The sequence below is a fragment of the Solilutibacter pythonis genome, assembly GCF_003697345.1.
GTDB classification, from domain to species: domain Bacteria; phylum Pseudomonadota; class Gammaproteobacteria; order Xanthomonadales; family Xanthomonadaceae; genus Solilutibacter; species Solilutibacter pythonis.
On the sequence record NZ_RFLY01000007.1, the window covers coordinates 57034 to 114404 of the forward strand.

General features: G+C 68.6%; 49 protein-coding genes and 1 pseudogene (2 of these 50 only partly in view). 19 read left to right on the top strand and 31 right to left on the bottom strand.

Annotated elements, in window-relative coordinates:
- Positions 1-1247: the 5' portion of an arginine decarboxylase gene (gene speA, locus EBB59_RS06265; protein ID WP_122101385.1), read on the bottom strand. 640 nt of this gene lie to the left of the window's left edge; 1247 of the gene's 1887 nt are visible here — the first part of the coding sequence; it begins with the start codon at positions 1245-1247; its stop codon lies off the left edge, out of view.
- A 69-nt stretch (positions 1248-1316) separates the two neighbouring features.
- Positions 1317-3152 (bottom strand): M48 family metalloprotease, encoded by a 1836-nt coding sequence (locus EBB59_RS06270; protein WP_147455521.1) that lies wholly within the window; start codon positions 3150-3152, stop codon positions 1317-1319.
- 132 nt (positions 3153-3284) lie between these two features.
- On the opposite strand from EBB59_RS06270, the gene speE reads away from it, so the two are divergent.
- Complete coding sequence (speE, locus tag EBB59_RS06275; RefSeq protein WP_122101300.1) at positions 3285-4139, top strand: polyamine aminopropyltransferase; 855 nt, start codon at positions 3285-3287, stop codon at positions 4137-4139.
- Between the two features lie 452 nt (positions 4140-4591).
- Here speE and EBB59_RS06285 read toward each other — a convergent pair whose 3' ends face one another.
- Positions 4592-6436 carry a DUF4153 domain-containing protein gene (locus EBB59_RS06285; protein WP_122101302.1) on the bottom strand — a complete coding sequence of 615 codons (1845 nt, stop codon included), beginning with the start codon at positions 6434-6436 and terminating at the stop codon, positions 4592-4594.
- Positions 6436-6774: a P-II family nitrogen regulator gene (locus EBB59_RS06290; protein ID WP_122101303.1), complete on the bottom strand. Its 339-nt coding sequence runs from the start codon at positions 6772-6774 to the stop codon at positions 6436-6438. The genes EBB59_RS06285 and EBB59_RS06290 overlap by 1 nt, the downstream gene beginning before the upstream one ends.
- A 154-nt stretch (positions 6775-6928) precedes the next feature.
- Between EBB59_RS06290 and ubiK the strand changes: the two genes are divergently transcribed.
- From ubiK to EBB59_RS06305, 3 genes are all read left to right on the top strand, one after another.
- Positions 6929-7201, top strand: a complete 273-nt coding sequence (gene ubiK / locus EBB59_RS06295; protein ID WP_122101304.1) for a ubiquinone biosynthesis accessory factor UbiK — start codon at positions 6929-6931, stop codon at positions 7199-7201.
- A gap of 40 nt (positions 7202-7241) precedes the next feature.
- A complete protein-coding gene (locus EBB59_RS06300) occupies positions 7242-8768 on the top strand; it encodes a YifB family Mg chelatase-like AAA ATPase (protein ID WP_122101305.1) in 1527 nt (508 codons plus the stop codon).
- An 843-nt stretch (positions 8769-9611) separates the two neighbouring features.
- On the top strand, positions 9612-11441 hold the full coding sequence (locus EBB59_RS06305) for a potassium/proton antiporter (protein ID WP_158601728.1): 1830 nt from the start codon (positions 9612-9614) through the stop codon (positions 11439-11441).
- 523 nt (positions 11442-11964) lie between these two features.
- Here the strand turns inward: EBB59_RS06305 and aceA are convergent.
- Both aceA and aceB read right to left on the bottom strand, forming a co-directional pair.
- Positions 11965-13257 carry an isocitrate lyase gene (aceA, locus tag EBB59_RS06310; RefSeq protein ID WP_122101307.1) on the bottom strand — a complete coding sequence of 431 codons (1293 nt, stop codon included), beginning with the start codon at positions 13255-13257 and terminating at the stop codon, positions 11965-11967.
- A 47-nt stretch (positions 13258-13304) separates the two neighbouring features.
- A complete protein-coding gene (aceB, locus tag EBB59_RS06315; protein WP_425451807.1) occupies positions 13305-14984 on the bottom strand; it encodes a malate synthase A in 1680 nt (559 codons plus the stop codon).
- 95 nt (positions 14985-15079) lie between these two features.
- On the opposite strand from aceB, the gene EBB59_RS06320 reads away from it, so the two are divergent.
- Positions 15080-16045, top strand: coding sequence for a LysR family transcriptional regulator (locus tag EBB59_RS06320; protein ID WP_122101309.1), 966 nt, complete (start codon positions 15080-15082; stop codon positions 16043-16045).
- 244 nt (positions 16046-16289) lie between these two features.
- On the opposite strand, the gene EBB59_RS06325 is transcribed toward EBB59_RS06320, so the two are convergent.
- Both EBB59_RS06325 and arfB read right to left on the bottom strand, forming a co-directional pair.
- Positions 16290-16913 (bottom strand): 1-acyl-sn-glycerol-3-phosphate acyltransferase, encoded by a 624-nt coding sequence (locus tag EBB59_RS06325; protein WP_122101310.1) that lies wholly within the window; start codon positions 16911-16913, stop codon positions 16290-16292.
- Between the two features lie 33 nt (positions 16914-16946).
- On the bottom strand, positions 16947-17366 hold the full coding sequence (arfB, locus tag EBB59_RS06330) for an alternative ribosome rescue aminoacyl-tRNA hydrolase ArfB (protein ID WP_122101311.1): 420 nt from the start codon (positions 17364-17366) through the stop codon (positions 16947-16949).
- Between the two features lie 91 nt (positions 17367-17457).
- Here arfB and EBB59_RS06335 point away from each other — a divergent pair, with 91 nt between their 5' ends.
- Positions 17458-17958 carry a DUF2059 domain-containing protein gene (locus EBB59_RS06335; RefSeq protein WP_158601729.1) on the top strand — a complete coding sequence of 167 codons (501 nt, stop codon included), beginning with the start codon at positions 17458-17460 and terminating at the stop codon, positions 17956-17958.
- 19 nt (positions 17959-17977) lie between these two features.
- Here EBB59_RS06335 and EBB59_RS06340 read toward each other — a convergent pair whose 3' ends face one another.
- On the bottom strand, positions 17978-18724 hold the full coding sequence (locus EBB59_RS06340) for a pseudouridine synthase (protein WP_122101386.1): 747 nt from the start codon (positions 18722-18724) through the stop codon (positions 17978-17980).
- Between the two features lie 32 nt (positions 18725-18756).
- Between EBB59_RS06340 and EBB59_RS06345 the strand changes: the two genes are divergently transcribed.
- Positions 18757-21519: a M16 family metallopeptidase gene (locus tag EBB59_RS06345; protein ID WP_122101313.1), complete on the top strand. Its 2763-nt coding sequence runs from the start codon at positions 18757-18759 to the stop codon at positions 21517-21519.
- Between the two features lie 64 nt (positions 21520-21583).
- Here EBB59_RS06345 and ubiB read toward each other — a convergent pair whose 3' ends face one another.
- From ubiB to oleC, 5 genes are read right to left on the bottom strand one after another with little or no spacing between them, the layout of a single operon-like run.
- The gene (ubiB, locus tag EBB59_RS06350; RefSeq protein WP_122101314.1) at positions 21584-23251 is read right to left on the bottom strand and encodes a ubiquinone biosynthesis regulatory protein kinase UbiB; all 1668 of its coding nucleotides are present in this window, start codon (positions 23249-23251) and stop codon (positions 21584-21586) included.
- Positions 23252-23261: 10 nt separating this feature from the next.
- Positions 23262-23891, bottom strand: coding sequence for a ubiquinone biosynthesis accessory factor UbiJ (locus EBB59_RS06355; protein WP_122101315.1), 630 nt, complete (start codon positions 23889-23891; stop codon positions 23262-23264).
- Between the two features lie 9 nt (positions 23892-23900).
- Entirely contained in the window at positions 23901-24899 is a 999-nt protein-coding gene (oleD, locus tag EBB59_RS06360; RefSeq protein ID WP_122101316.1) for a 2-alkyl-3-oxoalkanoate reductase, read from the bottom strand.
- On the bottom strand, positions 24896-25039 hold the full coding sequence (locus EBB59_RS13785; protein WP_158601730.1) for a hypothetical protein: 144 nt from the start codon (positions 25037-25039) through the stop codon (positions 24896-24898). The genes oleD and EBB59_RS13785 overlap by 4 nt, the downstream gene beginning before the upstream one ends.
- Complete coding sequence (oleC, locus tag EBB59_RS06365; RefSeq protein WP_122101317.1) at positions 25036-26709, bottom strand: olefin beta-lactone synthetase; 1674 nt, start codon at positions 26707-26709, stop codon at positions 25036-25038. The genes EBB59_RS13785 and oleC overlap by 4 nt, the downstream gene beginning before the upstream one ends.
- A gap of 77 nt (positions 26710-26786) precedes the next feature.
- Between oleC and EBB59_RS06370 the strand changes: the two are divergent.
- Positions 26787-27188 (top strand): annotated as a pseudogene (locus EBB59_RS06370) (YkgJ family cysteine cluster protein).
- A 148-nt stretch (positions 27189-27336) separates the two neighbouring features.
- On the opposite strand, the gene ubiM reads toward EBB59_RS06370, so the two are convergent.
- Positions 27337-28566 (bottom strand): 5-demethoxyubiquinol-8 5-hydroxylase UbiM, encoded by a 1230-nt coding sequence (gene ubiM / locus EBB59_RS06375; protein ID WP_122101387.1) that lies wholly within the window; start codon positions 28564-28566, stop codon positions 27337-27339.
- A 191-nt stretch (positions 28567-28757) separates the two neighbouring features.
- Between ubiM and EBB59_RS06380 the strand changes: the two genes are divergently transcribed.
- Complete coding sequence (locus EBB59_RS06380) at positions 28758-29141, top strand: hypothetical protein (protein WP_122101318.1); 384 nt, start codon at positions 28758-28760, stop codon at positions 29139-29141.
- Here the strand turns inward: EBB59_RS06380 and EBB59_RS06385 are convergent.
- The 5 genes from EBB59_RS06385 to EBB59_RS06405 form a co-directional block, all read right to left on the bottom strand.
- A complete protein-coding gene (locus EBB59_RS06385; protein WP_122101319.1) occupies positions 29132-30046 on the bottom strand; it encodes an alpha/beta fold hydrolase in 915 nt (304 codons plus the stop codon). The two genes, EBB59_RS06380 and EBB59_RS06385, sit on opposite strands and share 10 nt — an antisense overlap.
- A complete protein-coding gene (locus tag EBB59_RS06390; RefSeq protein ID WP_122101320.1) occupies positions 30046-30411 on the bottom strand; it encodes an STAS-like domain-containing protein in 366 nt (121 codons plus the stop codon). The genes EBB59_RS06385 and EBB59_RS06390 overlap by 1 nt, the downstream gene beginning before the upstream one ends.
- A 78-nt stretch (positions 30412-30489) precedes the next feature.
- Positions 30490-31506 carry a 3-oxoacyl-ACP synthase III gene (locus EBB59_RS06395; protein ID WP_122101321.1) on the bottom strand — a complete coding sequence of 339 codons (1017 nt, stop codon included), beginning with the start codon at positions 31504-31506 and terminating at the stop codon, positions 30490-30492.
- A 178-nt stretch (positions 31507-31684) separates the two neighbouring features.
- Positions 31685-31996, bottom strand: coding sequence for a DUF4156 domain-containing protein (locus EBB59_RS06400; RefSeq protein WP_122101322.1), 312 nt, complete (start codon positions 31994-31996; stop codon positions 31685-31687).
- 83 nt (positions 31997-32079) lie between these two features.
- Positions 32080-34929 carry a M16 family metallopeptidase gene (locus EBB59_RS06405; RefSeq protein ID WP_122101323.1) on the bottom strand — a complete coding sequence of 950 codons (2850 nt, stop codon included), beginning with the start codon at positions 34927-34929 and terminating at the stop codon, positions 32080-32082.
- Positions 34930-35046: 117 nt separating this feature from the next.
- On the opposite strand from EBB59_RS06405, the gene EBB59_RS06410 reads away from it, so the two are divergent.
- Complete coding sequence (locus EBB59_RS06410) at positions 35047-35511, top strand: tRNA (cytidine(34)-2'-O)-methyltransferase (RefSeq protein WP_122101324.1); 465 nt, start codon at positions 35047-35049, stop codon at positions 35509-35511.
- Positions 35512-35517: 6 nt separating this feature from the next.
- On the opposite strand, the gene EBB59_RS06415 is transcribed toward EBB59_RS06410, so the two are convergent.
- The 9 genes from EBB59_RS06415 to EBB59_RS06455 all read right to left on the bottom strand — a co-directional run bounded on the left by EBB59_RS06415 (position 35518) and on the right by EBB59_RS06455 (position 45704).
- Positions 35518-36153 carry a TetR/AcrR family transcriptional regulator gene (locus EBB59_RS06415; protein ID WP_147455522.1) on the bottom strand — a complete coding sequence of 212 codons (636 nt, stop codon included), beginning with the start codon at positions 36151-36153 and terminating at the stop codon, positions 35518-35520.
- A complete protein-coding gene (locus tag EBB59_RS06420) occupies positions 36150-37556 on the bottom strand; it encodes an efflux transporter outer membrane subunit (protein WP_122101326.1) in 1407 nt (468 codons plus the stop codon). Before EBB59_RS06420 ends, EBB59_RS06415 begins: the two co-directional genes overlap by 4 nt.
- Positions 37549-40689 (bottom strand): efflux RND transporter permease subunit, encoded by a 3141-nt coding sequence (locus tag EBB59_RS06425; RefSeq protein WP_122101327.1) that lies wholly within the window; start codon positions 40687-40689, stop codon positions 37549-37551. Before EBB59_RS06425 ends, EBB59_RS06420 begins: the two co-directional genes overlap by 8 nt.
- A gap of 15 nt (positions 40690-40704) precedes the next feature.
- Positions 40705-41889 (bottom strand): efflux RND transporter periplasmic adaptor subunit, encoded by a 1185-nt coding sequence (locus tag EBB59_RS06430; RefSeq protein WP_122101388.1) that lies wholly within the window; start codon positions 41887-41889, stop codon positions 40705-40707.
- A 723-nt stretch (positions 41890-42612) separates the two neighbouring features.
- On the bottom strand, positions 42613-43638 hold the full coding sequence (locus EBB59_RS06435) for an NAD(P)H-dependent glycerol-3-phosphate dehydrogenase (protein WP_122101328.1): 1026 nt from the start codon (positions 43636-43638) through the stop codon (positions 42613-42615).
- Between the two features lie 21 nt (positions 43639-43659).
- Positions 43660-44190, bottom strand: a complete 531-nt coding sequence (gene secB, locus EBB59_RS06440; RefSeq protein WP_122101329.1) for a protein-export chaperone SecB — start codon at positions 44188-44190, stop codon at positions 43660-43662.
- Between the two features lie 75 nt (positions 44191-44265).
- The gene (locus EBB59_RS06445; RefSeq protein WP_122101330.1) at positions 44266-44697 is read right to left on the bottom strand and encodes a rhodanese-like domain-containing protein; all 432 of its coding nucleotides are present in this window, start codon (positions 44695-44697) and stop codon (positions 44266-44268) included.
- A gap of 63 nt (positions 44698-44760) precedes the next feature.
- Positions 44761-45180, bottom strand: a complete 420-nt coding sequence (locus tag EBB59_RS06450; protein ID WP_122101331.1) for a hypothetical protein — start codon at positions 45178-45180, stop codon at positions 44761-44763.
- A gap of 29 nt (positions 45181-45209) precedes the next feature.
- Positions 45210-45704, bottom strand: coding sequence for a YiiD C-terminal domain-containing protein (locus EBB59_RS06455; protein WP_245979108.1), 495 nt, complete (start codon positions 45702-45704; stop codon positions 45210-45212).
- Between the two features lie 39 nt (positions 45705-45743).
- On the opposite strand from EBB59_RS06455, the gene EBB59_RS06460 reads away from it, so the two are divergent.
- A complete protein-coding gene (locus EBB59_RS06460; RefSeq protein ID WP_122101333.1) occupies positions 45744-46508 on the top strand; it encodes a uroporphyrinogen-III synthase in 765 nt (254 codons plus the stop codon).
- Positions 46509-46712: 204 nt separating this feature from the next.
- Here EBB59_RS06460 and EBB59_RS06465 read toward each other — a convergent pair whose 3' ends face one another.
- Complete coding sequence (locus EBB59_RS06465) at positions 46713-46982, bottom strand: DUF2782 domain-containing protein (RefSeq protein WP_122101389.1); 270 nt, start codon at positions 46980-46982, stop codon at positions 46713-46715.
- A 70-nt stretch (positions 46983-47052) separates the two neighbouring features.
- Between EBB59_RS06465 and polA the strand changes: the two genes are divergently transcribed.
- Complete coding sequence (gene polA / locus EBB59_RS06470; protein WP_122101334.1) at positions 47053-49806, top strand: DNA polymerase I; 2754 nt, start codon at positions 47053-47055, stop codon at positions 49804-49806.
- A gap of 297 nt (positions 49807-50103) precedes the next feature.
- Positions 50104-50652: a DUF421 domain-containing protein gene (locus EBB59_RS06475; protein WP_122101335.1), complete on the top strand. Its 549-nt coding sequence runs from the start codon at positions 50104-50106 to the stop codon at positions 50650-50652.
- Between the two features lie 7 nt (positions 50653-50659).
- On the opposite strand, the gene EBB59_RS06480 is transcribed toward EBB59_RS06475, so the two are convergent.
- Positions 50660-51532 carry a hypothetical protein gene (locus EBB59_RS06480; RefSeq protein WP_122101336.1) on the bottom strand — a complete coding sequence of 291 codons (873 nt, stop codon included), beginning with the start codon at positions 51530-51532 and terminating at the stop codon, positions 50660-50662.
- A 75-nt stretch (positions 51533-51607) separates the two neighbouring features.
- Here EBB59_RS06480 and EBB59_RS06485 point away from each other — a divergent pair, with 75 nt between their 5' ends.
- The 6 genes from EBB59_RS06485 to EBB59_RS06510 all read left to right on the top strand — a co-directional run.
- Positions 51608-52885: an acetyl-CoA C-acetyltransferase gene (locus EBB59_RS06485; protein ID WP_122101337.1), complete on the top strand. Its 1278-nt coding sequence runs from the start codon at positions 51608-51610 to the stop codon at positions 52883-52885.
- Positions 52885-53427, top strand: coding sequence for a hypothetical protein (locus tag EBB59_RS06490; RefSeq protein WP_122101338.1), 543 nt, complete (start codon positions 52885-52887; stop codon positions 53425-53427). Before EBB59_RS06485 ends, EBB59_RS06490 begins: the two co-directional genes overlap by 1 nt.
- A 65-nt stretch (positions 53428-53492) precedes the next feature.
- A complete protein-coding gene (locus EBB59_RS06495; RefSeq protein ID WP_122101339.1) occupies positions 53493-55841 on the top strand; it encodes an MMPL family transporter in 2349 nt (782 codons plus the stop codon).
- On the top strand, positions 55834-56265 hold the full coding sequence (locus EBB59_RS06500) for a hotdog family protein (protein WP_122101340.1): 432 nt from the start codon (positions 55834-55836) through the stop codon (positions 56263-56265). The genes EBB59_RS06495 and EBB59_RS06500 overlap by 8 nt, the downstream gene beginning before the upstream one ends.
- A 25-nt stretch (positions 56266-56290) precedes the next feature.
- Positions 56291-57025 carry a 3-oxoacyl-ACP reductase FabG gene (gene fabG, locus EBB59_RS06505; protein ID WP_425451804.1) on the top strand — a complete coding sequence of 245 codons (735 nt, stop codon included), beginning with the start codon at positions 56291-56293 and terminating at the stop codon, positions 57023-57025.
- A gap of 32 nt (positions 57026-57057) precedes the next feature.
- A protein-coding gene (locus tag EBB59_RS06510; protein ID WP_122101342.1) for a hypothetical protein crosses the window boundary here: on the top strand, positions 57058-57371 show its 5' portion. Its footprint extends 181 nt past the window's final position; only the first 314 of its 495 coding nucleotides appear in the window; it begins with the start codon at positions 57058-57060; its stop codon lies beyond the right edge, outside the window.

Sequence of the window (57371 nt, forward strand, 5' to 3'; positions counted from 1 at the left end):
ATGCGGGCGCGCTGCACCAGGTCGATCTGGCCCAGCGAATACAGCGCCAGACCTTCGGAATGCGCCTGCGTGGCCTCGTGGAAGACTTCCACCGCCGGGCGTCCGTGCATCTCGTCGTGCAGCTCGCGCAGGTGCCGCACCGGCTGCGATTCGTCCTCGTTCCGCGGCGGCACGCGGCCTTCCGGCGCCTGTTCCACTTCGCTCACGTTGGCCACCAGCACGGCATGGTGCGCGGTCATCGCGCGGCCGCACTCGGTGACGATACGCGGCGGCGGCAGGTCGTTCTGCCGGCAGGCTTCGGCCAGCGGCTGCACGATGCTCGAAGCGTAATGGCCGATGTTGTAGTTGACCGAGTTGTAGGAGCGCGAGCGCGTGCCCTCGTAATCGACGCCCAGCCCGCCGCCGACATCCACATGGCTGATTTCCGCGCCCAGTTTCGACAGCTCGACGAAATAGCGGGTCGCCTCGCGCATGCCGTTGGCGATGTCGCGCACGTTGGAAATCTGGCTGCCCATGTGGAAATGCAGCAGCTTCAGGCAATCGCCCATGCCGGTATCGCGCAGGTGTTTCCAGAGATCGAGCAACTGGCGCGGGTTGAGGCCGAACTTGGCCTTGTCGCCGCCCGAGTTCTGCCACTTGCCCGCGCCCAAGCTTGCCAGCCGCATGCGCACGCCGATGCCGGGCTTGACGCCGAGCGCCTTGGCCTCCTCCAGCACGATGCCGAGCTCCGAGGGTTTTTCCACCACGATGAAGGTTTCGAGGCCGAGCTTGCGGCCGATCAACGCCAGACGGATGTATTCCCGATCCTTGTAGCCGTTGCAGACGATCAGACCGCCGGCGCGCGAAAGCGCCAGCACCGCCATCAATTCCGGCTTGCTGCCGGCCTCAAGGCCGAACCCCTCGCCGTGGTGCCCGGCCAGGGTGCCGGCCACCCCGGCGTGCTGGTTGACCTTGATCGGATAGACCGCGGTGTAGCCGCCGCCGTAATCCCAATCGGCCATCGCCCCGGCGAACGCCGATTGCAGCTTGCCGAGGCGCTCGCCCAGGATGTCGGGAAAACGCACCAGGAGCGGCAGGCTGGCGCCGGAAGCCAGCGCGCGGTCCACCGCCTCGGCCAGCGCGATGCGCGGCCCGGCGGCGCCCTTCGGGGCGACCACGATGCGACCGTCCTCGCCGACGTCGAAATAGCCATCGGCCCAGTGCGGGATCGAATAGGTCTTGCGGGCGAGATCAGTCGTCCAGGTCACGGCCACGGCTCCGGTTCGGGGTGGCGTGCATCTTAGTCGCTGGCATCGGCCCGCGACGTGACCGCGCAATCAATGGCGATAGACCGGATCGCCGGCAACCTTGCAAAGCTTGCGGGCAACCATGCGCTGACCATCGGGCAGCATGATGAGGAAAGTCCCCGGCAAGGCGATGCGTTCCACCAGCCGGTCCAACTTGCCTTGGCCGCTCATCGCCAGCCTGCGCACGCGCACCAGCATCACGTAATGCGGCACGTCGCCGGGATCATCGATGCGCTTGCGCACCAGCCAGGCCCGGCCCACCCAGTTCGCCCCGGCCAGCGTCGCGCGCAGGTCGTCGAGCACCGCCTCGGGCAATCCATGCGGCATGAAATCGTCGCGGCGCGAAATCGTGCCGCGTTGCAGACGGGCGGCATGCTGGCGGTCGGACAACCGTTGCAGGCTGCGCGTGATTGCATCGAGTTCGGCATCCTCGCCGCGCTGTCGGTGGAAGCCGTACAGCGCTTCCAGCGCCGGGCCTTCGCAGGCGGGGTCGCGGCGCATCGCCTGGTGCAGATGGGCGACGCCATCGGCATCGCCACGCGCCAGCAGCAAGACGCCCAGGCGAAAATGCAGGAAGGGGTCTTCAGGCACCCGCGCCAGCGCATGGCGATAGACCATCAGCGGGTCGACGCGCGGCACCAGCAGCTCGACCAGCCGTGCGTGCTCGACCACCTCGGCATCGCTGCGCGCTTCCGACAGCTCCAGCTCGTCCAGTCGTTCGATATCTGCGCGCATCCGGGCGTGGCCGGCGCGCCATTGCTCTGAAGCGGCATCGCGCCAGTCGTCGCTGAAGCGCGCCTCCAGCGCCGGCAGCAACGGGCCGAGCCATTGCTCGGCGGCGCTGCGCGCGGCCGGTTCGGCCAATTGCATCTCCACGCCCATCGCCGCCAGGCGTTGGACCAGGGTCGGATGGGTGTCGTCGGGCTCGGCCGAATGCCCGGCCAGCCACGACAGCCGCGCGCCATCGGCCGGGTGGGTACTACGCAAACTGGCGGCCATGTCGCGGTAAAGTGCCGGCGGCGGCTCCGACGCATCACGCAGCGAACGCTCCACCGCCGGCCAGAAATCCTGCGCCAGCCGCTGGCTGCCGATGTTGACCCGCACCAGCGCCTGCGCCGCCACCTGCGGCCCCACCAACCGCGCCGCCATCGCATCGGCCTCGTATTCGTTACGCCGGGCCAACGCATAGCTGTAGGCATTGAAATAAGGCGAATACCAACCGAAGAACCGCCCAAGCAGGCGGCCCGCCCAACTGCCGCGCGCATCCAGCTCGGCCAACAGGCGCATCCAACTGACCCGGATTCGATAGATCCAGCCGTTGAAACGGCCGTGGCGGCCACCGAAATGCCCGAACTCGTGGGCGATCACCGAGCGCAACTGCGCTTCATCGAGCAACTGCAACAACGGCAGCCCGAGCAGCAGGTAATGCCGATGGCCCAGCAGCCCCATCGCCCGGGGCAGGGTGACGGCGGCGGCGTTGAGATCGGTGTCGATCAGGATGCCATCGAGTTTCGGCGCGCCCGCGGCCACCCGCAGGCGTTCGATTTCGGCTTCCAGCAGCGGCGCCTCGCCACGCCGCAAGGAGTAGCCGGTCGGCGGCTCGAATTTCACCCACAGCGCACGCAGCAGCAGCCAACCGAACACCGCGGGAATCCACACCAGCTTGAGCAATTTGAGCAGCAGGATCGGGTTGATGGCGACCAGCACGATCACCAGCCCGACCGACATCCCCAACGCCAGCACCAGCGCCCCGGCCAGCACCGCGTACCCCAGCAGCGCCAGCAACAACAGTTTCATGCGGTAGCGCGAAGGCGTAGCCTCCAGCTCCGCTTCCAGCCGCGCGACCAGCGCGCGATGACGTGCCATCACCGACATCGGCCCCTCCCAGACCCATCCGCGGCTTCATCCTAGGGCATGGCCCCGGCGATGACGAGTGCCGGTGCATGCCAGGGGCCGCGCTCGCTACAATCCGCGCCTGTTTCCCACACGGTCATCGCCATGTCCACGCACGATTGGTTGTACGAGAATTTCGAGCCGACCGGTTCGGCTATCGGCTTTCGCATCACCCGTAAGCTGGACGAGGTGCAATCGCCATTCCAGAAGATCGAAATCTACGAATCGACCGACTGGGGCAACCTGATGCTGATCGACGGCGCGATGATGCTGACCGCGCGCGACAACTTTTTCTACCACGAGATGATCGCCCACCCGGCGCTGTTCACCCACCCCGACCCCAAGCGCGTGGTCATCATCGGCGGCGGCGATTGCGGCACCCTGCGCGAGGTGCTGAAGCACCCTGGCGTGGCGAGCGTCACCCAGTGCGACATCGACGAGCAAGTCACGCGCATGGCGGAAAAACACTTCCCCGAACTGTGCGAATCCAACCACGACCCGCGCGCCGAAATCCTGTTCGATGACGGCCTGGCCTACATGAAGCATTGCGAAGCCGGCAGCGTGGACATCGTGATCGTCGATTCCACCGACCCGGTCGGCCCGGCCGAGGGGCTGTTCAACGCCGCGTTCTTCGCCGATTGCGCACGCGCGCTGAAGACCGGCGGCATCCTCGTGCAGCAATCGGAATCGCCGCTGGCGCTGCTCGAACTCATCGGCGAGATGCGCGAAGAAATGCGCAAGGCCGGTTTCGCCGCCTTCCAGACCCTGCCGTTCCCGCAGCCCTGCTATCCGACCGGCTGGTGGAGCGTGACCATGGCGAAGAAGGAAGCCGGCGGCGATTTCGGTTTCCGCGAGGCCGATGCGCGCGGCAAGGGCTTCGAGACGCTGTACTACAGCGCCGACATCCACGCCGGGGCGCAGACGCTGCCACCATTCGTGGCCAAGGCGCTGCAACGCTGAATCCGCCCACGCGGCGCACATCCAGCCCGGTGGCACGGCGCGCTGGGCTGGGCTGGGCTGGGCTGGGCGACTGGGCGACTGGGCGACTGGGCGACTGGGCGACTGGGCGGCTGGATGGCTGGATGGCTGGATGGCTGGATGGCTGGATGGCTGGATGGCTGGATGGCTGGATGGCTGGATGGCTGGATGGCTGGATGGCTGGACGGCTGGACGACGGGACGACTGGGTGGCTGGACGACTGGGTGGCTGGACGACTGGACCGAGCCGGATCGGCCGAATCTCGCGAAAAGTCGCCGGCGCAGCGGCCTGACCGGCACGGGGCCAGGCCGGACTGGGTCGGACAAAGGATGCGCGGCGCGCACTCCCTGCCGTATGAGCCGGGTCGCGCTGGGCGAGCGGCGCGCGCATGGGGCGGGCATCCGACGCCTGCCTCGGCAAGCGCCCGTGCCCGCTCACTCGCAGCCGTTGGGCGTTGCCTCTCCCGGCTGGCAACGCTCGGTCATCCGGCGCCGAAGCCCACCCGCCTCCAACGCCGGCCAGCGCTGCCGATGCGGCGCGATCTCGCCCCGGCGCAGCGCCTGGCGCACCTTCGCGGCCTCTTTTTCAGGCGCGCTGAAACTGAACTCGCCGGCGTAACGCCATTGGCCGGAAGCCCGATCGTACAACCGGCATTCGAGCTGCCAGTTCTCTACGCCCAGCCCGCACAGCAGGCGATCCTCGCGGCCATCGCCATCCAGATCGCGGCCGATCAGCACGCAATCGGCATCGGCCTGGACACAAGCCGGCAGGGCGAAATCCGCCGCCACCATGCGCGACCACCAGCCATCCTCCACCGGCCCGGTACCCGGGGCGATGGCGACGACGGCCCGCAGCCGCGCCGGGTCACGGATCGCATTGGCTTTAAGATCGGCCTCGCTGCGCCAGCGATCCTTGCGTTGCAAGATGGCCTGGATGCGCCGGGCGAAGCGGGTGTCGTCCGCCGCCGCGGTACCGCCGCCTAGCGCCTCCACCGCGCGATAGCCCAGCCGCCCGCTGTCGAAACGCAAATGGGCCAGATCGAAATCCTCGCGGGCGATGCGCCCATCCGCCAGCCGCGCCAACTGGCTCGCCACGGCGATTCGGTGCGGATCGAGCACGGGCGAGTTCACTAGCAGGGCGAGCGCCATCGCCGCCAGCGACACCACCACGTTGACCGGCTTCAGCACCGACAGCCAGCCACCGCGCGGGCGCAGCACCGCCCAGGCGTAGCCGAAGGCATGACCGGCCAGAATCGAGGCGGCGATCACCCCGGCCAGGCGCTCCTGCGTCCAGCCGTACTGGCCGATGCGCAACGCCATCGCGTACAGCGCCAGCACGGCGAACACCGGCAACGTCAGCAGACCGGCATCGACCACACGCCGCAGCCCGCGCGGGTAGGGCAGCGGATCATCGCCATCCTGGTACACCGCGTTGGCGAACAGCACCATCACCACCACCAGCGACATCAGGATGGCCGCCGCCGAGCGGGTCTTCCACAGCGGCTCCAACCCGGTGAACGGCAAGCTGGCGACGAACAACAAGGCGATCAGCGCTAACAGCGGCAAGAGGCCGGTGAAGATCGCGAACAGGATGCGGCGCGCCACTTGCACCGGCCGCCGCTGGGTCCGGCCAATCAGGATGCCGAGCCCCACCATCAAGCCGGTGGCGAGATAGGCGAAGGCTTCCTCCCGGAACAATTCCCGGAAGAACCCGATGCCGATCAGCCTGAACAGCTCGGCCCACAGCATCAGCACCAGCCAGCAGATGCCGGTGAACAGCGCGGTCAGCATCAGCGTGAGCGCGTTTTGCCAGGCGAACTCGAACAAGTCGGGATAGCGCGCGTTCCAGTAGCCGTGGCGAAGCGCCGTTTGCAGGTATGGCAGGGCCACGAACAAGGCCGCCGCCATCGACAGCCCGAACGGCCACAGCACCTCGCCCGCGCGGATGCCCGAAGCGCCGGTCGCGCTCCATGCCGCCCACCCCGCGCAGGTGGAGAACACCAGCGCCAGCAAGGCGCTCTGCCACCAGAAACGCCGCTCGCCCAGCGCGCGCACCGACAGCAGCATCGCCGTCGGCACCGACAGCACCAGGGTGTACCAGTAGACGCAGCCATGCAGTTCGGAGAACGGCCACCAGCCTTGGTCCTGCCCGGTGCTGGCGAAATACAGCAGCAGCCCCTGCGACATCGCCAGGAGGACGATGAACTGGCGCACCTCGCGCGGCAGCCGTTCGCTTTCGAGGGCGGTGCCGCCCGGCTCGGTCGTGCCGGCGCGCGACATCAGAGCGCGTCCGCGTCCAACTCGCCGGTGCGGATGCGCACCGCGCGCTCCATATCCCAGACGAATATCTTGCCGTCGCCGATCTTGCCGGTACCGGCCGATTGCAGGATGGCCTCCACCACCGCATCGACCTGATCGTCGGTGGCCGCCACTTCCAGCTTGAGCTTAGGCAGGAAATCAACCACGTACTCGGCCCCGCGATAAAGCTCGGTATGGCCCTTCTGCCGGCCGAATCCCTTGACCTCGGTGACGGTGATCCCGGTGACGCCCACCTCGGCCAGCGCCTCGCGCACGTCGTCGAGCTTGAACGGCTTGATGATCGCCATCACCATTTTCATTACGTTGCTCCTGCGGGGGATGACGCCACTTTAATTCATCGCCACGCCCCGGCTGCTAGGATTTTCCCGACTTTTCCATCCGCCCCGCACCGATGCCGCCCGGCCGCCGCATGCGCCATCGTGACGCCAGCCCCAACGCGCAGGAGCGCACGACATGATCGACCTCGCCCAACTCGACAACCTCGCCCGCCGCCTCGGCGACCTGCTGCCGCCCAACCTGCGCGAAGGCCGGGAGGAATTGCAGGAAAACTTCAAATCGGTGCTGCGCGCGGGGCTGACCCGGCTCGACCTGGTCACCCGCGAGGAATTCGAAGTACAACGCGCGGTGCTGCTGAAAACCCGCGAAAAACTGGAAGCGCTGGAACAGGCCGTGGCCGCGCTGGAGGCCGAACGCGCCAGCGCCGGCGCGGATACGCCGCGCCACTGATTCATCGCGCGCGCCACGCCGCGCGCCGGGAGCCGCCGACATGGGATTGGCACGGGTCATCAGCCGGGCACGGGTAGGCGTGCGCGCGCCGGAGGTAACGGTGGAAGTGCATTGCGGCGGCGGGTTGCCGGCGATGTCCATCGTCGGCCTGCCGGAAGCCGCCGTGCGCGAAGCGCGCGACCGGGTACGCGCGGCGATCGTCTGCGCGCAACTGGATTTCCCGGCCGGGCGGATCACCGTCAACCTCGCCCCGGCCGATCTGCCGAAGACCGGCGGCGGCTTCGACCTGCCCATCGCGCTCGGCATCCTCGCCGCCAGCGGCCAGTTGCCGCAAGCCGCGCTGGAGCGGGCCGAATTTCTCGGCGAACTCGGCCTCACCGGCGAACTGCGCGCGGTAGCCGGCGTGCTGCCGGCCGCGTTGGCCGCCGCCGAGGCCGGCCGCCGCCTGGTCTTGCCGCTGCCCAATGGCCCCGAGGCCGCGCTCGCCCACCATGCCGATGCGCGCACCGCGCGCACCCTGCTGGAAGTCTGCGCCGCGCTGCGCGGCGACAAGCCCCTGCCCACCGCGCAAGCCGGCGACGCCCCCGCTCACCGCGTACTGCCCGACCTCGCCGACGTGCGCGGGCAGGCGCAGGCACGGCGCGCGCTGGAAATCGCCGCCTGCGGCCAGCACCACCTGCTGTTGAGCGGCAGCCCCGGCTGCGGCAAGACCCTGCTGGCCTCGCGCCTACCCGGCATCCTGCCGCCGATGAGCGAAGCGGAAGCGCTGGACAGCGCCGCCGTGCATTCGATCTCCACGCACGGATTCGACCCCGCGCACTGGCGCCAGCGGCCATTCCGCGCGCCCCACCACACCGCCAGCGCGGTGGCGCTGGCCGGCGGCGGCGGTTCGCCGCGTCCTGGCGAAATCTCGCTGGCGCACCATGGCGTGCTGTTTCTCGATGAACTGCCCGAGTGGCGCCGGGCCGCGTTGGAAGTGCTGCGGCAACCGCTCGAATCCGGCACGGTCACGGTGTCGCGGGCGGCGCGCCAATGTGAATTCCCCGCCCGCTTCCAGCTCGTCGCCGCGATGAACCCCTGCCCCTGCGGCTGGGCCGGCGACGAATCCGGCCGCTGCCGCTGCCCGCCCAATGCCATCGCCCGCTACCGCGCGCGCATCTCCGGGCCGCTGCTGGACCGCATCGACCTGCACCTGACTGTGCCGAGACTGCCGCCGGCGGCGTTGGCGGGCGCGGCCCCGGCGGGAGAATCCAGCGCCACCGTGCGCGCCCGGGTGGTGGCCGCGCACGAACGGCAACTGAGCCGCGCCGGCAAACCCAACGCCCTGCTCGCCCCGCGAGAACTGAGCCGCGACGCCCGCCTCGGCAACGCCGAACAGGCGATGCTCGAACGCGCCGCCGTTCGGCTGCAACTGTCGGCACGCGCGCTGCATCGCACTCTGCGGATCGCCCGCAGCATCGCCGACCTGGCCGCCGCGGCGGCGATCGACCACGGCCACCTTGCCGAAGCCATCGGCTACCGCCCGCAAGACCCGCCCCATCACGCCAGCCGCTTCGATCACGGTTGAGCCTGCCCGCGCATGAGATGCGTGTACTGCTGCGCCAGGCCGGCCTCGAAACCGGCCACGATTTGAACCTTCTCGCGCATGAAATGCGTGTACACCGCCCGCTTCTCAAAGAAGCAACGACAGCCCCCCACTGGCCGGACGCACCGCCCGCATGCATGAACCGTCAAGCCCGTCCGCGATCATTCCACAGTGCGGGCACGCCCCTTGCTACCGCCCCCCTCATCGGCTGGGTCATACCGGGGACTATCGCCACGAATTCGCTGGCATCGAAGATGAGTTGCGGCACTGCTAGAATGCGCCTGCCTTCGTGCAAGCCTTTTATGCCCCCGATGCCGTCATGCCCAGCAACCGCACGCGTGCCCAGAGCGACAGTGGACGGCAACGAGCGTCAGGCCACGCCCCGGCAAACAAGTCCCAGAGCGTTTGAACTCACCACCACCCATCAATGCCCCGGCGCCGGCCTTGATGCCATAAGGCCAATCACTTCCGCCCACGCACCAGGCAGGCCAGGCATCGCTTCCGCTCCGGATTGACTTACGCGCGTGCGCCCCAGCCTTCCCATCACCACCCGGTATCTCGCCCGACGTCTCACCCGGTGTCTCACCCGACGTCTCACCCGACGTCTCACCCGACATCTCGCCCGACATCTCGCCCGACATCTCGCCCGACATCTCGCCCGACATCCCGCCCAGCGTCTCGTCTGGAATCCCGCGCCGCGAAAACCGACCGCCATCTAGCCGACGCACCGCCCAGACCGCGGGTGAGCGCGCCGCTCAAGCGTAATCGCCCGGGCCGCGCGCACGAAAGATGCACGGCCACTGCGCGTCGTCGCCGGCAAGCGCCATGCGCCGCCATCGTGTCGCCACCATTCTCAAACGACCCGCTAGACTCGAAAGACTCCCCACCTCGATCCTTTCGCGTTTGGAAATCCTCAACCACATCAACCTGAAGCTGCTGTTCGGCGCGCTGCTGGTGCTGGCCGGCATCGCTTCGTCGCTGCTGGCGCGACGTTTCGGCGCGCCGTTGCTGTTGGTGTTTCTGGTGCTGGGCCTGCTGCTGGGCGTGGACGGCCCCGGCGGCGTCCGCTACGACGATGCCCCTTTCACCTATCTCGCCGGCTCGCTGGCGCTGGCGCTGATCCTGTTCGAGGGCGGCTTGCAGACGCGCGCGGCGCAGGTGCGCGGCAGCGTGCTGCCCTCGCTGACGCTGGCGACGGTCGGGGTGATCGTCACCGCGCTGCTGACGGCGGTGGCGGCGTATTTCCTGCTGAAGCTGGAACCGATGCGCGCGCTGCTGCTCGGCACCATCCTCGCCTCCACCGACGCCGCGGCGGTGTTCTTCCTGATCCGCGCCGGCGGCCTGCACCTGGAGCGGCGCACCGGCAGCACGCTGGAAGTGGAATCCGGCGCCAACGACCCTGTCGCGGTCTTCCTCACCATCGCCGTCACCGGCTGGCTGGCCGGCCAGGGCGTGAGCCTGTCGGCGCTGGCGCTCCAGGTGGTCTGGGCGATCGTCTGCGGCGTGGCGCTGGGCTATGCCGGCGGCCGGCTCATCGTGTGGTCGCTGAACCGCTTCAACCTGTCGTCGGGCCTGCATCCTTGGTTGGCGATGGCCGGCGCGCTCTGTGTGTTCGCCCTCACCAACTGGCTGGGCGGCAGTGGTTTTCTGGCGGTGTATCTGGCCGGCATCGTGGTCGCCAACCGGCCGGTGCGGGCACGCCACGAGGTGATGTCGGTGCAGGATGCGGTCACTTGGTTCGCGCAACTGGTGATGTTTCTGCTGCTGGGCCTCCTGGCCACGCCCAGCCGCCTGCTCGACGTGCTGTGGCCGGCGTTGGGCATCGCCGCTTTCCTGATGTTCGTGGCGCGGCCCGCGGCGGTGGTGATGTGCCTGTTGCCGTTCCGCTACCGCGCCGGGGAGATCGGTTTCATCGCCTGGGTCGGCCTGCGCGGCGCGGTCGGCATCTTTCTCGCCTCCATCCCGTTGCTGGCCAAGCTGCCCAACGCCTGGCTGTACTTCAACGTCGCCTTCGTGATCGTGCTGACCTCGCTGCTGGTGCAGGGCTGGACGCTCACGCACGCCGCGCACTGGTTCGACGTCGCGGTGCCGCGCAGCGACCCGGATACCCGCCGCGTGCAACTGGATTTGCCCGGCCAGCTCGATTACGACCTGCTGGGCTACCGCGTGCCGGTCGGCGCCAAGGCGCTGGATGCCGCCCACTGGCCGCCCGATACGCGGCTGATGATGGCCGTGCGCGATGGCCGCGTGCTGGCCGCCGGGGAAGCCGGCGCGCTCAGGCCCGACGACTATGCCTACCTGCTGGCCCCTGCCGGTTCCGCGCGGCGGATCGACTGGCTGTTCGTCGGCCACGAGGGCGAAGGCCCGGCGCACACCCATTTCGGCAACTTCCCCCTGCCCGGCGACGTCGCCCTTGGCGAACTGGCGCAGTTCTACGGGCTGCGCGTCCCCAAGCGCTTCGCCGGCCGCAGCGCCGCGCAATTGTTCGACGAGCGTTTCGACGAAGCACCGCAGATCGGCGACCGCCTCAACCTCGGCCCGGCCACGCTGATCGTCCGCGCACTGGAAGACGGGCGGGTCACCCAGGTCGGGCTGGAACTCGTCAGCCTGGGCGAGCGCCTGATCAGCGGCCGGCGGCCGGCGGAACACGGTTGAACGGAGCGCGGCGGCTCCATCGCCCCCCGACTGACGACGGGATGGCCGCCGTCATCCCGGACAAGGCGAGGCCCGGCCATCGATGCCGACTGGAAGCCGGCGAAATCAGCGGCCGGTGGAACACGGTTGAGCGGAGCGCGGCGGCTCCATCGCCCCCCGACTGACGACGGGATGGCCGCCGTCATCCCGGACAAGGCGAGGCCCGGCCATCAATGCCGACTGGAATCCGGCGAAATCAGCGGCCGGTGGAACACGGCTGAGCGGAACGCGGCGGCTCCATCGCCCCCCGACTGATGACGGGATGGCCGCCGTCATCCTGACGGATGCACCGACCACAGGAGCCCCCCATCAACCCGAGGCGCGCCACGCCCATCGTGCTGACATCACCTCGCGCCCGGCCCACCCATCGACCCGTTGGCAACGCTCTCCGGGCCGGACGGCGCATCGATTCGAGGCCCGCCGCCTATCACGCGAAAACGCCCGGCATCCATGCCGGGCGGCGGAACGCGATACACCATACGGCTCAAGCCGCGCGCCCGCCATGAAACTGCGCTTCCTCGGTGCTGCCCTTCAGCGCCACCGTGGACGACTCGCCGCCCTGGATGGTCTGAGTGACGGCATCGAAATAGCCGGTGCCGACTTCGCGCTGGTGCTTCACCGCGGTGAAGCCGCGCTCGGCGGCGGCGAATTCCTGCTCCTGCAATTCCACGAACGCACTCATCTGGCGGCGGGCATAGCCGTGAGCCAGGTTGAACATGCCGTAGTTGAGCGCGTGGAAACCGGCCAGGGTGATGAACTGGAATTTGTAACCCATCGCGCCCAGTTCCTTCTGGAACTTGGCGATGGTGGCGTCGTCCAGGTTCTTCTTCCAGTTGAAGGACGGCGAGCAGTTATAGGCCAGCAGCTTGCCGGGGAACCGGGCGTGGATGGCCTCGGCGAACCGGCGCGCGAAGGCCAGATCGGGTGTGCCGGTTTCGCACCAGACCAGATCGGCGTATGGCGCGTAGGCGAGGCCGCGGCTGATCGCCTGCTCGACACCCTTGCGGGTCTTGTAGAAGCCTTCCGGGGTGCGCTCGCCGGTGCAGAACGGCTTGTCGTTGTCATCCACGTCGCTGGTCAGCAGGTCGGCGGCCTCGGCATCGGTGCGGGCGACGATGATCGTCGGCACGCCCATCACGTCGGCGGCCAGGCGCGCGGCGGTGAGTTTCTCGATGGCCTCGCGGGTCGGCACCAGCACCTTGCCGCCCATGTGGCCGCACTTCTTCACCGAGGCCAGTTGGTCCTCGAAATGCACGCCGGCCGCGCCCGCCTCGATCATCGCCTTCATCAGCTCGAACGCGTTCAGCACGCCGCCGAAACCGGCCTCGGCATCGGCCACGATGGGCTGCATGAAATCGATCTCGTCATTGCCCTCGGCGTGATGCAGTTGGTCAGCGCGCAGCAGGGTGTTGTTGATGCGTTTGACCACCTGCGGCACCGAATTGGCCGGGTACAGCGACTGGTCGGGATACATCTCGCCGGCGAGATTGGCATCGGCGGCGACCTGCCAGCCGGAGAGGTAGATCGCCTTCAGCCCGGCCTTGACCTGCTGCATGGCCTGGTTGCCGGTGAGCGCGCCCAGCGCGTTGACGAACGGCTCGCTGTTGATCGACTTCCACAGCTTCTCCGCCCCCAGGCGGGCGATGGAATGCTCGACGTGCACCGTGCCGCGTAGGCGCACCACGTCCTCGGCGCCGTAGGCGCGGGTGATGCCCGTCCAGCGGGCGTTGTTGTCCCAATCCAGCTTCAGTTGTTCGGCGGTGGGGAGCTTGTTCATGGCGGTGTCCTCTGGTGACGATGGGAAGGCGTGGCGGTGACGTTGAATCAATCGATGCGTTCGTAAGCGGGCAGGGTCAGGAATTCGGCGAATCGCTCGTCGCGGGTCAGCTCGACCAACAGTTCGATGGCCTCGGCGACCTTCGCCTTGCCGGGGAAATCGCCCTCGGCGGCGAGTCTGGAAGGCAGGCCGATCAGCGCCCGCTCCAGCAGGGCGAAATCCATCGGCGTGCCGTCGTCGAGACAGAGCGGCTGGCGGCCCGGCGCGGCATCCCCCGCCGGCGTTTGACCCGCGGGAGCGTCCATGTGGTGCAGCCATTGCCAGAGCTGGGCGCGGGCGATCTCGGCGGTGGCGGCGTCCTCCATCAACCAATGGATCGGCACGCAGCCGTTGCCATCGAGCCAGGCGGCGAGATAGCGCACGCAGACTTCGACGTTGTTCTCGAAACCCTTGGCGGTGATGCTGCCGAGGCTCGGCCTGAGCAGGTCTTCGGCATTCACCCGCACGTCCTCGCGGCGCACGTCATGCTGATGGGCGTCGGGCATGCGCGCATCGAAAATTTCGCGCGCCACCGGGATCAACGCCGGATGCGCGACCCAGGTGCCATCGTGGCCGGCCTCGACTTCGCGCAACTTGTCGGCGCGCACGCGTTCGAGCGCCTCGGCGTTCGCCCCGGCATCGACCGAAATCGGAATCTGCGCGGCCATGCCGCCCATCGCGTGCGCGCCGCGCTTGTGGCAGGTCTGGATCAACAGTTCCGAATACGCCTTGAGGAAGGGCTGGGTCATCGTCACCTGGCCGCGTTCGGGCAGCACGCGGTCACGGTGGGCGCGCAGCGTCTTGATGTAGCTGAAGATGTAATCCCAGCGCCCGCAGTTGAGCCCGACGACGCGGGTTTTGAGCGCGTGCAGGATTTCGTCCATCTCGAATGCCGCCGGCAGGGTTTCGATCAGCACCGTGGCCTTCATCTGCCCGTCCGGCAGGCCGAGCGCCGCCTCGATGTGCTCGAACACCGCGTTCCACAGCGCGGCTTCCTCCATCGACTGCAACTTGGGCAGGTAGAAATACGGGCCGCGATCCTTCGCGGCGAGCGCCGTCGCGTTGTGGAAGGCGAAGAGACCGATATCGAACAACGCCCCCGACATCGGCTGGCCATCGATCCGCGCGTGCTTCTCGTCGAGGTGCCAGCCACGCGGGCGGACGATCAGCACCGCGCGCTCGGCCTCCGGCTTGAGCGCGTAGCGCTTGCCGTTGGGCGCGGTGAACGCGAGCGCGCCCTCGACCGCCGCCTTCATCGCCCGCTGGCCTTCGATCAGGTTGGCCCAGGTCGGGCTGGTGCTGTCCTCGAAATCGGCCATGTAGCACTGCGCGCCGGAGTTGAGCGCATTGATGACCATCTTCGGATCGACCGGGCCGGTGATCTCCACCCGGCGGTCGGCCAGCGCCGGGGGAATCGGCGCGACTCGCCAGTCGCTTTCGCGGATGGCCACGGTATCGGCGCGGAAATCCGGCAGCTCACCGCCATCGAAACGCCGCTGGCGCTCGCCACGGGCGCGCAGGCGGGCCTGGCGCTCGCCCTCGAAGCGGCGATGCAACCCAAGCAGGAAGGCCTGCGCCCGGGGGGTGAGGATGTCGTCCTGCCCATCGGCATGGGCGGTGATCTGAAACGCGTCCTGGGACTTGAGCACGGCTGACACGGGTTGGGTACTCCACCGGATTGCTGTGATGCACAACATCCAGCCGCAACGATCTATTTGACAAACCAGAGTTGTCAATGATCATTATTTGATAATTAAATACTCGAACAAAAACCCCGACCCGTATGGCGCAACCCACTGAAATACCACGCTTTTCCTACAAAGGCAGCCGCCTCAAACCACTGCGCGCGTTCTGCCAGGTGGCGCGTCTGGGGTCGATTTCGCGGGCGGCGGAGGCGGTTTTTCTGAGCCAGCCCGCCGTCAGCCTGCAAATCCAGGCACTGGAGCGCGAGTACGGCGCGCGCCTGTTCGAGCGCGGCGGGCGGCGGCTGACCCTGACCCGCGAGGGGGAACTGCTGTACGAGCTGGCCCGCCCACTGGTGGAAGGGCTGGATGGGCTGGAAGCCGCTTTCCGCGACCGACTGGCCGGGCTGGACGCCGGCGAACTCAACGTCGCGGCCGGGTCATCGACCATCCTCTATCTGCTGCCGGAGATCGTCGCGGCTTTCCGCCAGGCCCACCCGGAGGTGCGGCTCAGCCTGCACAACGTCACCGGCGCGGGCGGGCTGGAGCTCTTGCGTTCGGACAAGGTCGATCTGGCCTTCGGCTCAATGCTCGACGTCCCCGGCGACCTGGATTACGCCCCGGTGTACGAATTCGCGCCGCTGCTCATCACCCCGCCCGACCACCCGCTCGCGGCCAAGCGCGACATCGCGCTGGCCGACCTCTCGCCCTACGGACTGATCCTGCCGCCGCAGCGGCTCACCACCTATCGCTTGATCGATCTGGTCTTCCAGCGCGCCCGCGTGCCCTACAGCGTGGCGCTGGAAGTCGGCGGCTGGGAGGTCATCAAGCAATACGTGGCGATGGGCCAGGGCATCAGCATCGTCACCGCGTTCTGCATCACCGAGGCCGACCGCCAGCGCCTGGCCACGCGCTCACTGGCGAAGTTCTTTCCCGCGCGCAGTTATGGCGTGGTCAAGCGCCGCGGCAAATTCCTGTCGCCGCAGGCGCGCGCCTTCGTCGAGCTGATCCAGCCGACACTGCTGGCCCCGCGCGGCTACGACCAGACCGGGCATTCGGAACGCTGAAGCAGGGGTGGGCCGCAAGCGCTCACAGCATGCGGCCGCCCCCTTCGTCAGCGCCGAGGCCGCCGCGACGAGCCCCGGCAACGACGCCAGTTCTAGGCCGACGCGCCGCCGCAACGCCGCGACTCGCGCATCCGCCATGACGAAGCCGAGCATTCTCGCGCAGCGCCCCGCGCTCGCAGCGAGGCCGACCCGGGGCCGACCGATAACACGCCAAGCAGCGCGAACGGACCCGACCTCAGCCGGCTCACGCCGTGCCGCGCTTTTTCCCCCGCCACGGCCGGTACCACTCGCGGATGCGCGCCATGTCGGCCTCCATGTCGTCGCCCAGGGTGATGGCCGGGCCGATGCCGATCACCTTGTCCGGGTAGTGGAAGTATTCGAGGATCACCGGCACGTCCGCGCCCTTCGCCAGCTTCCAGAAGCCGGTCTTCCAGTGTTCGACCTGCTGGCGCGTGCCCTCCGGGGCGATGCCGATCCAGAGCTGCCCGGCCGCCTTCATCCGCTCGACGCTCTGCGCCACGAACCCGCCCGGCGCCCGACGGTCGATCGGGATCACCCTGAGCACGCGCATGAGCCAACCCAGCGGCCCCCTGAACAACTCCTTCTTGCCGAGGACGCGCAAGTCGAGGTCGAGCGCCAGCAGCGCGGCGAAACCCCAGACGCCATCCCAGTTGGTGGAATGCGGCGCGCCGATGAGCACCGCCTTCGGCACGTCCGGGAATTCGCCCTCCATCCGCCAACCGCCCAGCTTCAGGATGCCGCGGCCCAGCCAGCGCGCGAAGCGGCCGCGGCCGGCGCGCGGCGCGCGCGGCGGCAGCGCAAGGATCGCGCCGTCGCGCGCGGGGGTATGCGGGTGGCGGGTGTGCATCTTCGGCGTATTTCCTGTTTCGATTTGTCGCGTTCAATCCCAGTCGCGGCACGCGCGGCCGCGCTTCACTTCGCCGCGGCCACGCTTGGCTTCCAGCCGGCGCGCCTTCGCGGCACGCGTCGGCCGGGTGGCGACGCGCGGCTTCGGCACATGCAGGCCATGCGCGAGGAAGGCGGCCAGGCGTTCCCGCGCGTCCTCCCGGTTGCGCTCCTGGGTACGGAAGCGCTGCGCCTGGATCACGATCACGCCCTCCCCGGTCACGCGCCGGTCGCGCCGGGCCAGCAGGCGCGCTCGCACCGCCTCCGGCAGCGAGGGCGAGCCGGCCACGTCGAAGCGCAGCTCGACCGCGGTGGCGACCTTGTTGACGTTCTGGCCACCCGCGCCCGAGGAACGCACGAAGCGTTCGCTCAATTCCTCCTCGGCGATGGCGATGCCCGGTGCGATTTGCAGCATCCGCGCACTTTAGCCGAAGTCCATGACGCGCCATATGGAAACGCATCGCGCCGGCGGCTTATCCTGCCCCTTTCCCATCGAGCATCCACCGATGAAACGCCTGTCGTTCGCCCTCGCGCTGGCCCTGGCCGCCGCCGCCGTCTTCGCCGCGCCGCCCAGCCAGCGGCAGGTGGAAAAGCTGCTGGACACGATGGAGGCGCAGAAGATCGTCGACCAGATGATCCCCGCCATGCTGGAACAGGTCCGCGAGATGGCCGACCAGATGCTGGCCGAGGAAAACGCCAGCCAGGCCGAGCGCGAACGCGCCCGGCGCCTGCTCGCCAAGCAAGAAGCCGAACTGCGCGACACGCTGGCCTGGGCCAAACTGGAGCCGATCTACACCCGCGTCTACGCCGACACGCTGACCGACCAGGAAGTGGAAGCGATGACCGCCTTCTACGACAGCCCCGAGGGCCGCGGCGTGATGCGGAAACTGCCGGAGATCATGCGGCGCTCGATGATCGAGATGCGGCCGATGATGCAAGCATCGATGCAGAAGATGATGCGGGACATCGAATCGGAATTCGGCCCGCCGGCCAAGCGCGGGAAGTAAGCCGCGCCGCCCGGCCCGCTCAGGCCGGCGCGTCTTGCAGCAGGGCCAGCGCGCGGGCGAATTCGCCCGACGGCGGGCAAACCACCCGCAGCCGCTCGCCGGTGGCCGGGTCGGTGAACTCGAGCGCCTGCGCGTGCAGCAGCATGCGATGGACGCCCCGCATGCGGAAGGCGCGGTTATGCCGGCCATCGCCATGGCTGGTATCGCCAATCAAATGATGCGAAGCGTGCTTGAGATGCCGACGGATCTGCCGGAAGCGCCCGGTGCGCGGCGCGGCCCGCAACAACGCATAGCGCGAGGTGGCGAACGCCTGCGAGGGCCACGGCAACTCGGCTTTCGCCAGTACTTCGAAATCGGTGACGGCCGCCTTCTTTTTCGGTTTGCCCGGCCCGCCGTCGAGTGGATGGTCGATGCTGAAAACCTCGTCCGCCGGCCAGCCGCGGCAGATCGCGAGGTAATGCTTCGCCACCTCGCCCACCATCCACGCCTTGCCCAGCGCCGAGGCGGTTTCGCGCTCGAAGGCCAGCAGCAGGCAGCCGCTGGTGGCGCGGTCCAGCCGGTGCACCAGGAACACCGGCCGCCCGAACTGCTCGCGCAGGCGGTCGGCGGCGAAATCGGTCTCCCCACGCGCCAGGGCGCTGTCGTGCACCATCAATCCCGCCGGCTTGTCCACCACGGCGAATTTTTCGCCAAGCCACCGCACCGGCAGCGTGGTGTCGTCCAGCCGTGACGCCTGACAGGCGCCGCCATCGGCAATCTCGTTCATCATGGCGGCCATTTTCAACCCAGGAACCCCGGATGTCCCGCCTTCGCACCCTTTCGCTGGCCTGCGCGCTCGCGCTCGCGCCCACCGCGCGCGCCGCCGCCGACGCCCCCCGCTTGCCCCAGGGCGTCTCCGCCGCCAGTTGCGTGGAAGGCATCTGCGAATACGGACTGGCCAACGGCCTGCGGGTGCTGCTGTTCCCCGATGCCTCCAAGCCGACCGTGACCGTGAACGTCACCTACGCGGTCGGTTCGATGCACGAGAACTACGGCGAGACCGGCATGGCCCACCTGCTGGAGCACATGGTGTTCAAGGGAACGCCGCGCCATGGCGACATCCCGGCCGAGATGAAGCGGCGCGGCATCAGCTTCAACGGCACCACCAGCCTCGACCGCACCAACTACTTCGGCAGTTTTCCCGCCAACGACGACACCCTCGACTGGCTGCTGGCGATGGAAGCCGACCGCATGGTCAACGCCTTCATCGCCCGCAAGGATCTCGACAGCGAGATGACCGTGGTGCGCAACGAGATGGAGCGCGGCGAGAACAAGCCGGGCCGCGTCCTCACCCAACGCCTGCGCGCGGCGGCCTTCCAGTGGCACAACTACGGCAAGAGCACCATCGGCAACCGCGCCGATGTAGAAAACGTGCCGATCGAGCACCTACAAGCCTTCTACCGCCGCTGGTACCAGCCGGACAACGCCACGCTGATCGTCGCCGGCCGTTTCGACCCGGCCAAGGTGCTGACGAAGGTGCGGGACACCTTCGGCCAACTGAAGCGCCCCGCACGCCAGTTGCCGACGCTGTGGACGCTCGAACCGACCCAGGACGGCGAACGCGAGATCACCGTGCGCCGCAGCGGCGACCTGCGCCTGATCGGCCTCGCCTACCACGTGCCCGCCGCCGCCCACCCGGACACGCCGGCCCTGCTGGTGCTGGCCAACATCCTCGGCCATACCCCCGGCGGGCGTCTGCACAAATCGCTGGTCGAGACCCGGCTGGCCGCCAGCGCCTTCGCCGGGACCGGCGCGCGGCGCGAGCCGGACACCTTCACGCTCATCGCGGTGCCGCCGAACGAGCACGACCCGGCCAAGGCCGAGGCGGAACTGCTGAAGCAGGCCGAACGGATCGCCGACACGCCGATCACCGCGCAGGAACTGGCCGATGCCCGGCAACGCATCGCCAACGGCTACGAACTGGCCTTCAACGACGTCAACCGGATCGGACTGGCGATGAGCGAATACGTCGCCGCCGGCGACTGGCGGCTGTACTTCGTGCTGCGCGACGCGATGGAGAAAGTCACGCTGGAGGACGTCAATCGCGTGGCCACGAAATATCTCATCGCCACCAACCGCACGCTGGCGCGCTTCGTGCCGACCGACAACGCCGTGCGCGCCGAGATCACCAAGGCCCCGGCGCTCGCCCCCCTGGTCGCGGGTTACACCGGCCGCGAAGCGGTGGCCGCCGGCGAAGTCTTCGATACCGGCATCGGCAACATCGCCGCGCGTACGGAAATCCTCACCCTCGGCGAGGGTCTGAAAGTCTCGCTGCTGCCGAAGAAGAACCGCGGCCAGACCGTGGTGGTGGATGCCGATTTCCGCTTTGGCGACGTCGCCACGCTGAAGCGGCACCCGGTCGCCGCCGCCGGCATGGTCGGCGCGATGCTGATGCGCGGCAGCCAGGCGCTCAACCGTGAAGAGATCGACAAACGCTTCGAAGCCCTGAAGACCGCCGCCAACGTCAACGGCGGCATGCAAGGCGCCAGCATCGGCCTGGCCACCCGGCGCGGCGAGCTGGCCGAGGCGCTGACGCTGGCCGCCGACATCCTGAAGCGCCCGTCCTTCCCGGCAAGCGAATTCGAGCAGCTCAGGTTGCAGGCGATCACCGCCATCGAAGCCTCGCGCAAGGACCCCAACACGGCCATCGCCCAGGCCGCCGGCCCGCACTTCGACCCCTGGCCGAAGGACCACCCGCTGCGCTTCCGCGACCTGGACCAGTCGCTGGCCGACCTGCGCGCACTCGAACTCGACGACCTGCGCGCCTTCCACCGCGATGTCTACGGCAGCGCCGCCGGCGAAATCGCCATCGTCGGCGATTTCGACCCGGCCACGGTCAAACCGCTGCTGCAAAAGCTGTTCGCCGACTGGCGGCCGGGCACGCCCTACCGACCGATCGACACCCGCCACCATCCAGTCGCGCCCGAACGCCGCCGCCTGGAAACGCCGGACAAATCGAATGCCGTGTACATGGCGCGGATGAACCTGCCGCTCAACGACAACCATCCCGACTACCCCGCCCTGCTGGTCGCCAACCATGTCTTTGGCGGCGGCGGCCTGTCCTCGCGGCTGAGCGACCGTGCGCGCCAGAAGGACGGCTTGAGCTACGGCATCGGCAGCGCGATTTCCGCCGACTCCAGCCAGAGCGGCCGGGACGATGCCGGCAGTTTCAGCATCCAGGGCATCGCCGCGCCACAGAACATGGCGAAGCTGGAAGCCGCGGTGCGCGAGGAATTGGAACGCTTCGTACGCGAGGGCATCACCGGGAAGGAACTGGCCGACGCCGTCAACGGCATGCTGACCCAGCGCGCGCAGTCGCGCGCCAGCGACCGCAACCTGGCCGCGCTACTGAATGCCGACCAGTACCTGGGCCGCCGCATGCGGCGGCGCGCCGAGTTCGAGGCAAAGCTGAAATCGCTGAGCGTCGCCCAGGTCAACGCGGCGATCGCGCGCCACCTCGAACCGACGCGGATGAGCGTGTACATGGCGGGCGATTTCGCCAGGGCCGAAGCCGGCGAGTAAACGCTTCGAAGCAGCGGGCGGGCCGGACATCGCCGGACCGGGCCGCCGGGCCGCACGACCCGGCTCAGCGGCCGCGCACGCGGCGTCGCGGCCAAGCCGCGATCAACGCCCAGAGGCCGCCCAGGCCGGCGATCCAGGTCGATACCGGGATACCGGCGATGCCCGGCCCCCCGGCTTCCAGCGCGTACAGCACGCTGGCGACGATCAACAGGCCCACGCCCAGCACCGCCGAGATCATCCGCTTCTGCATGATGTGCAAATCCTTCGACAGCACGCGCAGATCGTGCGATTCCATGCGGATGCGGTGCCCGCCCTGCACCTGCTGCTTCAGCCAGGCGTGCACGAGCCCCGGCATGTCCGGCGCATGCGTCACCAGCGCCGGCAGGCGCTGGCCGAACTCGCGCAGCAGCCGCTTCGGGCTGTAGCGCTCGACGAGAATCTTCTCCAGCACTGGCTTGGCCACGGCCCAGATGTCGATCCGCGGATCGAGCAGCCGGCCGATGCCCTCGATGTTGAGCAGGGTCTTCTGCAACAGGATCAACTGCGGTTGCAAGGTGAGCTGGTAGCGCTGCGCCACGCGGAACAGCTTGGCCAGCACCTCCGCCAACGATATCTCCGAGAGCGGGCGGGTGAAGTACGGCTCGCAGATGCCGCGCGCGGCGGCTTCCAGCTCGTCGATGCGCACGTTGGCCGGCATCCAGCCCGCTTCCACGTGCAGCTCGGCGATGCGGCGGTAGTCGCGATTGAAGATCGCCATGAAATTCTCGGCGAGGTAGTACTGATCCTCGCGCGAGAGCTGGCCCATGATGCCGAAATCCAACGCGATGAAACGCGGGTTCCGCTGCCGCTCGGGATCGACCCAGATGTTGCCGGCATGGGCGTCGGCATGGAAGAAGTTGTCGCGGAACACCTGCTCGTAGAACACCCGCACACCCTTCGCCGCCAGCGCCTTGCGGTCGATCCCGGCCGCGTCCAGGCGCGCGATGTCGTCGCTGGGAATGCCGCGCACCCGCTCCATCGTCATCGCGCGGTCGGCGCTCAGCGCCCAGATCACTTCGGGCACGTAGAGATCGGCGCTGCCCGCCCAGTTGCGTCGCAGCAAGCTGGCGTTGCCGGCCTCGCGTTGCAGGTCGAGCTCGGCGGCGAGCGTGGATTCGATTTCGGCCACCACCTCGCGCGGGCGAATCTTGTCGGCGTTGGGGTGGGTCCGCTCGACCATGCCGGCCAAGTCGTAGAGCAGCGAGATATCGCCGGATATCTGCTTGCCGATGCCGGGGCGCAATACCTTCACCACCACCTCGCGGCCATCATGCAGCGTCGCCGCATGTACCTGGGCGATCGAGGCAGAAGCCAGCGGAACGGTATCGAAGCTGGCGAACAATTCGCCGATCGGCTTGCCCAGCGATGCCTCGACGATCCGCCGCGCCACCTCGCCATCGAACGGCTTGACCCGATCCTGCAACAACGCCAGTTCCTCGGCGATGTCGGCCGGCACCAGGTCACGGCGGGTGGAAAGGATCTGCCCGAACTTGACGAAGATCGGCCCGAGCGCCTGCAACACCATGCGCAGGCGCTCGCCGCGCGCCATCGCTTGCACGTCCTTGGAGGCGCGCGGCACGAACGGTCGCGCCAATTTGAGCCAGCGCTCGACGGAGGTGCCATCGAGCAGGGCGTCGAGGCGATAACGCAGCAGGACACGGCCGATGCGCCAGAGGCGGCGGGCCGACTTCATCGCCCGCGTCTCATACGCCGGCCTTCAGGCGCGCCACGCGCGCGGCCATGCGCTCGACGTCGTCGCGCAGCGCATCCACATCGTCATGGAACGCGTTCTGCTCCTCGCGCCCCACCACCTCGCGCGATTCCTCGGTCAACCAATCGGCGGCGCTGCCGGCGAACGCGGCCCCCGCCACCCGCGCGCGCTTCAACGCGAAGGCGAAACCATTGGCGATCTGCATGCCCAGCACCTCCCCGAACACCACGGTGAGCGGCCGCGCCCAATCGGGATCGAAGCGCTCGGCCATCCGCTGCAAGCGGCGCGCCAGCTCGGCGTCGCCTTCGATGCGCAACCGCCCGACCGGCGACGCATCCTCGCCGCGCAGCATCGGCAGTTGCCGCAACAGGCCGCCCAGCGTGGCGCGCACGGAAAGGTCGGTGCGCGCATCCTCGGCCACGGGACCGATTTCCAGCGCATCGCCCGTCACCGTCACCCGCAAGGCCAGGGGCGGCGAGGCGAGATGAAGTTCGACGCCGCGTCCATCGAGCGCGGCCAGCTCGGCGCGCGTATCGGCGTCCAGCGCCAGGGCGCGGTTGAGCGCCGTCTGCAAGGCGCGCCCGGCCGGGACTTTCCAGTTGAAAGGCAACGTTGCGGTCATCCGCGCATTCTAGCCGCGCGCGCGCCATGCCTCGCTCACGCGGCGCATCCCTTCCTCCATCGATACCTTCGGCGCGTAGCCGAAATCGCGCCGCGCCGGGGCCATGTCGTACCAATGCGTGGTGGCGAGCTGTTCGGCCAGGAAGCGGGTCATCGGCGGTTCGCCACGCAGCCGCAGCAGCGGCCACAGCGTTTCGGCCAGCGCACCGGCGGCATAGGCGAGCCGGAACGGGACATGCCGGCGCACCGGCGGCGCGCCGGTCGCCTCCAGCAGGCGGTCGATCATCCGCGCCATCGTCCACGGTTCGCCATTGCTTATGAAGTAGGCGCGGCCGGCGCAGGCGCTCCCCACGGCGAGATGCTCGAAGGCGGCGAAGTGCGCCTCGGCAGCGTTGTCGACATAGGTGGTGTCGATCAGGTTCCGCCCATCGCCGACCAGCGCCAGCCGCCCGGCCCGGGCACGCTCGAGCAGGCGCGGCAGCAGTTGATTGTCGCCAGGCCCCCAGATCAGGCGCGGACGCAGCGCGACGGTGGCGAGCGTTGCGTCGTTGGCCGCCAGCACGATCTTTTCGGCGATCTGTTTCGTGGCGGCGTAGGGCGCCTTGAGGTCCTGGCCATAAGGCACGTCATCGGCGCTGCCACCCTCGACCGGGTGCGTGGCGCGATGGGTGACGCTGGGCGTGGAGGTGTACACCAGCCGCCCGATGCCATGCGCGCGGCAGGCCGCCAGCACGTGGCCGGTGCCGAGCACGTTGGCGCGGTGGTAGCTTTCGTAGCCACCCCAGGCGCCGGCCTTGGCGGCGTTGTGGAAGATCGCCTCGCAGCCCCGCGCCGCTTCGATCACCGCGGCGCGATCGGCCAGATCGCCCTGTAGCTGCGTCACGCCCAATGCGTCCAGCGCCGGGTACAGGCCACGGTTGAAGCTGACCACCCGATGCCCGCGCGCCACCAGGCCCGCGCAGAGTTTCTGGCCCAGAAATCCGCCGCCGCCCGTCACCAGTATCTTCATGCCGCCTGCTCCATCCGCCCATCGTCCACGGCGCTGGCATCCGCCGGCGCATCGGTCATCGGCGCGCGCCCGGCCGCCGCGTATCGCGCTTGCGCGGGTGATGCCGCCCGCCTGCCATCGCCGGCAACGCGGATCTTCATCGCGCCGCCGCCCACAACGCCAGCTTCTCGCGCCCGATCTTGGCATTGTGACGGATGTCGACGGGAAACCGGCCGGGATGGCGCAGGAAGCGTTCGACCCTGGCGGTATGCACGAAGCCATCGGCGCGCGCGCGCAGTTCGCGCTCGATCCGCGGCCATTCGCCCGCGGCCACGCCCACGCGCAATTCCACGCACAGCACCGGCGCCCGGGCCTGGCCGCCGCTTGGCGCACCGCGCCGGTCCGCCGCGCGCGCCACGCCGACCAGCGCGGTGCGCGCGACGTCGGGATGGGCGTTGAACACCGGCTCGATCTGCTCGGTGCACAGCGTGGTCGTTTCGTCCACCACCACCCGCTGCGATTTGCGGCCACAGAACCACAGCCGGCCTTCGCCATCGAACCAGCCCAGGTCGCCCATGCGGTGGACGATGCGCACGCCGCCATCGGCCAGCGGTTCGCGGATCTTCGACAGCGCGGTTTGTTCCTCGCGGTTGAAATAGGCATCGGTGGCGCTTGGCCCGGCCACGGTGATTTCGCCGACGACGCCCCTCGGCACTTCACGCGCGTCGGCCCATTCGGCGATGGCCTCGTCACGGATGGCGATGATCCGCACCGTATTGCCCGCCACCGGCCGGCCGACACAGGTGCCCGCGCCGGTCTCGGTGCGCTCGCGCAGGGTCAGCAGCTCACGGCCTTCGATCACCGCCACCGGCAGGCATTCGGTGGCGCCATAGGGCGTCCACAGCCGCGCGCCCTCGGGCAGCAGCCGCAGCATCTGCGTCACCACCTCCGGCGGCACCGGCGCGCCGGCGCTGGTCGCCAGCCGGACGCCCGGCAACGGCTCGCCGTATTCGGCCAGCACCCGCATCAACGCCGGTGAACCGAACAACTGGGTCACGCCGAAACGGCGGATCGCCGCATGCAGCTTGCGCGGATCGGCCCGGGCCGGCCGGGTCGGATCCATGTCGGGGATGATCGAAGTCAGGCCCAGCGCGGGATCGAACAGCGCGAACGGCGGAAAGGTCGGCAGATCGACGCCCCCCGGCTCGATGCCGAAGGCCGCGCGCAACATCTCGATCTGGGCGAGGAAATGCCGGTGCCGGTAGAGCACGCCCTTGGGCACGCCGGTCGAGCCGCTGGTGAACAGGATCGCGGCGACGTCCTCGCCGTGGGTCGCGCCGAAATCGCGCGGCGCGCCGGCGCCTTCGCGCTCGATCGCGGCCAGCGTGGCATCGGCGAACCACGCGCGCCGGCCGGTGCTCACGCGGATGCGCGCCGACTTCGCCCAGCCAAGCGCGACCTTCGCCAGCATCGCCAGCGGGATGCCGATGAAGGCGTCCGGCCGTGCTTCGTCCAGGCATTGCCTGAGCGCGCGCTTGTCGATGCCGGGATCGACCAGCACCGGCACCGCGCCGAGCCGGAACAGGGCGAACATCAGCAGGAAGAATTCGGGCGTCGGCCGCACCATCACCACGCAGCGCGCGCCGCGCCCGATGCCGCGCCCGAGCAGGCCGGCGGCGATGGCGTCGCTGCGCGCGTCGAGCGCGCCATAGGTCAGGGATTCGGCGTAATCGCCACGGCCGGGCACGCGCATGGCGATGCGATCCGGCGCTTGAAGCGCCCGCTGGCGCAGGCTGTCGGCGATGTTGGCGGGGGGGGAGTCGGCGGCCATCCGGGCATTGTCCCAGCCCCGGCCGCGAGATACGAGCCGCCCCTTGCCAAATGCCGCGCGATGCAGAAAATCCGCGCATGCCCACCCACCCCGACGCACCGCCCTTCGCCCACCCCTGCCTCGGCTGCGGGGCGTGTTGCGCGCATTACCGGATCAGCCTGCACTGGTCGGAAGCGGCGGCGGAACTGGGCGGCCCGGTGCCGGTCGAGCTGACCCTGCCGGTCCGTCCGCACGAGTTGGCGATGCGCGGCACCTCGCAGCGCCATCCGCACTGCATCGCGCTGGATGCGGAAATCGGCCGCCGCTCGCGTTGCGTCATCCATCCAAGGCGACCTCAAGCCTGCCGCGAACTGCACGCCTCGTAGGAGCATGGGGAAGCCAACCCGCAATGCGACCGGGCGCGCGCCGCGTATGGCCTGCCGGCACTGACGCCCGCCGACTGGACAGGGGCCGGACACGCCCCGCCCGCGGCCGCCTGAAAGACCCGCGCGCCAGGCGCGGACGTCGCCACGTCTGGCCCCACTACCATCGACACGCCGCCGCCCGGCAGACGCGGACGCTCAGCGTGGACATCGCCGCATCGGCCCTACCACCATCGACACGCCGCCGCCCGGGAGGCGCGGGCGCTCAGCGCGGGCGCAGCCGCATCGCCAGCTTGCGCGCGCGCTCGAAGGGCATGCCCTCGCCGGGCTGGGTCAGGCCGTGCATCACCAGCCGCCGGAACGGCTTGCCCATCCGCGCCGCGCCCAGCGCCAGCTTGCGCGCGGCCCGCGCCGGCGCGCGGTCATCGGTATACAGCGTGGCCACCAGCTTGGTGGCGAGATAGAGCGGCCGGGTCGCGGCACGATGTTCGATGTCGTAATCGGCCAGCAGTTTCTCGGCATAAATCGGCTCGCCGTGCGCGAGCGCGTCGAGGATGCGTTTCGACAACGATTCCACCGACAGCAGGCCGAAGTTGAAACCGTGCGCGGTGACCGGGTGCATCCCCACAGCGGCATCGCCGATGCAGGCGAAGCGCTCGGCGTGGAAGCGCTCCGGGTACACGCCGACCAGCGGATACGCCACCGCCGGACCGACGCGCTTCATCGCGCCGAGGCGTCGATCGAAACGCGCGCTCATCGCGGCGCCGAAGGCGTCTTCGTCCAGCGCCAGCAGGGCGTCGATCTCGGCGCGCGTCGCGGTCAGCACGGCCGATGAAGTATTCGCGTCGTCGAGCGGCAAGAGCGCCAGCGTCTGCCCGTAGCGGAACCATTCCCAGGCGGTCGCCTCGTGCGGCGCCTCGTGGCGCATCCGCACCACCAGCATCGTACGGCCGAAATCGTGCAGGTCGGCGCGGATGCCGAGCGCGCGCCGGCTCTCCGAGAAACGGCTGTCGGCGGCGATCAGCAACTGCCCGCGCAGCACCCGGCCATCGGCCAGCCGCACTTCGCCGCCGCCGGCATCGGCGTGGACGCCCGCCACGCGGGCGCCGGCAACGATATCCACCTCGCCGCTTTCCCGCACCGCCTGCCACGCGGCGCGGCGGATCGCATGGTTCGACACCAGCCAGCCCAGTTGCGGCTGCCCGGCCTCGGCATGCGAGAAGAGCAGGCCGTCGGCATCGTCGCCATCGATGACCCGGGCGTCGCGCAACGTGCCAATGTCGGTGTCGGCGATGCGATCCCACAGGCCGTATTCGCGCATCAACCGATGCGAGCGGTGGGTCAGCGCGATCTCGCGGCCATCGTCGGCGGGGTCGGCCAACGCGCTTTCCGCCTGCTGCTCGACCAGCGCGATGGACAGGCCGCTGCCCGCCAGCGCGCGGGCGAAAGTGAGTCCGGCCGGGCCGGCGCCAATGATGAGGATGTCGTATTTCAACTCGATGGCCCGATATGGCTGCAAGGAAAACCGCTCACGTGGTCGCCATGATACGACCGTCAAAGGCGGCAGCCGGTCATTACAGCCACTCGACCGCTCATCTGTTTGATGCAGATCAAATTTCCGGGCAGGCCAAGGATTTTAATACCCTTCCACAAAAGAAGCCGATACCCGGCGAAAAAAGGAAAAACATGGCCAACATCAACATCCAGATACTCGAAGAAGCCATCCAGAAAATGCGCGGCACCCTGGGCGAGGGGTTGATTTCATCCGACATCTGGGAAGCGAACACCGGCAAGTCGCTTGCCGGCTACAACGTGCAACCCCAGGCGGTGGCGGTTTTCGACGCCTTGACCACGGAGATTTCCAACACCCTGGACAATGCCGGATTCCCGGGGCTGGGCAGCTATTACATGATCCACCTCAACAACGATTCGATCTGCTTCCTCATCAATCATGCCGGCAGCCAGTTGTTGCAGGGCATCCTGTTCGACGCCAAGAAAGTGAACATCGGCCTGTTCTTCAGCCTGGTATTGAAGGACTTGCAGGATGCGGTGCTGAAAGCCTATTCCTGAGTACGCCGCAGGAAATCACGGATCATCGGCACCAGTTCCTGGTGCCGGTCTTCCAACACGTAGTGACCGGCGTCACCGAAGGCATGCACTTCGGCTTGCGGCAGCGCGCGGGTGAAACCGGCGAGGAAGTGCTTGTCGAACACGAAATCGCGCAGGCCCCAGCCGATGAACACCGGACGCCCGGCGTATCCGGGTAGCTGTCTTTCCGCCGCCAGCAGTAGCGGCCAAGCGCGGTCGCGCGCATCCAGCGGGATGTCCTGCATGAAGCGCAGGGTGGAAATCGCGTTTTCCCAGCCGTCGTAGACGCCGCTGTAGGCGCGCTTGACCGCCGGCTCCAGCATGCGCACGGTGCCGAAGGCCGCCGCCCCGCGGGCGAACAGGTTGAAGCGCCGGATCAGCCAGCCACCGATGCGCGAATGGCGCCCCATGGCGATCCGCCACGGCATCGGCTTTTCCTCCGGCAGCGGGAAGGAGGCGGTATTGGTGACGATCAGCCGCTTGACGCGGCCGGGATCCTTGAGCGCCCAGCCGAAGCCGATCATCCCGCCCCAGTCGTGCAGGGCCAGCGTGATCGGACCGGTGACGCCCAGATGCGCAAGCAGCGCGTCGAGATCCTCGATACGCGATTGCAGGGTGTAGTCGTAGCGCGGGCGCGCGGCGGCGGCATCGTCCGGTTTGTCCGACAGCCCCATGCCGACGTGATCGGGCACGATGCAGCGGTAACGCTCGCGCAAACCCGACACCAGGTGACGCCAGTAATAGCTCCACGACGGGTTGCCGTGCAGCATCAGCACCACTTCGCCATCGCGCGGGCCTTCGTCGAGGAAGGACATGGCGATGCCCGGGCGCACTTCGAAGCGCCGCGGGATGAAGGGGTAATCGGGAAGGTCGTATGGCGGGTTCATCATTTCAATAGCGACAATTGGCCGTTCCGTTCGTCCCGCAGGGTTTCGGCGCGGCGGATCATGGCCTGGACGGCGGGAGCGGCATGGATCGCCGCCAGTTCTATCGCCGGATGCGCATTGGCGAACACCCGGAACACTTCATCGGCGAAAGCTTGCCCAATGTCCGTCCCCCCCGAAAAATCCAGGACCACGATACGGAACCCCGCCACCTTCTCCAACAACCGTTTGGCCTGGGCGCGCATGCCGACGTGCTGGCGCGAAAGCCCGGGGCGGGCCGCCACCATGCTGACCATATCCCGGGGAGGGCTGGCGACCGCCTGGATCAAGGCGGTATCGATTTCGGGCGAACGATCGAGCCTGGCCATCGGGCGATTGCAAAGTCAATCCCGAGGGATCGACAGATCATTACCGCGAAACCGACAAGTCACGACAGTGCGGATGGCTCACCAAACCACTTCCGACATCGTGCAGTTCAGGCCCGAACCGATGCCGAGCAGCGCAATACGGTCGCCCTTCTTCAACCGGCCGGTCTGCTTGAGCTTGGACAGCACGATCGGCACCGAGGCCGGACCGATGTTGCCATGCTCGCCGAAGATGGTCATGACTTTCTTCGGGTCGATGCCGAAGGAGTGGATCAGGTTCTGGGTATGCACCTTGCTGACCTGGTGCACCACGAACTGATCCAGCTCGTGCACCGCCCAGCCCATCGCCTGGCGGGCGGCGGCGAACGTCTTCTGCGCCAGTTGCATGCCCTGGATCAGGAGTTGCCGGGTATCCGTGACCATGCGGTCGAGATTGCCGCGGCACAGCGTGTTCCACTCGGTGGCCGAGCGGGTCACGCCGCCCTTGTAGCGCGGCGCTTCCGGCGCCAGGTCGGCGTGCGCCAGCACCATGCCGGCGGCGCCCGAGCCGAGGGTCAGGGTGGCCAGCTCGTTGCGGAACTCGTCCTCGGTGGAATCCGGGCGCAACATGCGCTCGATGGTCTTTTCGTAGGCGAGGTCGGCGGTCTCGCCATCGACCACCAGCGCGTAATCGATCTCGCCGCGCTCGATCATCCGCGCCGCCATGTCCATGCCGTTGATGAAGGCGAGACAGGCGTTGGCCACGTCGTAGTTCTGGCAGGTGTCGGCCACTTGCAGGTTGCCGGCGACGATGCTGGCGGTCGAGGGCTCCAGGTAGTCGCGGCTGACCGAGGTGCTGACCAGCAGACCCAGCCTGTCGGCGCCGATGCCGGCGTCCTCGAGGGCGAGGATGCCGGCCTCGGTGGCGGCATCAGAGGAGAGCTTGTCGCTGCCCCACAGGCGGCGGGCATGGATGCCGGCGACGTCCTTCAGCACGTCGACGCGGATGCCGAGGCGGTCGAGCGTCGGCCTCAGGCGGGCATTGATTTCGTCGGACGTGACCTGCTTCGGCGCGTCCACATGGGCAAGGCCGGCGATGGCGACATTGTTGAAAAGCATGGCGGGCAAGCCCAGGCAGGGACAAAGACTGCGAAGGATAGCGATTTACGGCCCCGTCCGCATCCTTTCAAGCGCACGCCTGAAGCGGCCGCTTGCTGACGGAGTAGCGGGGATGTCCAGAATGAAGCTGCATACTTTCAAGCACGCGCCTGAAACGCCCCCCCGCCACACGCCCGCTTCAGCGGGCGCAGCGCCACGCGGCGAAGCGCTGCCTGCCATCGGCCGGCACGGCCAGCGGGTGGATGTCGGTGGCGGGGATGCCGGCGGCCTGGTTGCGCGCCAGGGTCTCCAGTTCGTCGCTCACCTTCAGCGGATTACGTTTGTACAACGCCACCTTGTCGGTGACTTCGACCTCGATCTCGCCCACCTTGACGCAACCGGCCGGCGCCGCGCGCTGCACCCTGACCTTCTGCGCCTCGGGCTGGATCGGCACCCAGGTGCAGGCGGCGAGCGCAAGGACGGTGGCGGCGGGGACGAGGACAAGACGCATCGGGAACTCCAGAGCGGGTCGGAAACGACAATGCCCGCCATTGTGGCGGGCATTGCGGAGCAGCGGAACCTCGAAGCTGAACTTTACTTCTTGGCCACCGGCTTGCCGTCGGCGTCGAGCAGGGTGACTTCGCCCAGATTGAGCGCGCGCACCGGCGCCTCGATCTTGGACAGATCGCCCACCACCACCCAGACCAGACGAGCCGGGTCGATCGTCTTGGCCGCGGCGTTGGCCTGGGCCGGGGTGAAGGCTTCGACCTCGGCGTTGCGCACCTGCACCCAGTTGTCCGGGCGGCCGTAGCGGACGATGCCGCCGATGGTGCTCATCACCGAGCGGGCGGTCTCGTAAGCGCCGGGCTGGCTGCGCACATCGTTGTTCACCACCTTGATTACCTCGGCCTGCGTGGCCGGGGCCTTGCCGCTGGCGTAACCGCCGAATTCGCGCTGCATTTCCTTGATCGATTCGGCGGTCTTGTCGATCTGCACCGGCGCCATCGCGATCCACGGCCGCTGGCCGAGCGCGCCGACCAGCGAGGTGCGGGCGCCATAGGACCAATGCTTGTCCTCGCGCAGGTTCATGTTGAGGCGCGAGGTGAAGCTGCCGCCGAGGATGTCGTTGGACATCTCCAGCTTGACGGCGCCGGGGTCGCGGGTGGAAGGCACCAATTGGCCGGCCAGGATGTTGGCCTGCACCGCGCCGGGCTGGTCGATCAGGTACACCCTGGCCTGGGCCGGCTTGGCCACCTGCGGCAACGCCTTCGGCTTGGCCGCCGGGCCTTGGCCCTTCCATGCGCCGAGGTGCTTGTTCAGCACCGGCACGATCTCGTCCAGGGTGGTGTCGCCGACCACGATCAGCGTGGCGTTTTCCGGGCGCAGCCATTCGCGCTGGAAGGCGAGCAGGTCGTCGCGGGTCAGCGACCCGATCGCCGCCTCGGTGCCGCTGCCGGTGAACGGGATGGCGTAAGGATGGCCTTCGCCATAGAGCAGCGGCGGCAGCACGCGCATCGCCACCGCGTTCGGGCGGGCCTTTTCCTGGGCGATGCCGGCAACCCACTGCGCCTTGACCCGGTCGATGTCGGCCTGGTCGAAGCGCGGCTGGCGCAGCATGTCGGCAAACAGGGCGACCGAGGCGTCGAGGTTGGACTTCAACGCCGAGAGATAGACGTTGCCGCCATCGAGCGAAGCGCCGGTGCCGAACTGCGCGCCCAGCGCCTCGGATCGCGCTTTGAACGCCAGGGCGTCGAGCTGGCCGGCGCCTTCGCGCAGCATGCCCATGGCGAAGCTCGCTCGGCCCAGCTTGCCGCCGGCGTCCGAGGCATAACCGCCATCGAACTCGTAGCTCATCTGCACCACCGGGATGTCATGTCGCTGCGCCAGCACCAGGGTGCTGCCGTTGGCCAGCTTGGCGCGCTGCAAGGCCGGGAACTTGAGCGCCGGGAATTCGTCCACCCGCGGCACGCCCTGGCCGCGATCGACCGTGCTGGCGGTGGTCTTGTACTTGGCATCGGGCCGGGGGATCGACCACGGGGCCGGCTTCTCGCTCGGCGCCTCGGCCAGCGCCTTGCGCTCGCCGGGGCTGACCACGAAGGTATGGCTGGGGGCGCCAAGCCATTTTTGGCCGGCCTGCCGCACGCTGGCCGGGGTCGCGGCATCGATGGTGGCGAGCTGCGCGCCCAGGCACCCCGGGTTGCCCTCGAAAATGGTGCAGGAGGCGAGGATGTCGGCCTTGCCGCCGAAGCCGCCGATCCGCTCCAGCCCGCGCACCACCTGGGCGTTGATGCTGGTCTTTGCCTGCGCCAGCTCTTCCGCCGTCGGGCCTTCGCGCAGCAGCTTTTGCAGTTCTTCGTCGATGACGGCCTCGACCTTCTTCGGATCGACGCCCTGCTTCACCATCGCGTTGATCAGGAACGTGCCGGACAGTTGCGAGCCGTTGTTCGCGGTGCTGACGCTGTCCACCAGCTTGTCCTGGTACACCAGCCGGCGGTCGAGGCGCGAGGTGGCGCTGCCGCCCAATACCTGGTTGAACAGGTCGAGCAGCTCGCCGTCGCGGTTGCCTGCCTGGGCCACGTTCCAGACCCGGCGCAGCATCACCTGCGGCACCTTGTCCTGCATCTCGGTGCGGCCATCGGCCTTGAGCTGGGCGACATCCACCTTGGGCTGGGCGAGGGTCGGCCCGGCCGGGATGTCGCCGAAATACTTCGCCACTTTTTCCTTCGCGGTGGCGAGGTCGATGTCGCCGGCCAGCACCAACACCGCGTTGTTCGGGCCGTACCAGGCGCGGAACCAGTTCTTCACGTCTTCCAGCGTGGCCGCGTTGAGGTCGTTCATCGACCCAATCACGCTGTGGTGATAGGGATGGCCCTTCGGGTACATGGTCTTGACCGTCGTTTCCCAGACTTGGCCGTAGGGCTGGTTCTCACCCTGGCGCTTCTCGTTCTGCACCACGCCGCGCTGCTCGTCGAGCGTTTTCTGGTCGATCGCGCCGAGCAGGTGGCCCATGCGGTCGGATTCCATCCACAACGCCATGTCCAGCGCGGTGGTCGGCACGTTCTGGAAATAGTTGGTGCGGTCGGTATTGGTGGTGCCGTTCATGTTGGTGGCGCCGGCCTGCTCGAACGGGGCGAAGTATTCGCCGGGGTGGTTCTCCGAGCCGTTGAACATCAGGTGTTCGAACAGATGGGCGAAGCCGCTGCGCCCGGCCGGTTCGTCCTTGCTGCCGACGTGGTACCAGACGTTCACCGCCACCACCGGCGCCTTGCGATCGGTATGCACGACCACCCGCAGGCCGTTGGGCAGGGTGAAGGTCTCGTAGGGCAGCCTGACCGTCGGCTGGGCGTTGGCGGCGAAGGCCGGCATGGCGGCGAGGCCGCCGCCGAGCGCGGTGGTCAGGGCGAGCGCGAGCACGGCGGCGCGCGGAGCGCGGAATCGGGACATCGGGTATTCCTTTCCTGGGAAAGCACCGATGCTACCGCCGTGGGGCGGGGCCGTGTATGGGCCGGAAGTCCTGTCGCGCGGGGCATAATCGCCGCCCCGCCGCCCGCCTCGCCCGAGATGTTCCACGTCATCCTCCACCAGCCCGAGATCCCGCCCAACACCGGCAACGTGATCCGCCTGTGCGCCAATACCGGGGCGATGCTGCACTTGGTCGAGCCGCTGGGTTTCTCGCTGGACGACAGGCGGTTGCGCCGGGCCGGGCTGGACTATCACGAATACGCGGCGCTGAAGGTGCATCCCGATCTGGCCTCGGCCCTGGCGTCGGTGGCGCCGGGGCGGGTGTTCGCGCTCTCCACCCGGGGCAAGCGCCGTCATGACGAGGTGGATTACCGCCCCGGCGATGCCTTTCTGTTCGGGCGCGAGACCTCCGGCCTGCCCCCATCGGTGCTGGAGGCGCTGCCCGCCGGACAGCGCCTGCGCCTGCCGATGCGGCCGGGCAATCGCAGCCTCAATCTATCCAACGCGGTGGCGGTGCTGGTGTTCGAGGCGTGGCGCCGGCACGGTTTCGCCGGCGGGGCCTGATCCGCTTCAGTCGGTACCCATGAGGCCGGGCAACGCCTCCTGCAACGCCGCGCTCAGCAGGTCGATGTCGAGCGCCTCGCCTTCGCGCGTCTGGCGCATCTTGAGGCCATCGAGCAATGCCCGCAGCACGACCGTGCGCACCCGCAGTTGCCCGGCCGGAACGCCGAAACCGCCCTGCGCGCGCGGGCGCGCCAGCCAGGATTCCAAAATATCGTCGATGCGCGCGTCGAAGCTGGCCATCGCCTTGGCGATCACCGGGTCGCGGCCGGATTCGGCGATGATCTCCAGCACCAGCGCCGGCTCGATCCGCCGCACCGGTTGATCGTCCGCGCCCGTTCGGCAGTCGCCATCGCGGAAACTTTCGATGATCCGGCACACCGCGTCGCCGCCGGTGGATTCCATCCGTTTCATCTCCCCCTCCAGCCATTCCATCTGCCGGTGCACGATGCCCTGGATCAGCTCGGATTTTCCGGCGAAATAGCGGTAGATCAGCCCCGCGCTGATCCGCGCGGTATCGGCGATCATCGCCATGCTGGCGCCATGGAAACCGCGCTCGGCGAAGCACTGCTGGGCGGCGTCGAGGATGCGGTCGCGCTGCGCCCAGGCATGCGCGTGGCGGGCACCGGCGGCGGCCATCATCATGGCGCCCCCGCGCCGCCGGCACGGGTCCACCAGCCGCCGCCCAGCGCCCGGTAAAGCGCCACGCGGTTGGCCTGCTCGGCCAGCCGCGCCGATACCCAACCCTGCTCGGCGCCGTAACGGCCGCGCTGGGCATCGAGCAACACCAGATAGCTGTCGAGACCGGCCTCATGACGCGCCTTCGACAAGCGTTCGGCGTCGCGGGCGGCAAGCAGCAGGCGCTCCGCCGCGGCGCGTCGTTCGGCCAGCGTCGTGGCGAGCGCGAGGGCGTCGGCCACTTCGCGAAAACCGGACTGGATCGCCTTCTCGTAATCGGCCAGGGCGATGTCGCGGTCGGCCCTGGCCACGCCCAGGCCGGCACGCAGCGCGCCGCCCTGGAAGATCGGAATGTTGATCTGCGGCGCGAAACGCCAGAACCGGGTGCCGGCGTCGAACAGCCCGGACAGCTCGCCCGAGCGACTGCCGGCCGCGCCGGTCAGGCGGATCGAGGGGAAGAACGCCGCGCGCGCCGCGCCGATGTTGGCGTTGGCGGCGCGCAGCACGTGTTCGGCGGCCTGGATGTCCGGCCGCGCCAGCAGTGTTTCCGAGGGCAGGCCCGCCGGCGGCGACGGCATCGCCACCAATCCATCCTCCAGCACTCGCGGCAGGTCGGCCTCGGCCACCGGCGAGCCGGCCAGCAAGTCGAGCGCATGCCGGTCCTGTTCCACCTGGCCGGCATAGCGGGCCATGTCGGCGCGCGCGCTTTCCACCTGGGTACGCGCCTGCGCCAGCTCCAGCCCGCCGACCACGCCCAACTGGTGGCGGCGCTCGGTCAGCCCGAGCATCGCCTCCTGGGCCGCCAGCGTATCGGCGGCGACCCGGTGCAGGCTGCGGTCGGCGGCCAGGGTCATCCAGGCGTTCGCCACTTCGGCGATCAGGGCGATCTGCGCGGCGCGGCGGTTTTCCTCTTGGGCGAAGTACCGCTGCAACGCGGCCTCGCTCAAGTTGCGCACGCGGCCGAACAGATCCAGCTCGAAGTTGGCGAGGCCGAGCGAGGCGGTATGGGTCTCGCCGACCGGGGCGTCGCCGCCGGTGCGCTCCAGCGCCACGCCGCCGCCGATCGCCGGCAGGCGCTCGGCGCGCCGGATGCGGTACTGCGCGCGCGCGCGTTCGACGTTGAGCACGGCCACCCGCAGGTCGCGGTTGTGCGCGAGCGACTGCGCGACCACCCGCTCCAGGCGCTCGTCGAGCAGCATGTCGCGCCAGCCGGCCCAGGCAATCTCGCCGGTGGTCGTGTCGGCGGCCGTGGCATGTTCGGGCATCGGCCAGCCTTCGCGGATTTGCGGCCACGCCTCGGGCAGCTCCGGCACCAGCGTGGCGCAGCCGGACAATGCCAACGCCAGCGCCAAGGTCAACGGCTTATTCATGATTCGCCCCCCGCGCCTGCCCGCGGCGGTCGAACAGCCGCACCACCACCAGGTAGAACAACGGAATGAAGAAGATGCCAAGCAGCGTGCCCACGATCATGCCGCCCAGCACGCCGGTGCCGATCGCGCGCTGCGCGCCGGAGCCGGCACCGGTCGCTATCGCCAGCGGCAGCACGCCGAAGCCGAAGGCCAGCGAGGTCATCACGATCGGGCGCAGACGGTCGCGCACCGCGTGCATGATCGCCTCGGCCAGTTGCATGCCTTGCTCGTAATACTGCTTGGCGAACTCGATGATCAGCACCGCGTTCTTGCTGGTCAGGCCCACCGTGGTCAGCATCGCCACCTGGAAATAGACGTCGCGCTCCAGCCCGCGGCCCAGCGTGAACAGTACCGCGCCCAGGATGCCCAACGGGGCCATCATCAGCACCGCGGTCGGTACGCTCCAGCTCTCATAGAGCGCGGCCAGGGCCAGGAACACCACCAGCGCGGAGAGGATGTAGAGCATGGTGGTCTGAGCGCCGGCCTCGCGCTCCTGGTAGGAGAGCGCGGTCCATTCCAGGCCGACGCCATCGGGCAGCCCGGCGACCAGCCGCTCCACCTCGGCCATGGCATCGCCCGAGCTCACCCCGGGCGCGGCCTGGCCTTGGATTTCCATCGCCGGGATGCTGTTGTAGCGCTCCAAGCGCGGCGAGCCGTATTCCCAGTGAGCGCTGCTGAAGGCCGAGAACGGCACCATCCGCCCCTCGCCGTTGCGCACCGACCAGCGCCGGAAATCCTCCGGCAACATGCGGTAGGGCGCATCGGCCTGCACGTAGACGCGTTTGACCCGGCCACGGTCGATGAAATCATCCACGTAACTCCCGCCCCAGGCCGTCGTCAGCGTGGCGTTGACCTCGGCGATGGACAGGCCCAGCGCCTGCGCCTTGGCATGGTCGATATCCAGGCGCAGTTGTGGCTGGTCTTCCTGCCCGTTCGGGCGCACGCCGGCGATGAGCTTGCTCTGCGCGGCCTTGCCGAGCAATTCGTTGCGCGCGGCCATCAACTTCTGGTGACCGGCGCCCGCGTTGTCCATCAGGTAGAACGAGAAGCCGGAGGACGTGCCCAGCCCCTGGATCGCCGGCGGCGCCATGGCGAAGGCCATCGCGTCCTTGATCTGCATGAGCGCCCCCATGGCGCGGCCGGCGATGGCATCGATGCCCGCCTCCTTCGCCTTGCGCTCGCTCCAGTCCTTGAGCTTGATGAAGCCCATGCCGGTGTTCTGGCCGCTGCCGCCAAAGCTGAAGCCCTGCACGGTGAATATCGACTCGGCGTTCTTTTCGTTCTCGATGAAATGCCGCTCGACCTGCTTGATCGACTCCAGCGTGCGCGCCTGAGTGGCGCCGACCGGCGCCTGCACGATGGTCATCAGCGCGCCCTGGTCCTCCTGCGGCAAGAACGCGCTGGGCGTGCGCAGGAACAAGAGCACGGCCACCACACTCAACGCCAGGTAGATCAGCATGAAACGCGCCGGCCGGCCCAGCATGCCGCGCACGCCGCGCTGGTAGCGGGCGCTGCCGGCATCGAACTTGCGGTTGAACCAGTCCAGGAAGCGCCCGATCGGGCCGCTGCCATGGCTGAAGTGCTCGCCCTTCCTCACCGGCTTGAGCATCGTGGCGCACAAGGCCGGCGTCAGCACGATCGCCACCACCACCGAGAACGCCATCGCCGTGACGATGGTGGCGGTGAACTGGCGATAGATCACGCCGGTGGAGCCTTCCATGAAACCCATCGGCACGAACACCGCCGCCAGCACCACGCCGATGCCGACCAGCGCACCGGTGATCTGGCTCATCGACTTCTTCGCCGCCTCCTTGGGCGAGAGGCCCTCCTCGCTCATCAGGCGCTCGACGTTCTCCACCACCACGATGGCGTCATCCACCAGCAGGCCGATCGCCAGCACCATCGCGAACATGGTCAGCATGTTGATGGAGAAGCCCAGCACGTTGAGCACGGCGAACGTGCCGAGCAGCACCACCGGCACGGCGATCGTCGGGATCAGCGTGGCGCGGAAGTTGCCGAGGAACAGGAACATCACCAGAAACACCAGCACCACCGCCTCGACCAGGGTGGTGATCACGCCCTTGATCGAGACCTGCACGAACGGCGTGGTGTCGAACGGAATCACCGCTTCCAGCCCCGGCGGGAAGTAGGGCCTGATGCGCTCGAGCTCTTCGCGCACGGCGGTGGCGGTATCCAGCGCATTGGCGCCGGTCGCCAGCATCACCGCCATGCCACTGGCGGGCTTGCCGTTGTAGCGGCTGGTGAAGCTGTACTCCTCCGCGCCCAGTTCCACGCGCGCCACGTCACCCAGGCGCAACGCGGCGCCATCGGTCCGGCTGCGCAGCAGGATGTCGCGGAACTGCTCGGGGGTGCGCAAGCGATCCTGCGCCGTGACCGTGGCGTTCAACTGCTGCCCCGCCACCGCCGGCGCGCCGCCCAACTGGCCGACCGCGACCTGCGCGTTCTGCGCCCGCAAGGCGGCGGTGATGTCGCCGACGCTGAGACCGTAGGCGTCCATGCGGCCGGGATCGAGCCAGATGCGCATCGCGTACTTGGTACCGAAAGCCTGGGTGTTGCCGACGCCCGGCACCCGGGCGATGCGCTGCGTGACCGAACTGGCGACGTAATCGCCGATATCGCGCTCGTCCATGCGGCCGTCCTTGGAGACGAAACCGATCACCAGCAGGAAACTGGTGCTGGCCTTGTTGACGATCACGCCCTGGCGCTGCACCTCCTGCGGCAACAGCGGCATGGCCATCTGCAACTTGTTCTGCACCTGCACCTGCGCGGTATCGGGATCGGTACCGTTGGCGAAGCTCAAGGTGATACTGGCGCTGCCGTTGGACTGGCTGTTCGAGGACATGTACATCATCCCGTCCAGTCCCTGCATGCTCTGCTCGATGATCTGCGTCACCGAGTCCTCCACCACCTGGGCCGAGGCGCCAGGATAGGTGGCAATGATGCTGACCTGCGGCGGCGCGATATTCGGATACTGCTCGACCGGCAGTTGGCGGATCGACAGCGCGCCGGCCAGCATCAGGATGATCGCGATCACCCAGGCGAAGATCGGGCGATCGATGAAGAAACGTGCCATGCGGGTAGCTCCTGCTTACTGCTTGGCGGCGGGTTGGCCGCCCGCCTTCTGCGCCGGCGCCGCGGCGCCGGCCTCGACGACCTGCACCTGCGCGCCCGGCCCCACCTTCTGCAAGCCTTCCACGATCAGCTTGTCACCGGCGGCGAGACCGGACTCCACCAGCCACTTGTCGCCGATCGCGCGGCTGACCTTGACCTCGCGCACCGCCACCTTGCCCCCGGCATCCACCACCATGGCCGAGGCGTTGCCCTTGGGGTCGCGGCTGATGCCCTGCTGTGGCGCGAGGATGGCGTCACGGCGCTCGCCGTTGGCCAGCCGGGCCCGCACGAACATGCCCGGCAACAGAAGCTGGTCGGGGTTCGGCACCACCACTCGCAACGCCACGGCGCCGGTGGCCGGATCGACCATCGCCTCGGCGAAGCTCAACCGCCCCTGCCGCGGGTAGGCGCTGCCGTCTTCCAACACGATGTCCACCGGCAACGAAGCGGTGCCCTGGAGGCCGCCATCCTCGATCTCGCGCCGCAGTTGCAACAGCTCCGCACTGGACTGGCTCACTTCGACGTACATCGGGTCGAGCCGCTGGACGATCGCCAGCGGGCCGGCCTGGGAAGCCGTCACCAGCGCGCCACGGGTCACGCTGGAGCGGCCGATACGGCCGGAGATCGGCGCCGACACCCGGGCGAAACCGAGCGGTACCTCGGCGCCCTGCACCGCCGCCCGCGCCGCGCGCACGTCGGCCTGGGCCTGGCTCAACGCGGCCTGGGCGTTGTCATTGTCCTGGCGGCTGACCGCATCGATCTTGACCAATTCGGCCGAGCGCGAAGCATTCAGCCGGGCCGTCGCCAGTGTGGCCTGGGCTCGCGCCAAGGCGGCCCGGGCGCTGTCGGCATTGGCGCGGAAGGCGGTCGGGTCGAGCTGGTAGAGCGGCTGTCCGGCCCGCACGCTACCGCCCTCCGTAAACAACAGTTGCTGAACGATGCCCGTCACCTGCGGCCGCACTTCGGCCGTCTGCGAGGCGCCCGCCCGGCCCGTCAATTCACGGGTCAGCACCACCGTCTCGGGCTTCAGCGTCACCACCGTGACCGGGGTCGGCGGTGGCGCGCCCTTCTGCGGCCCATCGCCCTGACCACAGGCGGCCAGCAACAAGGAGGCGGCGATCACGGCAGGCAGCGCGAACGGCCGGCAGGAACTTCCGACCAGGGCGGGGAATTCGGCAATGGGACGCATGCGCGCAGTCCGATAAAAGGAAAGGGCGCAAAGAATGAACAATCATTCAATTCATGTCAAACCGTATGGTGAATGCAAGCAAACGCACCGGGACCCCACCCCCAGCGCGTGCGCGCGGCAACGCACCGGCTGGCGGGCCGGGTCGGCCTGGACATCGTCCCCAGCGCACGCGCGACAACGCACGCGATTCGGCCCGGCCCTCGGGCGACAGGTCGTCACCCACAGCGCGTGCGCGGCAACGCACCCTTTGGCCTTGCCCACATAAGCGCCGCGAAGACCACACCCCCGCGCGCACGGCAACGTACGGGGCCGTGTCATGTCCTTGTCTTGTCCTGTCGTGATCGAAGACCACACACCCGCGCGCGCACGGCAACGCCCCGGGCTTACCGGAGCCAACGGCCGGAAATCAATATCCCGCCAAAACCGGACGCGCCGCCAAGGCGACCAGCCGCCGTGGCAATCTCATTCCGCCCGCGACAACGCCCGTGGCCGACCCGCCGCACCCCACCCACGGCGGACGCGCCCTTTGCTTCGCCCAAACGGCACGAAGGCCCGGCATCGACGCCGGGCCTTTCATCGGTGATGGCGCGAACGGCCGTTCAAGGGCACAGTCGCAAGGCATCGGGGGGACTCGCCACGCCACCGGCCGGAAACCCGCCCGGCCCGGCGCGAGTATCGAAAGCGCCGGTTCGACGCTTACGAAAACAGCGTCTTCGGGTACTCGGCCTTTTGCTCGCGGGCCAGCAACTGGCCGAGCCCGTCGACCGGCGTCAGATCCCCGTGCAGCACCTGCTGCACCGCGCGCGAGATCGGTAGATCGATGCCGTTTTTTTCCGCCTGCCGCATCACCTCGTCGGCGGTCTGGATCGATTCGACCACCTGGCCGATTTCGCGCACGGCCTCGTCGATCGAGCGCCCCTTTCCAAGGGCCAGCCCCAGCCGCCGGTTGCGCGAGAGGTCGCCGGTGCAGGTCAGCACCAGATCGCCCAATCCCGCCAGACCCATCAGGGTTTCCGGCTTGGCGCCGATGGCGGCGGCCAACCGCAGCATTTCGTTGAGGCCGCGAGTCACCAGGCCGGCGCGCGCGTTCAGGCCCAACTGCATGCCGTCGGCAACGCCGGTGGCGACCGCCAGCACGTTCTTCATCGCCCCGCCCAGCTCGGCCCCCTTCATGTCGTCGCCCGTGTAGGCGCGGAAAGCCGGGCCGTGCATCGCCCCGGCCACCACCTGGGCGAAACCGGCATCGTCCGAGTGCACGGTCAAGGCGGTCGGCAGGCCCTGCGCCACTTCCTTGGCGAAGGAAGGGCCAGTGACCACCGCCAGCGGCACCGTGGGGCCGAGGATTTCCTCCGCCACCTCGTGCAGGAAACGACCGGAGCCGGTCTCGAACCCCTTGGTCGCCCAGGCCACGCCGGCCCGCGGCGGGCGAAGCGGCGAGAGTTTGCGCAGGGTTTCGGCGAAAGCGTGCGAGGGCGTCGCCACCAGCACCCAGGCCGCATCCTTCAACGCGGCGGCGAGATCGGTGGTGGCGCGCAGGTTCTCCGGCAACGCGATGCCGGGCAGATAACGGGGATTTTCGTGACGGCCGTCGATGGCGGCGGCAATGGCTTCATCGCGCCCCCATAGGGTGACGGCATGGCCCTTCCTCGCCAACAACGTGGCCAGGGCGGTTCCCCAGGAACCCGCGCCGAGAACGGCGACGGGTTCGGCCTTGGCATTCATCGTCAAGCGACGAAACGCCAATCAGGCGTTGCCGGCGGTTTCGCTGCCAGGATTGAGCTCGCCCTGCGTCTCCTGCTGCTCGGCGGCGCGCTGGCGCAGACCTTCGGCATAGAGCGCGTCGAAGTTGATCGGCTGCAACTGGAACGGCGGATAACCGCCATTGCCGACCAGTTCGCTGATCGCCGCACGCGCATACGGGTACAGGACCGCCGGGCAATGCGCGCCGAGCATGGCGTCGAGGCCGGCCGGGTCGAAACCGGCCAGACCGAACACGCCGGCCTGCTGCACTTCGGCCAGATAGGCGGTCTTCTCGCCCAGCTTGCAGGTCAGGGTCACGCCCAGCACCACTTCGAAAGCGTTGTCGTTGAGCTGGGTGACGCGCTGGTTGAGGTTCATCGACAGATCCGGCTGGCCCTGCTCGTTGAACATCTGCGGCGCGTTGGGCGACTCGAACGAGACATCGCGGGTGTAGATCTTCTCGACCGAGAAGCTCGCGCCCTGCGCATTCTGTTCAGCGGGGGCGGCGGCGCCGTTGGCGATGTCTTCGGACATGAGTAACTCCGTGGAATGGGTGGAAGAATTGCAATCTGGGGATTATCGCATGGCCCCGCAAGGGGGCCGCCGCGCTCAGCCGCGGCCCTTGACCAGCGGCAGGTCGGCCTGTTGCCAGGCGGCGATGCCGCCATCGAGCACGTAGACCTTCTCAAAGCCGGCCTTGACCAGGCGCTTGGCGGCGCCGGCGGCGGTCATGCCGGTCTTGCAGACCACCACCACCGGCAACGACTTGGCCGATGCCAGCAACTTGCTCTCGGGGTCGAACTGGCTCATCAGCACGTTCTTCGAGCCGGAAACATGGCCCTGCTGGAATTCGTTCATGGCGCGGATGTCGATGACCAGCGCGTTCTCCCGGTTGACCAGCGCGGTCAGTTCCCCGGGCTTGAGGGCCTTGAAGCCCTGCCAGAAGCGCGACAGTTCGGTATAGACCAGCGCCAGGGTGATGCCGGCCAGCGCCAGCGACAGCCACAGGTGGCGGCCGAGGAATTCGAACAACTCAGTCACAGCGGGGAACCCAATGGAAGGCCGGAGATTCTGACACAGCCGCCCCGACCGCGCGGGGACGGCTCAGCGGCCGGCCCAGAGATCGGGCAGGCCGGAATCAACCCGCCAAGTCTTGGCGGCGGCGTCCCAGCGCCAGCGTTCGAGGTAACGCACCTGGCGCTCGGTCTGGGTGTGGCGGTTGACCACGCCGATTTCCACCTCGCGACGCGAACCATCCTCCCCCGTCGGCTCGCTGGAGAGCACCCGATAGGAACTGACCTGGACCTGCTTCCAGCGATTGCGCTCAAGCTCGGTCAGAACGTGGCGGCTGCGGTAATCCGTGCCGAGCAGCGCCCAGGCGCCATCGAGGTCGCCCCAGCGGATCGCCGCCGACCACGCGTACTGGGCCTTGTCGAGCGCACCGGCGCGGACGGCCCCCTCGCTGGCGCAGCCCGCGACCAGGACGAGGAGGAAGGATGAAAGCAACAGACGAAAAACGCGCATGGGAAGCGGACGGCCTGGAAAACGCCATCCTACCCCTTGGCGATGGCGACGTAACGGGCGCGCATGGCGGTGGCCACCTCGCCATCGGCACGCGGCACCCGCGCTTCGATCGCGATACGGGCGCGCCCCTTCTGCGCGAAGACGGCGAGAAAGTCGTCCCAATCCGCTCCCTCGGCGGCACTCGCTTCGGCGCGCAGGTCGTCCCACAACGGCGCGCGATATTTGACCTCGCTGTCGGCGACGAACACCTCGGCTTCGTGGCCGGCCTCGCGCAGCCGCGCGGTCACCAGCGCCCAACCGGCCAACGTCGCCAGCGCAACCAGCGAACCGCCGAACGCGCAACCCTTGTCGTTGAGATTGACCGACAGCGGCGCCGACAGCCACAACGAGCCGGCATCGATCCTGTCGATCGACACCCGCATGGCGCGCACCATCGGAATCTGGTCGAGGTGCCTCGCCAGCAGCTCGTGCGGATCGTGCATGTCGAGGGCGTTCCAGGCGAGGATGTCGAATGTTAGCCGCACCGGCTTTCATTTCGTCGCGGAGGCGGTTCCAATGGCCGCATGCGCGACGCCGGATTCCTGTTGATTTCGCTGCGCCCAAGCGGCGAGCACGCCCCCCTGCGCCGGCTGGCCGCGCGCCACGGTGGCCGGGTACTGGCGATGTCGCCCTGGCGTATCCGCGCATGCGACGACGAAGACACACGAACCGCCCTGGCCGAAGCGCTGGCCTGCCCGCGGACGCTGTTCACCAGCCCGGCGGCGGTACGGGCCGCGCACGCGCTGCGGCCATTGCCATGCGAAAGCGGGCGGAAGCACTTCGGCATCGGCGAAGGCACCCGACGCGCCCTGCAACGCGCGGGCATCGTCCAGACCCAGGCCCCGACGCGGATGGACAGCGAGGGCCTGCTGGCCCTGCCCGCCTTCACCGCGCTGACGGCGGGGGACGAAGTCGGCCTGATCACCGCGCCGGGCGGGCGCGGTGAAATCTTCCGCCAACTCACGGCGCGCGGAATACGCGTCCGCCGCGCCGACGTCTACCGGCGCGAACCGCGCGCCCTGGCCCCGGCCGGCATCGCGCGGCTGCGCGCGGCGCTGGGCGATACCGCGTTGCCGGTGGCCATCGCCCTCTCCAGCGGCGAAGCCTTCGGCCAGTGGCTGGCGCAACTGCCCGACGACCTCGCGGAACGGCTGCGCCGGCGCGCCACGGTGATCGCCGCCAGCGCGCGGCTGGCGCAACTCGCGCGCGAGCACGGATACCCGCGCGTGAACATGGCCGCCAGCGCGCGGCCCCGCGACCTGCTGGCGGCCATCCAGCCATCGGCGTAATACGGAAAGACGCCCCCCCCGCCGCCGCGTGGAAACGGGCCGGGGAAGCAACGCGCCCGGCCCCGCGTCCACATGCCAAGCCCTCACGGCGGGATGAAGCCAGACCGACCAGCCCCCCTCACCCTGCTTGAGCCGCGTCCACATGCCGGAGCCGCCGGCGGGATGAAGCCCCGACACGCGCCGGGCGGCTTCATCCATACGCGCTCACCAGCTGTAAAGCTTGTAATAGACGCCCGGCAGATCACCCGGCTTGCTGTCGAAACGGCCATCGCCATTGCGATCGACCAGGTAATAGGACACACCACGGCGCGGCGTGATCTTGACCATCCGCAACATGCCGCCGACGCGGTACTCCTCCACCACGTCGCCATTGCCTTCGGTGCGCACCGTGACCTGCGCGCCCTCGGGCGGACGCGGCGTGCCGGCGCAGGCGGCCAGCGCCAGCGGGATCGAAAGCAGGACGCCCTTGTTCATCGCATACCCCATCATCTCGGCCGCCCGTATTACAGCATGGCCGGCGCGGCCCCGAGCGTATCATCGCCGCATGAAAAAGCTCGTGCTGATCGACGGTTCCTCCTATCTCTACCGCGCCTTCCACGCACTGCCGCCGCTATCGAACGCGCAGGGCGAGCCCACCGGCGCGCTGTTCGGCGTGGTCAACATGCTGCGCGCGCACTTGAAGGAGGCGCCGGACTACATCGCCTTCGTGATGGACGCCAGCGGCCCCACCTTCCGCGACCAACTGGACCCCGAATACAAAGCCAACCGCCCGCCGATGCCCGACGACCTGCGCGCGCAGGTCGAACCGCTGATGCAAATCGTCGCCGCGCTCGGCCTGCCGATCCTGCGCGAGACCGCAGTGGAAGCCGACGACGTGATCGGCACGCTGGCGTTGCAAGCGGCCGCGGCCGGCGCCGAGGTGGTCGTCTCCACCGGCGACAAGGACATGGCGCAACTGGTGCGTCCGCACGTCACGCTGGTCAACACCATGAGCGGCGGCCGGCTCGACGGCGACCAGGCGGTATTCGAGAAATTCGGCGTGTATCCGCGGCAGATCGTCGATTACCTCTCGCTGGTCGGCGACAAGGTCGACAACATTCCCGGCGTGGACAAGTGCGGGCCGAAGACCGCGGCCAAATGGCTGGCCGAATACGACACGCTCGACGGCGTGATCGAACATGCCGGCGCGATCAAAGGCAAGATTGGCGAGAACCTGCGCGCGGCGCTGGACCGGCTGCCGCTGAACCGCCAGCTCGCCACCATCCGCACCGACCTGAAGCTGCCCGAACGCTTCGACGCGCTGGCCTTGCGGGAACGCGACGCCGAAGCATTGCGCACGCTGTATACGCGCTACGGCTTCAACCAGGCGCTGAAGGAACTTGAAGGCGGCGCGGCGGCCGAGCCACTGGCGAAACTGCCCACGCCCGCGCGCGGTTTCGTCGCCGCGCCGACGATGGCGGACACCTCGGAACTCGACCCGGCGCTGACGGTGGCCGGCGAATACGACACCGTGCTGAGCCGCGAACGGCTCGACGGCTGGTTGGAACGGCTCGACGCCGCCGACGCCTTCGCCTTCGATACCGAAACCGACAGCCTGGACGCCATGCGCGCCCAACTGGTCGGCATCAGCCTGTCGGTCGCGCCCGGCCGCGCCTGCTACATCCCGCTGGCGCACCGCGCGCCCGGCGCGCCGGCGCAATTGCCACTGGAGGAAGTACTGGCGGCGCTACGCCCGTTCCTGGCCGACCCACGCAAAAGGAAGATCGGCCAGCATGGAAAATACGACCTGCACGTGCTGCGCCGCCACGGCATCGAAGTACGTGGCTATACCGAGGACACCCTGCTGCAAAGTTTCGTGCTCGACTCCGGCCAGCGCCACGACATGGACTCGCAGGCCAAACGCGTACTCGGCCTCGACACCATTCCCTACAGCGCCGTCGCCGGCAAGGGCGCCAAGCAGATTTCATTCGCCGAAGTCGCCATCGACGACGCCACCCGCTACGCGGCGGAGGACGCCGACATCACCCTGCGCCTGTGCCGCGCACAATCACCGAAACTCGCCGCCGCGCCGGCGCTGGAAAAGGTCTACCGCGACATCGAGATGCCACTGGTGCCGGTGCTCGAACGCGTCGAGGCCAACGGCGTACTGATCGACGGCGAAGAATTGCGCCGGCAATCCGCCGATCTTGGCAAGCGCATGCTGGACGCGCAGCGCAAAGCGACGGAAATCGCCGGGCGCACCTTGAACCTGGATTCCCCCAAGCAACTTGCCGCCCTGCTTTACGACGAACTGAAGCTGCCGGTGCTGGTCAAGACCCCGGGCGGCGCCCCCTCGACCAACGAAGAGGCGCTGGAGGCCATCGCCGACCAGCACGAACTGCCGCGCGTGATCCTCGACTATCGCGGCCTGGCGAAACTGCGCGGCACCTATACCGACAAGCTGCCGGAGATGGTCAACCCCGACACCGGCCGCGTACACACCAGCTATCACCAGGCGGGCGCGGCCACCGGACGGCTGGCTTCCTCCGACCCCAACCTGCAAAACATCCCGATCCGCAGCGAGGACGGCCGCCGCATCCGCCGCGCCTTCGTGGCGCCGCCGGGCAGGAAACTCGTCGCCTGCGACTACTCGCAGATCGAGCTGCGCATCATGGCGCACCTCTCCGAAGACCCGGCGCTGATCACCGCCTTCGAGCGTGGCGACGACATCCACCGCGCCACCGCCGCCGAGGTCTTCGGCAAACCCATCGCCGATGTGAGCGCCAACGAGCGCCGCGCCGCCAAGGCGATCAACTTCGGCCTGATCTACGGCATGAGCGCCTTCGGGCTGGCGCGGCAACTGGGCGTGCCGCGCGCCGAGGCGCAGGATTACATCGCGCTGTACTTCACCCGCTACCCCGGCGTGCGCGACTACATGGAGCGCACCCGCGAGCAGGCGCGCGGCCAGGGCTTCGTCGAAACCGTGTTCGGCCGGCGGCTGTACCTGCCCTACATCCACTCGCGCAACCAGGCCCAGCGCGCCGGGGCCGAGCGCGCGGCGATCAACGCGCCCATGCAGGGCACCGCCGCCGACATCATCAAACGGGCGATGGTGGCGATCGACGGCTGGCTGGCCGCTCACCGCGAGCACGCGCTGATGATCCTGCAAGTTCACGACGAACTGGTGTTCGAAGCCGACGAGTGCTTCCTCCCCGCATTGGTCGAAGGCGTCACCGCGCGCATGACCGGCGCCGCCGAGTTGCGGGTGCCACTGGTGGTCGATTGCGGCACCGGGATCAACTGGGACGAAGCCCATTGACGCCTTCAATCAAAAATGAACACGCTGCTCCCCGCATCTTTTTTGAACGGGTGCTGAACAAAATAGCCGATAGATATTTTATCGCCGGAGCGGTTCAGGAATTGTCCATCTACCGGATGGTCTACTTGTCCCCGTGACAGATGCAACGTCTGTCACTGGATCGCTTCCCTCCCCTGAAGCAGATCCCGGAACGGCATCCCTCCCCAGATCCGTTCCAACCCCTCGCCCCGCCGGCCCCCTCCGGCGGGGTTTTTTATGCGCTTAAGCTAAGCGCCCGCTCCCGCCCGAAGTGCCGCCATGTCCGACCTGCTGCAACTCTCCGCGCCGTGGTGGCATTTCGTGTTGCGCGCGCTGGTCATCTATCTGCTGGTGATCGGGCTGATCCGGGTCTCCGGCAAGCGCGCGGTGGGCCAGTTCACCCCGTTCGACCTGGTGCTGCTGATCCTGATCGGCAACGCGGTGCAGAACGGCCTGAACGGCGGCGACAACTCCCTGACCGGCGCCTTCATCCTCGCCGCCTGCCTGGTGGCGCTCAACTACGCGGTGGCCTGGGCCAGCGCCCGCTGGCACGGCTTCGAGCGGTGGATCGAAGGCGATCCGGTGGTGCTGGCGCGCAACGGCGAGATTTTCGAGAACGTGCTGAAGCGCGAACTGGTCAGCCACGAGGATCTGCGCGAAGCCCTGCGCATCAACAACATCGCCCACGTCGGCGACATCGGCGTGGCGATCCTGGAGACCAACGGCAGCATCAGCGTCCTGCCCAGGGAAAGTCTGGCCGCCAGCCAGCCGCTGCACCGCCCGCACCACCGCCGACGCAAGCGCAGGCCCCAGTTGCCGCGGACCTGAGCACGGCTCAGCCCAGCACGATGCGGGGATCGGCATCGGCCGGGCAGTCGACGTAGGTGACATCGATGCCATGCGCCCCCAGCACCGCCGCCAGTTGGCGTTGACGCGCCTCGAAATAGCCACGCATCCGTTCCAGCCGCGCCGGCTCGGCTTCCACGGGCGCGTAGCGCCGGCGCCAAGCCAGGTCGGAGAACAGGGCGATGCGGACCTCGCCGTCCTTGAAGCGCAACAGCGGCTCCGGCGGCGCATCCAGCCAGACCTCCTCCCCTGGCGCCAGCAACGCGGTCTCGATCAGCGGCCACAGCGGTTCCAGCCCCATGTGCCGGTACTGCAAGGCGGTCATCGCGGCGAGATCGTGGACGGTCAGGTAGCGGGCGTGTTCGATCCGGCTGGCGAAGGCGGCCTGGGCTTGCAGCGCGGTCTCGGAGCGGGCCATGCCGCGGTCAAGCAACGAGGCTTCCAGCTCCGCGCCCACCGCCGCCGCGTCTTGCCCGGCCAGCAGCAGCGGCAGCACCCGCAGCGTACCGCCCTGGAAGGCCGCATCGGCATGCAGCGGCTGCGGGACGTCTTCGCCATCGGCGCCGAAGGCGATGATACGCGGCCCGCCGCCGCGGCCGGGCGCGCGCAGACGCAGTTCGTGCAATCGGCGATGCACCGGCCAGCCCGGACGCAGCACCTCGGCGGGGTCGAAGTGCGCGCCCAGAAGCAGCAGGTCGAGACTGGCGACTGCCGGCACCAGAAGCGCCAGGTCGTGGCCGATGCGCTCGGCCAGTTGGCCCGCTTCCTGCTGCGCCAGCGCGGGATGCGGCGGCGGCGCGTCGGGCATCCACTCCAGCGCCATCAGCGCCAGCACGGAAAGATCGGGATCGGGGGCAGCCATCGCGTGGCAAGACCTTCAAACGGGCGTTAGACTCGCATTCTAATCCGTGCGATAGCGCATGGTTCGAGGAAACGCATGTCTGCCAAACGTCCCGTCGCCATCCTGGGCGGCACTCGCATTCCCTTCTGCCGCCAGAACACCGCCTACGCCGACATCGGCAACTTCGGCCTCTCGGTACGCACGCTCGGCGCGCTGGTCGAGACCTTCGGCCTCCAGGGCCAACAGCTCGGCGAAGTGGCGATGGGCGCGGTCATCAAGCACTCCAGCGACTGGAACCTCGGCCGCGAAGCCGCGCTGTCCTCCGGCCTGTCGCCGTTGACGCCCGGCATCACCCTGCAGCGCGCCTGCGGCACCTCGCTCGACACGATCATCCACATCGCCAACAAGATCGCCATGGGGCAGATCGAATCGGGCATCGGCGGCGGTTCGGACACCACCTCGGACGTGCCGATCGTCTACGGCGAAAAACTGCGCCGCGCGCTGCTGGCCGCCAACGCGGCCAAGACGCTCGGCGGCCGGCTGGCCGCGTTCAAGCGCTTCCGCCCCGGCTGGCTGAAGCCCTCGTTCCCCGGCGTGGCCGAGCCGCGCACCGGCAAGTCGATGGGCCAGCATTGCGAGGACATGGCGAAGGAATGGCAAATCGGCCGCGAGGCGCAGGACGCACTGGCGGCGGCCTCGCACCAGAAGCTCGCGGCGGCTTACGAACGCGGCTTTTTCGATGACCTGGTGGTGCCGTTTCGCGGTGTCCGGCGCGACAACATCCTGCGCCCGGATTCCAGCATCGAGAAACTCTCGACGCTCAAGCCCGCCTTCGACAGAAGCTCCGGCCGCGGCACGCTCACCGCCGGCAACTCCACCCCGCTCACCGACGGCGCGGCGGCCTGCCTGCTCTCCAGCGCCGAATGGGCGCAGGCGCACGGCCTGCAACCGCTGGCGTGGCTGCGCGACGCGCAGGTGGCGGCGGTGGATTTCGTCGGCGGTGAGGGCCTGCTGATGGCGCCGACGGTCGCCGTGCCGGAAATGCTGGCGAGGAACGGCCTAGCCTTGCAGGATTTCGATTTCTACGAAATCCACGAAGCCTTCGCCGCCCAGGTGCTGTGTACGCTGGCCGCGTGGGAAAGCGAGGATTACTGCAAGAACCGCCTCGGCCTGACCGGCGCGCTCGGCCCGATCGATCCGGCCAGGCTCAACCCGAACGGCTCCTCGCTCGCCACCGGGCATCCATTCGCGGCCACCGGCGCGCGCATCGTCGCGACCGCCGCCAAGGAGCTGGCCCAGCGCGGCGGCGGCCGCTGCCTGATCTCGATCTGCACGGCGGGCGGGATGGGCGTGGTGGCGATCCTCGAACGCTGATGGACGCCTTCGAGCAGCTGGTCGCCGGGCTGCTCGAACGTCGTGGCTGGTGGGTCCGCGCGGGCTACAAGGTCGCACTCACCCGCGACGAGAAAATCGCCATCGGCCGGCATTCCGCGCCACGCTGGGAAATCGATCTGCTGGCCTACCGGGGCGCGGAAAACCGCTTGCTGGCGGTGGAATGCAAGTCCTACCTGGATTCACGCGGGGTGACGAGGCGCGGCTTCGACGGCAGCGACCCGAAACGCGCCGGGCGATACAAGCTGTTCAACGATGCGCCACTGCGCCAGATCGTGCTGAACCGCCTGCGCCTGCAACTGACCGCCGCCGGCGCGGTGGCCGAGAACGCCCAGCCGCAACTGGCCCTGGCCGCCGCGCGTATCGCCAGCGCCGCCGACCGCGACTGGCTGCGCGCGCACTTCGCCGCGCAGGGCTGGCGGCTGTTCGACGATGAGAGCATCCGCGCCGATCTGCGCACCGTGGCCGGCGATGGCTACGAGAACCAGGTAGCCGCCATCGCAGCGAAAATCCTGCTGCGCTGAGGCACGGGCGCACCACGGCACCGACCCTCTACCATGTCGCCCTCCGCCCCGCTCCTGGCCCTTCGATGAAGCCACTTTCGCCCCCGCAACGCCTCGCCTGCGCGCTCGTCTGGTTCGCGCTGCTGCTCCTGGCCGGCGGCTGGCTCTCGGCCAACCTGAAGATGTCGGGCGACCTGCGCAAATTCATGCCGACGCCCGTCACCGCCGAACAACGTTTGTTGATGGACGAGCTAGGCGAAGGGCCGGGCTCACGGCTGATCCTCGTCGCGCTTTCCGGCGCGGATGACCAAACCCTGGCCACGCAATCCACTGCGATGGCCGGCGCGCTGTCCTCCGACCCGCAGTTCCTGCTGGTCGCCAACGGCGGCGCGCAAAGTCTCGATGCGATCCCCGGGCATCTGCGCCCCTACCGCTACCTGCTTTCGCCCACGCTCGACCGCCAGCGGCTGGACGCCGATTACCTGCGACGTGAACTGGACGAGCGCATCGCCGACCTCGGCTCGCCGGCCGCCGGCCTGCTGGAGCCGCTGATTCCCGCCGATCCCACGCTGGAAACGCTGAAGCTGGCCGAAAGCTGGCAGCCCGCCGGCGGCCCACGGCGCCTGCACGAGGTCTGGTTCAGCCGCGACGGCAAGCGCGCGCTGCTGGTGGCGGAAACCCGCGCGCCGGGCTTCGATCCGACCGGGCAGGCAGCGGCGGTGAACGCGATCCGCGCCGCCTTCGAAGCCGCGCGCGGCGCCAGCCGCAGCACGATGGAGATGAGCGGCCCCGGCCCGATCTCGGTGGTGATCGGCGGCCGCACCGCGCGCGAGGCGAGCTGGATCGGCACCCTCGACGGCATCGGCCTGGTGCTGTTGCTGCTCATCGCCTACCGCAGCTGGCGGCAGCCGCTGTTCGGCATCCTGCCGCTGGCGAGCGCCGGCATCGCCGGCCTGGCGGCGGTGGCGCTGCTGTTCGACGGCATGCACGGCATCACCGTGGCCTTCGGCTTCACCCTGATCGGCGTGGTGCAGGATTACCCGGTACATCTGTTCTCGCACCAGCGTCCCGGCGTCACGCCGTGGCAAAACGCGCGCGCGATCTGGCCGACGCTCGCCACCGGCGTCGCCTCCACCTGCATCGCCTACCTCACCTTCCTGGTCTCCGGCGTCGATGGATTGAAGCAACTGGCCGCGTTCACCATCGCCGGCCTGCTGGCGGCAGCGCTGTCCACCCGCTTCATTCTCCCGGCCCTGATCGACCCCGACCCGCGCGACCCCGCCGATTCCCGCTTCATCGGCGCGCTCTGGCGCGGCATCGAGCGGGTACCACGCCCGCGCGCCTGGATGCTGGCCGCGCTCGCGCTGCTTTCGCTCGCCGTCATGCTGTTCGCGCCGGGGCCGTTCTGGGAGAACGACCTCTCCAAGCTGACCCCGGTGCCGAAGGAACTCATGCTGCGCGATGCGCGCCTGCGCGGCGAACTAGGCGCGCCCGACGTGCGTTATCTCATCGCGCTCGACGGCCAGAACGCCGAGGAGGCGCTGCGAAAGAGCGAAGCGCTGCGCCCGGCACTCGACGCGATGCGCGAAACCGGCGCGATGGCCGGTTACGACATGGCCGCGCGCTACCTGCCCTCGCAAGCCACCCAGCGCGCGCGGCAGGCGAAATTGCCCGATGCCGCGACACTCGCCGCGACCCTCCGCGAAGCACTCGCCAACGGCGATTTCCAGCCCGACGCCTTCGCCGATTTCCAACGCGATGTCGAAGCCGCCCGCCAGGCCGGGCCGCTCGCCCCGCACGATCTCGCCGGCACGCCCCTCGCCACCTCGCTGGCCGGCCTGTTGCGCGAAGGCGGCGACCGGACCCGCGCGTTGATATCGATCACCGGCATTACCGACGAAGGGCGTTTCCTCGCCGCCGCGCACGCCGCCGGAGTGCGGCCGATCGACATGAAGGCCGCCTCGGAATCGCTGGTGGCGCAATACCGGGTGCGCGTGCTGTGGTCACTGGCGGCCGCCGCACTGCTGCTGGCGGCCACGGTCTGGTTCGCCCTGCGCGATCCGCACCGCAGCGCGCGCGTGCTGCTGCCGATGGCCCTGACCACGCTGCTGGTCCTGGCCTTGCTGCGCGGCTTCGGCATCGAACTCAACCTGTTCCACCTGGTCGCGCTGATCCTCGCCGCCGGCCTCGGCCTGGATTACGCATTGTTCTTCGACCACGCCGGCGACGGCATCCGCGACCAACTGCGCACTCTGCACGCGCTGATCGTGTGCAGCCTGATGACGGTGCTGGTGTTCTTCCTGCTGGCCTTGTCGTCGATCCCGGTGCTGCGCGCGATCGGCCTGCCGGTGACGCTCGGCGTGCTGCTCAATTTCATCCTCGGCCTGCTGATCGCCCGGCAGCCGGCCACCCGCGAGGAACGCGCGCATGAATGAACCGCTCGACATCGACATCGCCACGCTGATCCCGCACCAGGGCGCGATGTGCCTGTGGCGACGCGTGCTCGGCTTCGACGACCGACACGTGCAAGTCGCCACCGATTCCCACCGCGACCCGGCCCATCCACTGCGCAGCGACGGCCAGTTGCGCGCGCTGCACCTGTGCGAATACGGCGCGCAGGCGATGGCCGTGCACGGCGGCCTGCTGGCGCGGGGCGGCGGCGCGGCGCGCAAAGGCTTCCTGGTGGCGCTGCGCGGGGTGACGCTGCACGTCTCACGCATCGACACGCTGCCCGGCGAGCTGGTCTGCACCGCCGAGCTGCTGATCGATGCGGAGAACAGCCAGCAATACGGCTTCCGCATCGCCCATGCCGGCGAATGCCTCGCCGAGGGCCGCGCGGCGGTGATGCTGCAAAATTGAACCTTCGAACCGAATGGAAACCACCGTGAACCCCACATCGAACAGACGCGCGCTCGTCACCGGCGGCAGCGGCGACATTGGCGGCGCCGTCTGCCGCGCGCTGGCCGCGGCCGGTCATCACGTCATCGTCCATGCCAATGCCCGCCTGGCGCGCGCGCAGGCGGTGGCCGGGGAGATCGTCGGCGACGGCGGGAGCGCCGAGGCCGTCGCCTTCGACGTCACCGATGCCGAGGCCAGCCGTCGCGAGATTGGCAGGCTGCTCGAAGCCGGGCCGATCCAGATCCTGGTCAACAACGCCGGCATTCACGACGACGCGCCGATGGCCGGCATGAGCGACTCGCAGTGGCGGCGCGTGATCGACGTGTCGCTGCACGGTTTCTTCCACGTCACCCAGCCGCTGCTGCTGCCGATGGCGCGCACCCGCTGGGGCCGCATCGTCAACATTTCCAGCGTCGCCGCCGTGCTCGGCAACCGGGGCCAGACCAATTACGCCGCGGCGAAGGCGGCGCTGCACGGGGCCGGCAAATCGCTGGCGCGCGAAATGGCCAGCCGCGGCATCACCGTCAACGCCATCGCGCCGGGCGTGATCACCGGCGACATGGCCGAGTCGGCCTTCCCCGCCGAGCGGATCAAGGCGATGGTGCCCGCCGGCCGCGCCGGGAAGCCCGCGGAAGTCGCCGCGCTGGCCGCCTTCCTGTGCGGCGAGGCGGCGGGTTACATTAACGGCCAGATCGTGGGCGTCGACGGCGGCATGAGCTGACACCAATCGCACAACCAATGGGGAGTACACGCATGAAAAAGAAGTGGATGGTCATGACGGCCGCGGCGACCATGGCGGTCACGGCGCAGGCGCAGGCGCAATCGGTCACCTTGCAGAAGCCGGTGCCCTACGCCGAGGACAATGACATTTCCGACAGCATCAAGAGCGAATGCAGCATCGGCGAGCAGTTGGCGGATTTCATCAAGCAGTACTCGAGCGTGCCGGTGGAACTGGTCGCCGCCGCCCCGGATACCGGCAGTGGACGCGTGCTGACGCTTGAAATCACCGACGCGGTGAGCATGGGCAATGCGTTCATCGGCCACCAGAAGTTCACCAAGGTCAGGGG

Coding starts and splice junctions, on each gene's coding strand:
- EBB59_RS06270 (WP_147455521.1), bottom strand. CDS start 3,152: ATGGCACGTCATCGCGCGCTGGTCGCGCGGCTGGAAGCGGAGCTGGAG.
- EBB59_RS06355 (WP_122101315.1), bottom strand. CDS start 23,891: ATGACCGCAACGTTGCCTTTCAACTGGAAAGTCCCGGCCGGGCGCGCC.
- EBB59_RS06425 (WP_122101327.1), bottom strand. CDS start 40,689: ATGGCACGTTTCTTCATCGATCGCCCGATCTTCGCCTGGGTGATCGCG.
- EBB59_RS06390 (WP_122101320.1), bottom strand. CDS start 30,411: ATGGCCAGGCTCGATCGTTCGCCCGAAATCGATACCGCCTTGATCCAG.
- EBB59_RS06340 (WP_122101386.1), bottom strand. CDS start 18,724: ATGAACGAGATTGCCGATGGCGGCGCCTGTCAGGCGTCACGGCTGGAC.
- EBB59_RS06305 (WP_158601728.1), top strand. CDS start 9,612: ATGCGCCGCCATCGTGTCGCCACCATTCTCAAACGACCCGCTAGACTC.
- EBB59_RS06420 (WP_122101326.1), bottom strand. CDS start 37,556: ATGAATAAGCCGTTGACCTTGGCGCTGGCGTTGGCATTGTCCGGCTGC.
- EBB59_RS06480 (WP_122101336.1), bottom strand. CDS start 51,532: ATGGCTGCCCCCGATCCCGATCTTTCCGTGCTGGCGCTGATGGCGCTG.
- EBB59_RS06405 (WP_122101323.1), bottom strand. CDS start 34,929: ATGTCCCGATTCCGCGCTCCGCGCGCCGCCGTGCTCGCGCTCGCCCTG.
- EBB59_RS06415 (WP_147455522.1), bottom strand. CDS start 36,153: ATGATGATGGCCGCCGCCGGTGCCCGCCACGCGCATGCCTGGGCGCAG.
- EBB59_RS06335 (WP_158601729.1), top strand. CDS start 17,458: ATGAAACGCCTGTCGTTCGCCCTCGCGCTGGCCCTGGCCGCCGCCGCC.
- EBB59_RS06410 (WP_122101324.1), top strand. CDS start 35,047: ATGTTCCACGTCATCCTCCACCAGCCCGAGATCCCGCCCAACACCGGC.
- EBB59_RS06490 (WP_122101338.1), top strand. CDS start 52,885: ATGGACGCCTTCGAGCAGCTGGTCGCCGGGCTGCTCGAACGTCGTGGC.
- EBB59_RS06435 (WP_122101328.1), bottom strand. CDS start 43,638: ATGAATGCCAAGGCCGAACCCGTCGCCGTTCTCGGCGCGGGTTCCTGG.
- EBB59_RS06300 (WP_122101305.1), top strand. CDS start 7,242: ATGGGATTGGCACGGGTCATCAGCCGGGCACGGGTAGGCGTGCGCGCG.
- EBB59_RS06450 (WP_122101331.1), bottom strand. CDS start 45,180: ATGCGCGTTTTTCGTCTGTTGCTTTCATCCTTCCTCCTCGTCCTGGTC.
- arfB (WP_122101311.1), bottom strand. CDS start 17,366: ATGCTGCAAATCGCACCGGGCATCGCCATCGCCGAGGAGGAATTGAGC.
- ubiK (WP_122101304.1), top strand. CDS start 6,929: ATGATCGACCTCGCCCAACTCGACAACCTCGCCCGCCGCCTCGGCGAC.
- EBB59_RS06485 (WP_122101337.1), top strand. CDS start 51,608: ATGTCTGCCAAACGTCCCGTCGCCATCCTGGGCGGCACTCGCATTCCC.
- EBB59_RS06290 (WP_122101303.1), bottom strand. CDS start 6,774: ATGAAAATGGTGATGGCGATCATCAAGCCGTTCAAGCTCGACGACGTG.
- ubiB (WP_122101314.1), bottom strand. CDS start 23,251: ATGAAGTCGGCCCGCCGCCTCTGGCGCATCGGCCGTGTCCTGCTGCGT.
- aceA (WP_122101307.1), bottom strand. CDS start 13,257: ATGAACAAGCTCCCCACCGCCGAACAACTGAAGCTGGATTGGGACAAC.
- EBB59_RS06385 (WP_122101319.1), bottom strand. CDS start 30,046: ATGAACCCGCCATACGACCTTCCCGATTACCCCTTCATCCCGCGGCGC.
- EBB59_RS06465 (WP_122101389.1), bottom strand. CDS start 46,982: ATGAACAAGGGCGTCCTGCTTTCGATCCCGCTGGCGCTGGCCGCCTGC.
- EBB59_RS06395 (WP_122101321.1), bottom strand. CDS start 31,506: ATGCTTTTCAACAATGTCGCCATCGCCGGCCTTGCCCATGTGGACGCG.
- EBB59_RS06400 (WP_122101322.1), bottom strand. CDS start 31,996: ATGCGTCTTGTCCTCGTCCCCGCCGCCACCGTCCTTGCGCTCGCCGCC.
- EBB59_RS06380 (WP_122101318.1), top strand. CDS start 28,758: ATGGCCAACATCAACATCCAGATACTCGAAGAAGCCATCCAGAAAATG.
- EBB59_RS06500 (WP_122101340.1), top strand. CDS start 55,834: ATGAATGAACCGCTCGACATCGACATCGCCACGCTGATCCCGCACCAG.
- EBB59_RS06320 (WP_122101309.1), top strand. CDS start 15,080: ATGGCGCAACCCACTGAAATACCACGCTTTTCCTACAAAGGCAGCCGC.
- EBB59_RS06345 (WP_122101313.1), top strand. CDS start 18,757: ATGTCCCGCCTTCGCACCCTTTCGCTGGCCTGCGCGCTCGCGCTCGCG.
- oleC (WP_122101317.1), bottom strand. CDS start 26,709: ATGGCCGCCGACTCCCCCCCCGCCAACATCGCCGACAGCCTGCGCCAG.
- EBB59_RS06460 (WP_122101333.1), top strand. CDS start 45,744: ATGCGCGACGCCGGATTCCTGTTGATTTCGCTGCGCCCAAGCGGCGAG.
- EBB59_RS06475 (WP_122101335.1), top strand. CDS start 50,104: ATGTCCGACCTGCTGCAACTCTCCGCGCCGTGGTGGCATTTCGTGTTG.
- EBB59_RS06285 (WP_122101302.1), bottom strand. CDS start 6,436: ATGTCGCGCGCCGGCACGACCGAGCCGGGCGGCACCGCCCTCGAAAGC.
- secB (WP_122101329.1), bottom strand. CDS start 44,190: ATGTCCGAAGACATCGCCAACGGCGCCGCCGCCCCCGCTGAACAGAAT.
- polA (WP_122101334.1), top strand. CDS start 47,053: ATGAAAAAGCTCGTGCTGATCGACGGTTCCTCCTATCTCTACCGCGCC.
- EBB59_RS13785 (WP_158601730.1), bottom strand. CDS start 25,039: ATGAAGATCCGCGTTGCCGGCGATGGCAGGCGGGCGGCATCACCCGCG.
- speE (WP_122101300.1), top strand. CDS start 3,285: ATGTCCACGCACGATTGGTTGTACGAGAATTTCGAGCCGACCGGTTCG.
- EBB59_RS06325 (WP_122101310.1), bottom strand. CDS start 16,913: ATGCACACCCGCCACCCGCATACCCCCGCGCGCGACGGCGCGATCCTT.
- EBB59_RS06495 (WP_122101339.1), top strand. CDS start 53,493: ATGAAGCCACTTTCGCCCCCGCAACGCCTCGCCTGCGCGCTCGTCTGG.
- oleD (WP_122101316.1), bottom strand. CDS start 24,899: ATGAAGATACTGGTGACGGGCGGCGGCGGATTTCTGGGCCAGAAACTC.